Genomic DNA, 57671 nt, shown 5'->3' on the forward strand with positions numbered 1-57671 from the left:
AATTGCCTTCAGATTTAATGCCGATGCACCCCCAGTGGTTAAAAGATGCCTTAATAAAAAGTAGAAATTCTTTTATTCGCTAAAACTAAAAAGTTTTAAAGCGGGGGACCGTTGGTGGTTCTTTCGTATAGTACGAAAGACCTCTTTACGTAAAAGAGGATAGGAAGAGGAGGGGCAGAGATGGTTATACGAGAAGCGGTGACTCAGGATCTTGGCCGGATATTGGATCTTTTAAAAGAGCTGGATTCCGAATCTTACATATCCTTTGAAGAAGCAAAACATATTTGGTACAAAATGGAACAGTACTCTTATTACAAGTTTTTTGTTGCTCTTGATGATCATAAGTATGTAGTCGGTGTTTTTAGTCTCTTAGTAGCAGAGAATTTAGGACATAGCGGATCGCCTTTTGCTGTAGTTGGAAATGTAGTGGTAGATAAAGATTATCGTCATAGAGGGATCGGTACTATGATTATGAAAAGAGCCATGGAATTGGCTATGGAAAAGGGATGTTATAAGTTAACTCTTTCTAGCAATATCAAGAGAGAAGAAGCTCACGACCTTTACCGGAAGTTGGGTTTTCAGGAACATGGCCTCAGCTTTTATATAGAATTGCCTCGGTAGCGTATACGCCGTCTGGTTGAGTGCGCCCCTTCATACGAGGTACCAGATGCCAGACGGCGTATCAAAAGTTAGATATATTTAGGTAGAGATTCGAATAGTGTCTCTATAGTAGTTAATTTTTCAGCCTCGTATAAACCGCTGGCAATGGAAAGGTCGGTAGTAATGCCCTTCTCTATAAGAGGCGCAAAGAGGTTGGCTCCGCCATAAATGACCATGAATCCTTTATTCCGATCCCTTGAGCTAATGCGATATGAGGGAGGGATAAGTCCGCTATGGTAAAGAAGGCCTGAGAAAATAGAAGGGTCAAGATCTTCCAGTGCAGCTTGAAGCTCTTTATACAAAAAAGACGGAAATGTTTTAATTGCGGCGGTTACCAGACCATTCCCTTTTTCTGTCAATTGGCTTACAGATGTGTATTTCCCGCGGATAAGTATTTCCCCAGGGCTCAGGGTTGTTCCTGTATGCGATATAATTTCGGTAAAGCCACGAGGGGATTGATTTTCAAGACGATATAAACCTGTGGCCGTCGTTTCAATATAAATGCCCATTTTTTGAAGGATAATGTCGTAGTTTCTGGAAGAGACACATACGAGTCCAACATAATCTTGAGAAATATCACAATTCCAAATTTGCCTTGGCTCTGCAATAAGCCCAACGAGCGGCGAAACAAAAACATCGTTTTTTATAACTTTTCGAAGTTCTGTCAAGGCTTTTTTTACTTTATTTTGTTCCAAAAGCAGACAATTCACTACGATACGTCCCTTCTTTTTCTTTTTATCGTAAGAATATTGAGAAGAGAGCTTTTCTGTCTCGAAAGAAGGAGTCCCAATCCTATCGAAAACAAAGAGCATCTTCGCTTCCTTTGTCCCCTTTTCAGTAAGTAAAGCGCCTCTATTTCCTTTCCGTTTTATCAGTTCATCGTCTTCCATATTGGAAAGATGATAGCGAACAGTTCTAGAGTCGAGCTCAAATCCTCGTTCTTCCAATTGAGAACGGATAACGCTGGATGGTTGAAGTCCCTCTGAAAAATAGAGGATTCTAAGAATTTCTATTACTGTAGATGGATACCTTTCATTGGAAATCATGAAAAAAACTCCTTCCATAAAATGTTTATATTTATAATTATACGTTTAAAAGGTTTAAAAATTTTCGGAAGCGTTTGTCCGATAAATAAATAGAAATAGCATATAATATTTCTATTTATTTTGTTTATAGCGTAATAAAACCTTTTAAAGAGGTTTTTAAAAGGTTTTATAGGGTGTTTTATTCAAATAATACTAGGTTGACAAAATCGTATTAATATATTAACCTATAACAAAACGGAAATCAATTTCCGAAAAAAGAGGAGGGAATGTTGTGGAGAAATGTTCACTTCTCGTGTCTACTGGTAACTTAGGAGACAACATTATTGAGGAGGAATCTTTTTACGAAGGGGTGAAACATCATATTGATTGTTTTGCCGCTGATGCTGGAACTGCTGATGCCGGACCTACTTTTTTAGGAGCGGATAAACCGCATAATCCAATTGAGTGGGAAAGACATGACCTTGAAGTTATGCTTGTGGAGTCTAGGAAGAAAAACGTACCAATGATTGTAGGGTCATGCAGTACTACAGGAACTGATCGGACTGTAGATTTGTATGGAAACCTTATTCGTGACATTGCGAAGGACCACAGCTTAAAACCTTTCAAAATGGCTCTCATTTATTCCCAAGTTGATAAGGAAGAGCTTTTAAGACGAGTTGAACGAGGCGAAACAGAACCCCTTGAAGCAGATTTTCCCCTTACAAAAGAAGTTATCGATCAAACAACAAACGTGACTGCTAGTATGGGGGTCGAACAGTTTCTTTATGCCTTGGAACAGGGCGCAGATGTGATTATTGCAGGACGAGCCTGTGATGACGCTGTATTGGCCGCATATCCTATTTTTAAGGGGTTTCATAAGGGAATTAGCCTTCATATGGGGAAAGCAGCAGAATGTGCCTCTCTAGTCTGTTGGCCTCAAATGGTAAAAGAATCTATTATTGCTACCGTTCATCATGACCATTTCACTATTGAACCTATGCACCCGAAACAAAGAGCGACCCCTCATAGTCTTGCGGCTCACTCTATGTACGAACGTACCAATCCTTTTGTACAAGGATTACCCGGTGGAATTCTCGATATGCATGAGAGCGTATATGAAACTGTGACAGATAGAATCGCTAAGGTTTCTGGAAGCAAGTTTGCTCCATCTCCTGATGGCTCCTATAAGGTGAAACTAGAGGGAGCTGGAGAGGCTGGACATAGGGTGTATCACTTTGTTGGTATTCGCGATCCTCGAGCTATAGAACATATTGATATGATCATAGAAGATACGAGAAAAAAAGTTTCTCATATTATCGGCCCATCTAGAGATAAGGATTATCAGCTGTTCTTCCACGTCTTTGGTCGTAATGCGGTAATGAAAGAATATGAGCCTGTGATAAAAACCCAGTCCCATGAATTGGGAGTTTTTATTGAAGTTATTTCTCAGGATTTAGAACTGGCTACTACAGTAGCTAAGTGTGCTAAATTCCGTTTCTTTTACATGAGTTACCCTGGACAGATGAATTCTTCCGGTGGCTCTGTAGCCCTTCTTACCGATGAACCTCTCTTCCCTCAAAATAAGTGTTATCGCTGGACTATTGATCATCTTTTAGCTCTGGAAGATCCCCTTGATAACAAAATTTTCCGTTATCACTTTGAGATGGTGGGAAAAAACAAATGATAGGCGATATTGCCTTGGATCAGACCTATCTTTCCCAACTGAGCCGGTTTTATGTAGAAAAAGGGAAACATTGTATGACTCCTGAGGTAATAAATAAGGCTCGGCGTGTACTTGTGGATTTTCTCTCTGAAGTTGCCGTGGGATTTCAGACGGGTACTTTTCAGTCACAGTGTGCATCGTATCTCCACCATATAGGTGGAGCGAGGGAAGCTACTATCCTTTGCCACGGGAATCAAGTCCCAGCTATGCATGCAGCTTTAGCTTTGGGTGTGTTAGGTCATTCCATAGAGCTAGATGATGGGCATAGGTGGGGAACGTGCCATCCAGCAGTAGCCATAATTCCTGCAGTTCTCGCCATGTCTGAAAGAGATAACGCTTCCTTTACGAAGCTTCTAGAGGCTATCATTATTGGTTACGATGTGATGCTGAGAGCAGCAAGAGCTATTAATCCTTCTCATCTCAAGCGAGGGTTTCACTCTACAGGTACATGTGGCGCCCTCGGAGCAGCAGCCGCATGCGCATACCTTAAAAATTTCGATGCCCAACGTTTTGCTTACTCCGTATCTCTTGGAGGATTACAGAGTGCTGGCTTACAAGAAATGCTTCACGATCATCCCGGTATAAAACCTCTTCAGCCAGGGAAAGCTGCTTTGGGCGGAGTATTAGCAGCAGATTTAGTAGATCGAGGTGCCAAAGGTCCTCGCACTCTTTTTGAAGGCGAGCATGGGTGGTTAAAAGCCATGTGTAACAACGAGTTTTCAGAAGAGGCTCTTCTGGGAGCTTTAGGGAAACGATGGGAAATTATGTACACCTATACGAAGCTCTATCCCACGTGCCGTCATTGTCACGCAGCTGTAGATCTTGCTAGAGAAGGGAAGAAAAGACTGGGGTTGTCCGTTGAAGACGTAAAGTCTATTCATGTTAAAACCTATGCTTTAGGTATTGCTGAAGTGGGAAAGATTTTTGTTCCTCATACGTTTGAAGAAGCCATGTTTAGCCTTCCTTTCTCCGTGGCTATAGCTCTTGAGCGTGGAAATGTAACGTTGCAAGATTATGATGCAAAAACATTGGCTGATCCTGTTTTGAGAGAAACAGCTCTTAAAGTGCGCATAGAAGAAGATGAAGAGATGAATCGAATCTATCCAGAAGAACGAGGAGCATGGATAAACATTACTCTTCATGATGGTCGACAGTTTGAAAAAGGGATTCCAGTAGCTAAGGGCGAACCTGAAAATCCAGTTACAGATGAAGATTTAGTGGAAAAACTGGCCGGTATGGTAGGTCCCTACTATCCCCAAGAGTTTTTTAATGGGCTATGGGAGCTTTGTGTGAAAAAGCCCCAGGACGAAGTCTCCTATGGGGAAATAGTTAACCACTTCGGGAGGTTTCACTCATGAAAACAAAAAATATATGTAATTTGGCACGAACGGTGAGGAGCAAGAATGCCGGGAGTTTCATGATTACCCTGGAAATTATTTTTGACGACCGTTCAGTATATGAAAAAGTGAAAAAAAGTGGAGTTATTACTCAGGAAGCTATAGCTCAGGCTTATGATATCCCAAAAGACAAAGTTTTAGACTTCATGTTCTTTGATCCGGGTATGGGGATCAAGGCCAATATACGAAGATCTATAGCGAGCGGCGGGCCCAGTGAAACGGATGTATACGGTTGTCAGCAATACGCCCCGCTTTTCTCTTTGGAGGTTCCATGGGATGGAGAGTAAGACTACTCTTTCCAGAGAACTTGCGAAGTTTGCTATAACGGCTTCTTACGGTGATCTTCCAGAAGCCGTTATTCACCAGGCTAAACGATGTCTCTTAGATACGATTGGGGTCATTATTGCTGGGGCGGCCTTAGCTGATTCAGCAAAAGTTATTCAAGACTTTGTTAAAGAACATGGAACAGCAGGAAATGCCACAGTAATTGGGGCATCTCAAAAATTGGAGGCATCTTATGCAGCTTTGGCTAATGGGGTTGCAGCTCATGCTCTTGAACTTGACGACGGATCTAAATATGCTACCTATCACCCAGGGGCTTCTATGATCCCCACTGCTTTAGCATTGGGGGAACAATGTAATGCTAGCCTTGCAAATATTCTGTTAGCCCTGGCTTTAGGGTACGAGGTCTCTTTACGTATAGGAACGTCCGTAAACCCTTCTCATTATTTAAAGGGTTTTCATCCGACAGGAACTGTGGGAACCTTTGGAACTACAGTGGTAAGCTCTAAGCTGTTGGGGCTCTCTCTTGAAGAGTTAATTTCTGCAATGGGGATTGTGGGAAGTTTGGCTTCTGGCATTAACCAATACGAAATTGACGGATCTTTTGTAAAACACCTTCATCCTGGAAATGCTGCGAGGAATGGAATTTTCGCAGCATATCTGGCCCGAAAAGGCTTTACAGGCCCTCAAGAAATTCTAGAAGGGCGTTTAGGGTTTGCCCATTGTTTCTCTCATGCCTTTACCCCTGAAATAGTAGATCGAAATTTAGGAAAAGAGTGGGAATTCCAGAAAATTTATTTCAAGCCTTATTGTTCCTGTCGTTACGTCCATTATGCTGTCGAAGCCGTACAGAATATTCAGAATGAGCATGTTGTTACGCTCGAAGATATAGAGAGCATACGGGTTCGAACCCACCAAAATGCTAAACAGGGTTCCGATATCCCAGACTATCAGACAGTGCTTCACGCTCGGTTGAGCATACAGTATGGCATAGGTTCCATGTTAGTGAGGGGGAAAGCTGGGCTTCAGGAATATACGGAAGAAAACATTAAAGATGATCGTATCAAAGCTTTAGCCCAAAAAATAGTTATAGAGGAAGATCCTGTGATTCAAGCCTCTTATCCTGAAAAGCGCACCACTATCGTGGAAATCAGAAATAAAGACGGTCAAATATGGAGTTCCACTGTAGATTACGCCAAGGGAGACCCATTAAATCCCATGTCTGACGAAGATCTACGGGAAAAATTTAAAGAAGTTACACATAATATTTTTTCTGGTGAGAAAGCAGACAAGGTTATGAACTGGGTTATGAGTGGAGACCCAACAGAAAAACCAATAGTGGATCTTACCAAAATGCTGTCATATTAGGGAACCAGAAAAGGAGGAGAGCATTAGATGGCCACGGCAGACAGAATTAACGATAGTCTTTCTCAGTTTATAGTGAACCTTAAGTACGAGGATATCCCTCAAGAAGTTGTGTTCCATCTTAAAAACGTACTTCTTGATGCTTACGGTTGCGGGCTTTTCGGCTCCACTACGCCTTGGATGAAGATTTATAGAGATGTTCTTCTAGAGAGAACGGATAGACAGGAAGCCTCTATATGGGGGACCAGCCAAAAAACATCTGTAACAGCAGCTATGATGCTCAATGGCGCTGCTATCAACTCTTTCGAACTTGATGATACTCATACTGATGGCATTATACATGTTGCCACCGGAGTTCTTGGATGTATTACCGCTTTCGCGGAAACTTTAGGCAATGTTTCTGGCAAAGATTTTCTTACATCTGCTGTTCTAGCTTTTGAAGTTGCTTGTCGAATAGCTGCTCCTATTGGCACTGAATTGGCCCACCAAGGTTTTAATAATACGGGCTCATGTTGTCCTTTCGGTTCTGCCGCTGGGGTAGGCAAAATGTTGGGGCTCTCTAAAGAACAAATGGTTCATGCAATGGGAATTACAGGCAATTGGTCAAGTGGACTTCAGGCTGTTCAGTTCGCCTCTATGGCCAAACGAATTGTACCTTCTAAATCTTCTGAGGGAGCTATCTTGGGAGGTCTCCTTGCAAAAGAAGGTTTTACCGGTATTGAAGATGTTTTTGAAAATAAGTTTGGTGGATTCTATAATTGTTTCACAGATGATGTATACGATATAGAGCGTACAGCTGGGGAACTTGGCAGTCGTTGGGAGTTACTGGGTATTGGGCTGAAGTTTTACTCGACCTGCCGAAGCAAGCATACAACTATAGATGCCTTGCGAAAATTCAGAGCGGACCATCCTGAGATAAAATCTGAAGATATAAAGAAAATTAGGGTAGGAACCACGTCTATCACTCACAAATATTCTGTTCCTGCAGATGAGATAACGAGTGTTGTATCGGCACAGTTGAGCCATCCATATGTGTGTGCTGTCACGCTTCTTGAAGGCAACGCCTTTGTAGAGCAGTTCACAGAAGAAAAAATACAGGATCCTAAAATTCTTGATTTAGCGAGAAAAGTGGAAGTTTATACCAATCCTGATATAGAGAATCTTCCTCGAGAGCTTCGTTATACCATTACCGTTGAGATTGATTTGAATAACGGTCAGACATTCCATCTAAAAAATGAGTATCCCAAGGGGCATCCGCTTAATCCTTTCTCGAAAGAAGAACTTCTTTGGAAATTTAATTCTCTGGCAGGTCGAGTATTTGAAGACGAAGAGCGAAGAAAGAAAATAGCTGACACTGTTTTGAATCTGGAAGAAGTAGAAAACATCAGACACCTCACCGCTTTGTTAAGAAGAGATACGTAATCGTAGCAATGAAGGTGGGAGCATAAATATGACCAAAGGGAGAACTATTGTTGAAAAAATTATATCTTCTCATTGCGGTCAGGACGTGCGGGCGGGGGACTTTGCTATCGTGAACGTAGATATGGCTATGGCTCATGATAGCACGGCCCCTCGGGCCATACAGGCATTTCTCGAATATGGAGAGAAGAAAATATGGGATCCATCGAGGTTCGTTCTTGTTCTTGATCATGCCGTACCTTGTCCAAATGAACAGGTAAGTTTTCTTCATGCGATGATGCGCTATTTTGCCGAAGAACAAGAAGTACGTCTTTTTGAAGGCGGAGAGGGAATATGCCATCAGCTTATGGTAGAGCAGGGCCTTGTTACTCCGGGGGAAATAGTAGTAGGTTGTGATTCTCATACCTGTACTTATGGTGCTGTGAATGCCATTGCGTTTGGAATAGGTTCTACAGATATGAGTGGAGTGATGCTCACAGGACAGCTATGGATGAAGGTCCCTGAAACTCTCAAAATTTCTTATTATGGATCCATGGCCCAGGGGACGTACGCTAAAGATCTGATACTTTATACTATAGGCCGACTGGGGTCAGATGGAGCAGACTATCTGGCGCTCCATTTCGCTGGGGAAACTATTAATGCAATGGATGTTTCTCAAAGGCTCACCTTGTGCAATATGGCAATTGAGTGCGGGGCGAAAGTGGGGATTATGGAGTGTGACGAGAAAACAGAGGCATACTTGGCAGAAAGAACTCAAAAAAACTATTCTCCTGTCTTCGATGATGATAATGTTGAGTATAAGAATACTATAGAAATAGCAGCAGACTCTATTGTTCCTCAGATAGCATCTCCACATGCGGTTGATAACGTATGCCCTGTAGAAGAACTTGCGGGAACGGAAATCCATCAAGTTTTTGTAGGTACGTGTACGAACGGTAGATTAGAAGATCTTAGAATTGCTGCGGCTATATTGAGAGATAAAAGAGTACATCCTCGTTGCCGCTTACTTGTAGCGCCAGCATCTCGCCATGTTTTAGTTTCAGCCTTGCAGGAAGGGATTATAGAAACTCTTGTTCAGGCCGGCGCCGTTATTATTCCTCCAGGGTGTGGCCCGTGCCCTGGCACTCATTTAGGAGTTCCTAGCGATGGAGAAGTGGTACTCTCTACAGCTAACAGAAATTTTAAGGGCCGTATGGGGAATAATAAAGCTAATATTTATCTGGCCTCCCCTGCTACTTGTGCTGCCTCGGCGGTAAAGGGACGTATTACTGACCCTCGACAGTTTTTAGAATGAATAGGGGGGGGAATTTTATGGTTCAAGGAAAAGCTCATAAATTTGATGACAATATAAATACAGATTACATTATAGCTGGGAAGTATACAAAAACTCTCGATTACAATTTTTTAGCAGAGCATGTCTTTGAAGATATTTCTCCGGGATTTTATAAAAAAATGGAGCCAGGAGATTACGTGGTGGCAGGCTTGAATTTTGGTTGTGGCTCTTCACGGGAACAGGCAGTCCTTGCTCTGAAGTATGCAAAAGTTGGTGCCATTTTAGCGAAATCTTTTGCGCGTATATTTTTTAGAAATGCTATTAATTTAGGCCTCCCAGCTCTTATTTGTAATACTGATAAGATACAAGATCAAGATTTATTGGAAATAGACTTATCCTCACAGAAGATTTATAACCTCACAACAAACCAACAAATCCATATGGAATCTCTTCCAGAAATAATGATTAGCATTCTTTCTGAAGGAGGCCTAACGCCCTATCTGAAAAAGAACAAAACCTTTACGTTACCTGTAGCGGAGTGATAGCAGAACCTTAAAAAGGGGGGGATGAAAGGCTACTCGTTACTAAAAAACAAAAAAGGCCCGGGCTTTTCCTTAGATCGTATTTAGGAGAACAAGATCTTTGGAATGAAACGACCAAAGTAAAAAAAGGGGGAACCACAATGCAGAAAAATTGGAAAGTGTTATTTGTGTTATGTCTGCTGGTGATCTTCTCTTTCGGGATCGTTGGCGCAGGATATGGGAGCGAGACCAGTTTGAACATGGGAAGTACCTCTTCTGCCTCTGGTGTTTACGCATGGTGCGTAGCTACTGCCAACGTAATTAATAAGGCCAATGTAGGGCTTAACGTAACGGTAGTTGAGAGTGGCGCCGGTATAGATAATCTTAAAAAGGTACGCGATGGAGTCTTTGACTTTGCTCTCTGTATCGATTTGCCATCTACTCTTCAGCTTTATGAAGGCAAGGGAGCTTTTGAAGGTGAAAAACCTTATACAAACGTTCGATGGCTCTTTTTGAGAAATGTATTTGCCGATCGTCTCTATGTAAGAAAAGATGCTGGCATAAAATCTTTTGGGGATTTTGCAGGGAAGAGATTTTGTCCAGGCATCCCAGGATCTGCTTCTGCTTCTTACATTATGCAGTATAACGATATTTTGGGCACGAAAATTAATCTTATGCCCATGGCGTATGGAGACGCAGTAAATGCGCTGAAAGAAGGGCGTATAGTAGGGCTTCAGAAATCCAGTGGGTTAAATTCTATGGATGCTTCCCTGATAGAAGTCAATATTACGAACCCATTAACAGTTATTGGATATTCAGAAGAAGATGTGAAAAAAATACGGGAAAAGATTCCCAGCATGAGCTTTTTAAAGACTGAAAAAGGAACTATCTCTCAACTTCCCGATGTAGGCCCTATATGGGAAGAGTGTCCTATAGCAGGGGCTGTAGCTACTGCGGATATGTCTGAAGAGGTGGCTTATAACATTATTAAATCCTATATGGAAGGTTTTGAAGAAGTGGCGGCAGCTTACTCTCCTGTAAAAGGATGGGATCCTGTGGCAGACTACTTTAAATATGCGCCAGAGGATGCCTTTATTCCTGCCCATGCCGGACTCATTCGTTATGCGAAAGAGAAAGGTATAGAAGTGCCAGAATATTTTATTCCACCAGAGTATAAGTAAAAAATCCTATAGTAAAAATGGAGGTAGGATTTTTTCCTACCTCCCGCACCCTCGAAAAGAGTAAGTTAACAAGGGGGGTAGAACAGGGTGGATTTACAAAACTTTTTCAAAAAACACGTAGATAAGATTTTGTTCTGGAGCGGTATTATTTTTTCTCTCACGCAATTGATTGTTCCCATGTTTTTTCAGCACTTACTCGATATACAAGTGAGGGCTCTTCATGTTGCCCTCGGGGTTTCCATAGCGTTACTCCACTGCCCTTTCCGTCAAGGGGAGGAGAACAATAATGATCGTTCATATCTTTGGGATATATTCCTTATCGCAATTATTGCTATTGCATGTATAAATGCCATAAGTAAAGCTCTTGGAATTTACATGAATCCTGGCGGAGCCACAACGTTCGATCTTGTTTTAGGAACAGCACTTATGATTATTGTTTTAGAAGCTGCCCGTCGAACTGTAGGACCAGCTATTCCTATTATTGTCACTTTGCTTTTCCTCTATATATACGTAGCTCCTCATTTAGGAGGAATTTGGAAGATACGAGGATTGTCCTTTGAGTTTATTATGAACTCTATATATTTTTCTCCCCTCGGGTTGTTCGGTAGTGTCACCGGTATGTCCGCTACCTTTATAGCTATGTTTATTATCTTCGGATCATTACTGTCTGCTACAGGAGGAGGTAAAACCTTTATTGATTTAGCGCTAGCTCTTACAGGCCGTTTTGTTGGAGGACCGGCGAAGGCGGCGGTAGTTTCAAGTGCCCTCTTTGGAAGCATTTCGGGCAGTTCTGTAGCAAATGTTATGGTTACAGGAAGCTATACTATTCCTCTTATGAAGCGCCTTGGATACCGCCCTGAATTTGCAGGAGCGGTAGAAGCCATAGCCTCTTCCGGAGGAGGCATTACTCCTCCAATTATGAGTATTACGGCTTTTATGATGGCTGAATTCCTGAATATCTCTTATATGAAGATCATAGGTTATGCCATACTACCATGCATTCTCTTTTATACGGGCGTATTCAGCGGTGTTCATTTTCAGACGAAGCGGAGGGGGCTTTCTGCTGTCCCTGAAGAGGAGATTCCTAAGTGGAAGGATATACTTACTTTTGAGCGGATGGCGGGGCTTATTATTCCCACCGTTATTCTTCTCTATCTTATAACAGTGGGACAGCCTCTTCTTAAGGCGGGTTTTTACGCGAGTATCTCTACCATAATAATATTGGCCATATGTGATTTTACGAAAGGGAAAATCAAAGAAACGCCCCAAAAAATTTTATCGGCGCTTGCTGAGGGAGGAGCCGATGTAGCAAGAATTGTTCCAATTCTTGTTTCCGTCAGTGTGTTGGTGAACCTCATTGGAATTACTGGCATAGCTCCTAAAATAAGTGGATTGATATTAAGGCACGGAGGATCCAATGTTTTTATAGCCCTTCTTGTTGCCACAATTGTTCCGTTTATTTTAGGCACATCTCTACCAGTAGTCCCCACTTACGTCCTTTCTGTCTCTATTCTCGTTCCTCCGTTGTTGAAAATTGGCATTGACGAGGTTGCAGCTCATCTCTTCTTTATTTATTGGGCGATCTTAGGAGGGGTAACTCCTCCTACCTGTACCGCAGCTGTTGCTGCAGCCAGTATTTCTAAGGGGGACTGGGTAAAGACTGGGCTTAATGCCATTAAACTTGGAGCTGTAGCGTTTATACTGCCTTATTTTTTTGCGCTCAATCCATCTCTTGTGGGCAGAGGACCGCTCCCTTCTATTTTATGTCATGGAGTTACTGGTTTTGTGGGTTCTATAGCAATAGCGTATGGTTTTTTCGGGTTTGGAAAGGGCGTTGCGGCTTTAATGAGCCGAGTTCTTTTTTTAGTAGGTGGTATTTTGCTCCTATTTCCGAACGTTGGAGTTTCTATAGCCGGTGGAATAGCCGTGGTTGTGGCTTTTGTATGGAACAGGGCACTTTTAAAGCGAGAACGTATTCTTGTTGATGGGGGAATTAACATTGAGAAAAACAACCAGTCTTAAAAAAATGATTTTTGAAAGAAGAGCACTTGTTTGTCCAGGAGCCCATGATGCCATTTCTGCAAAGCTCATAGAAAAGGCTGGTTTTGAAGCTCTTCAGGTGAGTGGTTTTGGGCTATCTGCCACGTGGCTTGGTTTGCCTGATATGGCATTTCTTTCTTTCGGGGAAATGTTGAGTTTTACCAAAAATATAGTGAATGCAGTGAATATACCTGTCATGGCTGATGCCGATACGGGGTTTGGAAGTAGTATTAACGCCATGTACGTGACGAAAGAATTGATCCGTATTGGTGCTGCTGGTATGAATATTGAAGATCAACTTTTCCCTAAGCGATGTGGGCACCTTGAAGGGAAACAGATTATTTCTAAGGAAGAAATGGTTCTGAAGATCGAAGCTTGTGTCGCTGCGAAAAATGAACTGGATCCCGACTTTGTTATTAATGCTCGTACAGATGCTATTGCTGTAGCTGGAGTTGATGAGGCTATAAAAAGAGCTAATGCTTATGCAGATGCAGGAGCTGATTTAATTTTTGTTGAGGCTCCACAATCAAAAGAGCAAATTCAAAAAATTATTGATGAAGTAAAAGCTCCAATTAGTATCAACTTATTCGATGCAGTGAGTGGAGGGAAAACCCCTCTTATCCCCATTGAAACTTTGAAAAAGATGAAAGTTGGTCGGGTCAGTATTCCTGTTGGTCCGTTATTTGCAGCTATTAAGGGAATGACAACATACCTTGAAGCGATAAGCGGGGATAAAATAGCAGAAGGGCGAAATGATTTAGTGGCACCCTTTAAAGATTTTAAAGAACTCGTAGGTTTTAATATTTTCAGAGAGTTGGAAAATCAGTACTTACCTCAATCCTAACAAGATTTTATAGAGTGGAATGTGCACGTTGTACTAAGTGTATGTAGCAAGTAGAAGAAAGAGTTTTTGGGACGCTCTATTTTTTAAGAATGAAGGAGGTAAAAACTCCTTCATTCTTATCAAAAGGAGGCATTAAAATGAAGCGTTTAATAGTGTTAATGACGACTATAACGGTTCTTTTTAGTACTTCTGCTTTTGCTGCAGTCCCTTCAGATGAAGTGATTTTTTTGCAAGGATCAGCAGCTGAAGTAGGGGCAATGTGGGGAGAAGTCAACCGAGATTCTATTTTAAAGGCATACAATACATTTATGTCACGAGCTGAGGGTAAAGAAGGCCAGCTAAGGCAATTCGCGAAGCTTTCAATAGACCTTTCCAAGAAGATTAATTGTTCTTATTGGATCGATGAGCTTAATGCTATTGCTGATAGGGTTGGAATAGACCGAGAGCTTTACATTGCTTTCACTTTTGGAAGATACAGGGATTTAGCCCTTTTTTATGAAGGAGTAGGATGTACTTCATTTGCAGTTGCTCCACCGGCAACAAGGGATGGACAGATTATTTTTCATAAAACGAGGGAAACCGCTGTAGATCTACAATCAGCCTATCTTAAGAAAATAACAAAAGTGCCTCCAGGTGATAAAAAACCGTATAAGTTTTTCGGAGAAATGGGTACTGCAGATACAGGAGTGTCGTTTTTTGTTAACGAGAAAGGTCTTGCAGGAGGCGCAGATGTCCCAGCCCAGTGGCAACATAAAGAATGTTATGTTGGTCCTTACGAGGGAGAGCTACCCTACGTTGATCCTCCTAAATATGACGGATTTATGAATCACTACATTCCCCGTTATATCGCTGAGCACTGTAAAAACATTGACGAAGCAAAAGAAGTTCTCCATTCTTTTGCAGAGAAGGGATATATTGCCAGTGGAAAGTTAGGGACTAATTATTTGTTTGTTGATGCAAGAGGGAAAATTCTTCAGATAGCGGATAATTGCTATAAGATTATAGAAGAAAGAGAGAGTCCTCCCCTTGTATATGCAGGGGATGAATATGAGGGGATATATTTCACTGTCTCTAGGGAAAATGATTATGGTTCGCCTGAAGATGCCCTTGTCACAAACTATGGGAATATAACTATTGAATTAGTTAATTCACCCAAGGTTTCAAAACACTCTGCCTTGTGGAATTTTGCCCGAGCACAGTCGAGCGCCACGATTTTAATTGATCCCGAAAACCCAGAAGCTTTGACGACTATTTTTGTAACATTACCAGCCTACGGATATTCTATTCCTTTCCTGATGGGGGCAAACGCTACACCTAAAGCTCTCGTTGATGGAACAGTTTATGAAGCTCAAAGGGGAAGCTTTAAATATAACGAATTCTACGAGGCTGGGGTCAATGACGAATGGAGAAAATTTATTTATACCGTGAGGGAAAAAGTCAAAAAGGGAGAAGATGCAACAAAAGATATGAATGATAACTTCCTTCAAATGGTCAACTTGGTGCTCTCTATGAACCAATAATGGTACCAGATCTTGAAAATGAGCCCGTTGCACTAGGTGTATGTAACCGTCGTCTGTCATTATGATTAAGTATCACCTTTATTGACTTTGCTTCTTATCTTACTGTATAATTCCACAAAATGGTGAACAGGCGGCCTTTATATAATAAAAGGTGCAGCTGGGCCTTCATGAGGCAGCGGGAACATTTATTCCCCCGCGGGACGTAGATATAGATCTTATGTCCTAGCGGGGGTTTTTCGTATGCTGACGTTTTTGGGGCGGAAGTTGTTATACCCACTTCCCGTGCAAATCTGGCAAGAATCCTGTCTTTGTGAGGAAGCGAGGAGAAAAATATGACTGAAATTAAAGACCTGTTTCAAGCAGCTCAAATCCAGGGCTTATCTGAATCAGAAGTAGATCACCGTCAGAAAATAGAAGGTTTTAACGAACTCCCTTCCACCGCACATAAAAGTTTCCTTCACATAGTTATAGAAGTGGGTAAAGAGCCGATGTTTTTGCTCCTTGTCGCTTGTGGAATTCTTTATCTTCTCTTGGGAGAAAAGCGTGAGGCGGCATTATTGCTGTTTTTTGTTTTTGCAGTTATGAGCATTACCATCTATCAAGAACGAAAAACAGAACGAGCTCTTGAAGCCTTACGAGATCTTTCTAGCCCGAGAGCTCTTGTTATGCGGGAAGGTGAGCAAAAGAGAATACCTGGCCGAGAAGTAGTACGAGGTGATGTCATAGTAGTTTCGGAGGGAGATCGTGTTCCTGCCGATGCGAGGCTCATTGCAGGTGTTAATCTTTCCGTAGATGAATCTATGCTTACAGGAGAGTCTGTTCCAGTTCGTAAAAAACCGTGGGACGGCCATTTGGAAACAGGTCGCCCAGGTGGAGACGATCTACCCTTTCTTTATTCAGGTTCCTTGGTTGTCAAGGGACAAGGTGTAGCTGAAGTTACAGGCATTGGTATCAATACAGAAATGGGCACAATCGGCAAGGCCCTCCAGTCTGTAAAAGAAGAAGACACATTATTACAAAAAGAAACAGGCCGAATAGTTAAGAATTTCTCCATTCTCGGATTGATCTTTTGTTCTGTCCTTGTCGTTGTATACGGGATGCTTCGAGGAAACTGGTTAGAGGCTATTCTTGCAGGAATTGCATTAGCCATGGCTACCCTTCCGGAGGAATTTCCAGTGGTCCTCACGATTTTTTTGGCCTTGGGAGCCTGGCGAATTTCTCAGAAAGGCGTGCTTACTCGACGAGTTCCAGCAGTTGAAACTCTTGGCGCAGCTTCTGTTCTTTGTGTAGATAAAACTGGAACCCTCACACAAAATAAAATGTCCATAGGAAAATTATGTGTTGTAGGGGAGTGCTGGGGGCCGGAACAGGACGATGATCCATTCCCTGAAACATATCATGCTTTACTGGAATATGCCATGTTGGCCAGCCAAAAAGATCCCTTTGATCCCATGGAGAAAGCTATTTTGCGTTCTGGAGAGAAGTTATTGGAAGGGACAGAGCACCTTCATGCCAACTGGGCGCTTGTAAGAGAATATCCTCTCTCGCCAGAGTTGCTGGCCATGTCGAATGTATGGCATTCACCAGATAGATTAAGTTGGGAGATAGCAGCTAAAGGAGCTCCTGAAGCCATAGTAGATTTGTGTCATATGGATGAGAATGCAAAGGCACAGGTAGAGAAGTGGGTAGAGAAGATGGCCGATGAGGGGCTGCGAGTTCTTGGAGTTGCAAAAGCCCAATTTCAGAAGGAAAAGCTTCCAGATATTCAGCATGATTTCTATTTTGAATTTGTCGGACTTGTAGGCCTTCTTGATCCAGTCCGTGAGGATGTAGCTGCTTCAATTCAGAGCTGTTACTCTGCAGGAATTCGTACTATCATGATTACTGGAGACTATCCTGGCACGGCTAAAAATATAGCCCGGACTATTGGACTACGCAATCCAGATGCTGTTATCATTGGCCCAGAGCTGGAAAATATGACTGACCAAGTGTTGAAAGAAAAAATACGTTCTGTCAATATTTTTGCCAGAGTTGTTCCAGAACAAAAATTAAGAATCGTAGAGGCTCTTAAATCAAACGGTGAGGTCACAGCTATGACAGGGGACGGAGTCAATGATGCCCCGGCTCTTAAAAGTGCTCATATTGGCATAGCCATGGGTGGACGTGGTACTGATGTCGCTCGAGAATCGGCAGCCCTCGTGTTAGTGGATGATGATTTTTCTTCTATTGTAAAAGCTGTGCGAATGGGGCGGCGTATTTTTGATAATATTCGAAAAGCTTTGGCTTTTGTCGTGGCTGTCCATGTTCCCATTGCTGGCTTGTCACTGATCCCTGTTTTCTTTAAGGAATGGCCGTTAGTCTTATTTCCTGTTCACATAGTATTTTTGGAATTGATTATTGATCCGGCCTGTTCAGTAGTATTTGAGGCAGAGCAGGAGGAAGAAAATATTATGGATCGAAAGCCTCGAAATCCTTTGAAGCCTCTTTTTGATAGAGCAACTGTAACTTTAGCCGTGTTGCAGGGGCTGGGTGTCCTTGCCCTTGCACTTGGAGTTCTCATAGCTTGTGTCTTCGCAGGATTTTCTCCAGAAAAGACACGAACTATCACTTTTGCTGTTTTGGTTCTCTCTAATTTAGGTCTTATTATGACCAATAGATCATGGACACAAGGGACGTTAACTATTTTCAAAATCCCTAATAAGGCTTTTTGGCTAGTGGTAGCAGGAGCTTCTTTAATGCTTATCTCTACTATGTCCATCCCGATTTTTCGCCAGATTTTTCACTTCTCTTCTTTGGATTTTATGGATGGAGTTATCACCTTTTTGTTGCCTTTGCTCAGTTTAATGTGGTTTAAACTGATAAAGTTGTTTTTGAAAAGCAGACTTTCTTGATAACAAGGGAAGACGAGCATGTTCCATAATGAAATTTGTTTAGCCCGAGATGAAAGTATGGACATTCTCCTTTTCTTTGAAGAAGGGTAAGGGTTTCTACATGGTATGTATTGGGGAAAAAATCATAGGGTGTGATGTGTTCTACGAAATACCCGTTTCCTTCAAAAAAAGCGAGATCTCGTGCTAAAGTGCCAGCATTGCAAGAAAGATAAGCGAGGCGCAGAGGGCGATATTCCGTAGCGAGCCAATGCCTAACGTCTGGTTCTAATCCTACACGAGGAGGATTGACATAGGCTAATCGGTGTTGAAGGGGCGTGTTTTTTGCCCATTCGTTGAGTTGAGGGATGCGAAGGGAACATGTTCCTCTTAAGATCTGAGCAAGAGGAGCGTTTATAGAGGCGTTTTCTACAGCTTCTGCTGATGTTTCTACGCCTATAGTTCGAGCCCCGAAAATTGTCCATAGCCTAAGACTTGCTCCACTTCCACAGTATAAGTCTATAATACTATCATTTTTTTGAGGCGTCAGGAAATTCTGGGCCTCTCGAAGAGATTGTATATAAAGATTGGGAATAAGTTGTTGGAAGGCTGTGGGGCCATATATTAGGCCCATTTCATTATATGATCGAGGTTTACCCCACAGAAGATGCCAATTTCTTTTCCCGAAAAGGCGACGACCAGCGGAAGGATGAAGATGAAGCCAAAGCCCCTCAATTCCTGTTTGAGAAAGATATTTTTCGTGTTCGACTAACCAGCAAAGATCGGGTTTTACATTTGTTTTTAGAATAAGAGTTGCCTGTTTTCCTGTCTGTGCATATAAAGATAGAGAAAATATTTCTGGAGTAGGTATTGATTCTGAAATCCAAAGAATCATTTTACGAACCCGTTCCGAGTGTATAGGACATGTCTGGAGATTGACAAAATGCTTGCGAGCTATCATGCCTATTTGCCATCGAGCTTCTTGACTCCATTGGGTTAAAAGACTTACTTTCTCTCGATATCCCCATCGCTCTTGAGCTAGGGGAGTTTTGATGGAGCGTAGCTCCTTTCCCCAAGGAGATAGCGCATGGGCTAGCCATGCCATCTTTTGTTCTGCACTTTCTTCGCTTGTTATATTTCTGTGAGCGCAGGCACGACATAAAGAATTGCAGCCCTTTGGTATGTTTTCTTGCATAAAGAGACCCCTTCCCTAATGAGCGTTTTTCTTTCCCAACTCTACTGGTCTTTCTGTTTTGCGAGCACGTTTCTTCCATGATGAGCGTCTTGTTTTTGAACTGTCAGAACAAAACCATATTTCATTTTATAAAGGCAAAATTGTAAGCTGTCTAGTAAGAGCGAAAACCAAACAGCTAACGACTTTATCGCGCTATTTAGCGCTATGTATGTTTTTTCTGGGAGTTCCTAATGAGGCATCATTCCAGGGTAATGTTATACTATTTAATAGGATTTGGACCCGTTATTGTAATTATAGAGGTGCTGTACATATTTTCTCTTTGAGCGAAAGCTTCCAATTTATCTAGAGAGGTACTGGTTAATTACATGATGGATCGTGAGAAGGCTCTTTTAAACAGTCTCTTTGATAATATTGAGGATGCTATAGTGCTAGTGAATGCGCTGGGGGCAATACAGCGTGCCAATGAAGCTTTTTTGAAGCTTTTTCAGTATGCTACGCATGAGCTTTTAGACCAAAATGTTATCGACATTGTAGTTCCAGATTTTTTTAAGAGACGAGCGGTCTCTATAGCTCGAAGCATCAATAGAGGAGATGAATTTGCGAGAACTATTGTGCAGTGTGTCCGCAAGGATGGAACTTTCTTCCCTTGTGAGTTCTCTGTGGTTCCTTTTTTTTCAGGCAAAGATGTGGAGAGTGCATTCTTAGTTTTTCACAATTTAACACGTGAACATGATAGAGACGAACAATTATATTATGCTATGACCGTGGTGAAAGAAAGCTCCGTAGTTTTGTTTCGTTGGAAAGCAGAGGAAGGTTGGCCCGTAGAGTATGTTTCTGAGAATATAAGCCAGTGGGGGTATACTCCGGTGGAGATTAAAGGAGAGAAAGGTCCTTTCCTCTCCATCATTAAAGAGGAAGATCGTCAAAGGATACTTCAGCAGGTTCAGAAACACGAAGAAGCTGGGGATGAGGAATTTTCTCTGGAATATCGCATTGTAACGAGAGACGGGAAGAACATCTGGGTGGATGCACGTACGACAGTATTGCGAGATAAGAAGGGGAAAATCATTTACCTCCAAGGCACAATATCTGATGTCTCCTTTCGAAAAGAGGTAGAGCTTGCCGCCTCGCAAAATTTCAGTAAAGTTTTACGGGCTTGGGAGCAGACTATAGGAGTTATGGCGCTTATAGCGGAGAAGAAAAATCCTTTAACTTTGGGGCATCAAAAGAGGGTAGCGATTCTCTCTCGTGCTATAGCGGAAGAATTGGGGTTGCCTGATGAGGAGATTGGAAATATAGAGAAAGCTGCTTTAATACATGATATAGGAGAGGTAGAGATTCCCTCGGAGATTTTAAGTAAACCAGGTCCTTTGAACGAGGTGGAATATAATCTTGTTCAAACCCATGCAGAAGCAGGATACATTATTCTTAGCCGCATAGAGTTCCCTTGGCCCTTGGCAGAGACTGTGTATCAGCATCATGAACGTCTCGATGGTTCTGGGTATCCTCGAGGTTTAAAGGGAGATGATATATTGTTGTCTGCCCGTATCATAGGGGTAGCAGATATAGTGGAAGCAATGTGCTCTCATCGGCCATATAGACCAGCTCTTGGTTTAACAGAAGCTCTAGAGGAGTTGGATCGGTTAAAGGGTTCGGCTTTAGATCCTCAAGTAGTAGATGCTTGTGTCTGCCTTTTCAAGAAAAAGGGGTTTAATATAACGATCGAATAAAAGTAGACACCGCGAGAAATACGGTTGTTTTTCATGAGATTCTGGTTTATAAATGCATGGCAGAATAGAACTAGAAAGGAGGGGTAAGGAGTGACGCGAAAAGAAAAGTTTTTTTGGGGTATGTTTGTCTTTTGTTTGGCTATATTAATTGTGGCGAGTCAACCTATATTTGCGGAGCCTCGGGATGTTCGAGTAGATTTAGGTGCAGATGAGAACAAGCTGAGGTGGTATATGGTAAAGGTTGATGAGCTTGATTCAATGCCTCTCACTACAGTAAGAGTTTATTATGCAGCGGCGGCTGGAAAGAAACAGATGGTGGAGGCGTTAGTAGCAGAAGCTGGTTTGGAGGAAGCTAAAGCTCAAACCTTGTATTTTAGTGAATATGATTATGTTTTTAATTCTGCAGAGAAAAAATATGCTATTAAAGCAGCTCGTCATTACGATACAGGAGGGAACCATCTTTTTGGAGCAGACGTTAGCTTTGAAGAGTTGCAGTGGATGGATTCGACAAAAGGCTCTATACCCTCCAAAGCATTAGAAGCATATACAAAGCTTTAAGCGTTTTTATTACAAGGGAGAAGATCTAGAGTTGGAAAATTCAAAGTGCTCTTCTCTAAATAAGTTTACGCAGCATGATACGACAGAGGGGTCATAAAGATGTCCAGCTCCTCTGTCGATTTCGTCTAAAGCCTTTTCTATAGCGTAGGGACCTCTGTGAGGACGAGGGGATGTCATAGCTTCCACCACATCCGCCACTGCAATAATCTTTGCCTCTAACAGTATTTGGCTGTTTTTTAGTCCCTCAGGGTAACCAGATCCATCCAGCCTTTCGTGATGTTGAAGGACTATTTCAGCTACAGGCCATGGGAAATGAACTTGTTTCAGCACATCAAAACCAAATCGAGGGTGCTGTTGAACGATTTGATATTCTAGCGAGGAGAGCTTTTCTGGTTTTGTAAGAATTTCGCTCGGGATATACAATTTCCCCAAATCGTGAACGAGGGACGTATTATAGACTGCTTCTTGGATAATGGAAGAACATCCCATTCTCTTTGCTATAGCAAGACTCAGTTGAGCGACTCGTCCTTGATGGCCGGAAGTGGTATGGTCTTTCATTTCTATAATATGGCCGATAGTAGCAATAGTAGATTGAAATGTCTCTCTCAATCTGGAGATAGTATGGAGCAATTCATCTTGTGTTTCTTTCTTTTTATATGTTTCTCCGATGGTGCTTGCAAGCACTTCGAGAACAGAAGTGTTAATAGAAGCCCACGTGTGAGTTGTTTCTTGATAGAGAAGCATAAGAACCCCATTTCTGTTCTCTCTTGTTTTGAAAGGGAGGGCAGTAGCATTTAGGCCGGAGAGAAAACTATTCTCTATTGGAAAAGTGACAGGGATCTCTTTTTTTATATATTTAATGTGTTCTTCTTTAAAAGAAAATGTAAAAAAATCCGAGGGCGTTCCCTCATAAATAGGAGAGAACCACTTTTTCCCAATGTGAAATACGTTTGGAGCCTCTATTTTACTTTGATATAATCCACATCCTAACAAACCTAAACGTTTCCCTATTTCCTGAAGGGCATTTTGTATAGCATTTTCAAAATCCCTGGAAAGAACAAGTTGGGAAGAAACGGTGGAGAGGAGAGATTCCAGGTGAAATTGTAAGGCCAAAGCCCTTTCCTGCGCTTTTTTACGGGTTAGATCTTGAAAAAGTAAAAAAGCTTCTTTTTCCCCACTCAATCTCTCCACAGGAAATCCACTCATAGAAACAGGCAGAGGAGTTCCGTCCTTTTTATTCTGGAACCGCTCTATGTTTTTGAAACGTTTATTTAGGGATAATTTTACGAGCTCAGATGTTTTCTGTACTCGTTCTTCAGATGTTGAGATATATTGAGCGAGATTTTCCCCTTGAATAGAGCCCTCCTTATAATTAAACATTTTGCAAAATTCCTTATTGACTCTTGATATATATCCTTCCCCATTTAAAAGAACGATTCCTTCAGGTGCCCCTTCTATAAGTCCGCTAAGAGATTCTTTGTTCTCCACAAGAGCGGCATTAACATGGTGGCGGTGCATAATTTTACTGAAAAGGAGAATGCTCAAAGTACCTAATGTAGCTATAACAAGAAGGTTAGCTACGATGAAATGGTAATGTTCCTTAATTTCCTCTAAAGGATCATTCACTATAGTACTGTTGCTGGGGAGTTGCGATGTGGAGATGCCGAACTTTTTTATCTCGCGATAGTTAAAAAGCCAATGTATTCGTTGAGATTCTCGAATGGGAATATCCTTAACAGCCCGTCCAGAAAGAATTTGTAGCACCATCTTTGCAGCTGTATGGCCGAACTCTTCTCCATGATTGATAGGGCCTCCGAGAACTCCATTAAGCAAAGGGACTCCGTCTAAATGAGAGTAAATAGGAAAATCCCCCATAGAACGGATAATATTTATTCCTTCCTGTAGCGCACAGTTTTCTCCCTGGATGTTTAGAAAATAAGACGTAATGATAATAACTGTACTTTTGCTTTCTTCTGAAAGAGCATTTTTTAATAATTCAAAGGTAGGGGAGATAAGAAATAAAGACTCGATATAATCTTTTTGCCTCGTTAAAATTTCTTTGAGCTGTTGAACATCTTTTTCTCCCGCCGTTGTTGTATCCCCAATGACAATAATTTTTTTGACGGTAGGATGTAACCGCATAATAACATCCACCATTGCTAAAAAAGGTGTATGTTGAGCTGTACCGGTGTAATTCCTCAAAAGGGGTTGCTGGATAGGTGATTTTATATTTCGAATCCCTGTAAAGACTATGGGTATGCCGGGGAAAATCTTTGGTCCATAAAGAGAAAGAAAATTGAAAGCTTCATCACCAGAACACACAATAGCTGCGAGAGGAGTTTGAGAATATTTTATGGGGTAAAGTTTGCTTAAAGAAGGATAGAGCTTTTGAGAAGATAGCCGTCGGGAATCCATGTACTCTATGTAGGGTGTTGTTTTAATTGAGGCATTATGAAGCGAGGTTAGGATACCCTTGATAACACTGTCGGTCCAAGGGTATCCCTTATGGTAAGAGTCGAGAATTAAAATAGGAACTCCACCCTCATTTTCTCTAGAAAAGACGCCGAAAGGGCACAACACAAGAGAACAAATACAAAAGAAACATATCCCTGCTCTTTTTAAGGCTTTTTCCCTTGCTCGTTCCATGGATGGGGCTCCACCTGCCTTATCAAGTCACTTTTTTTCATGGATAGAGAGATTCTTTTCCTCTCTATATCAAGTGCTATCACCATAACTTCAACCCGTTGGCCTGGAGAAACAACTTGCTGGGGAAATTTTATAAAATGATCGGAAAGGGCACTTATATGGATAAGCCCATCTTGATGGATGCCAATATCCACAAATGCTCCAAAAGCCGTGACATTTGTAATAATCCCCGGTAAAATCATCCCTTTTCGTAGATGCGATATATCCGTTATATCTTCAGCAAAAACAAAGCTGTCAAACTTTTGGCGTGGGTCACGCCCGGGCTTTTCAAGTTCAGCCATTATATCTTGTAAAGTTGGGAGCCCAATTTTCCCTGTAACGTACCGATCTAAGCATATATTTTTGCGAAGTTTGTTGTCTGTTATGAGCGCATGGATAGTAGTCTCCAAATCTTGAGCTATTTTTTCTACGAGTCCATAATTTTCTGGATGAACGGCACTCGCGTCAAGAGGGTTGTTCCCTTCAGGGATACGAAGAAAGCCCGCACTTTGTTCAAAAGCCTTAGGGCCTAAACGAGGGACTTTTTTCAGATCTTCTCTTGTTTGGTATAAGCCGTTTTCTTCTCGATATCGTACAATATTTTCTGCGAGTTGAGAGCCTACTCCAGAAACAAAAGTAAGAAGTTCTTTACTTGCAGTGTTAACGTCCACTCCAACAGCATTAACACAGCTGGCTACCACATCGTCAAGAGCCTGCTTCAATGCTTTGGAGTCTACGTCATGCTGATATTGCCCGACGCCTAAAGAGCGAGGATCTATTTTGATAAGTTCAGATAACGGATCCATTAAGCGTCGTCCTATAGAGATAGCTCCTCGTACTGTTACATCATAGTCGGGAAACTCCAGTCTTGCAATTTCAGAGGCTGAATATACAGAGGCTCCACTTTCGTTGACCATTGCAATAATTGGTTTCTTCGGAAAAGATATGTTTTGTATGAAACTCTCTGTTTCTCTTCCTGCGGTTCCATTCCCGATTGCAATGGCCTCAATAGAGAAACGTTTCATCATATCTAGGACCTTTTGAGCAGATTCTTCTTCCCGTTTCTGTGGGGGGTGAGGAAATATTGTCTCTGTGTGAACAAGCTTTCCTTGACGGTCAAGGCACACAACTTTGCATCCAGTCCGAAATCCGGGATCGATAGCGAGAATATTCTTATGTCCGAGAGGAGGGGCCATGAGTACTTCTCTGATATTCTGAGCGAAAACGGTAATAGCCTGTTCATCAGCCTTTTTTTTAAGGGCATTTCTCAGTTCTGTTTCCATAGAGGGGGCAAGAAGCCGTTTATACCCATCCTCTACTGCTTTTTCAACAATTTTACTTTCCTCATTTTGAGAGCGTACGAAGTGTTTTTTTATCTCCCGTAAGCAACGGTCATCTTCTGGGCGTATTCGTAGAGTTAAGTACCTTTCTTTTTCCCCTCTGAATAAGGCTAAAATACGATGGGATGGAGCGGCAAGCGCTTTTTCCTTCCATTCGAAATAGTTTTGGTATTTTATCCCCTTTTCTTCCATCCCTTTTGCTACAGATGATACAACTATACCTTCTCTTACAAAAATGCGGCGGATGCACGAACGTGTCGCCCTATCTTCACTTATTTTTTCGGCCAGAATGTCCATAGCCCCTTGTAGGGCTTCGTCAACGGAGTTGATGCCCTTCTCTGGATCAACGTAATCCTGGCTATAAGAAAAGGGAACCCCTCCCTCTTGTTTCAGGATTTTTTCAGCGAGAGGAGCCAAGCCTTTCTCTGTGGCGATGCTGGCACGTGTCCTTCTCTTAGGACGATATTGAAGGTAGATGTCTTCGAGAACTATAAGATTGGGAGCCCCCAAGATAGCTGTTTTAAGTTCTTCCGTCAGCAGCTCTCGTTCAGAAAGAGATTTTAGGATAGACGTTCGACGTTTCTCCATTTCCATAAGCTCGTTCTTTTTATCTCGAATGCGAACTATCATGACTTCGTCAAGGCTGCCTGTCGCTTCTTTCCTATATCGGGCGATGAAAGGAATAGTACAACCTTCGTCTAAAAGAAAGCTGACAGCTTCTACTTGAGATACAGAAATATCCAGTTCTTTTGCTATGGGAAACGCCGTATTTGAAGTTGATGCCGACATCTTCTTGTTCCTCCTATACTCTGCTAACTCTTTGTATGGTACCATGTTTTCCTAGTTACAATTTGGTATAAAAGTGGTAAAATTTCAAATAGTCTAGAGGTGATGTGTATGGGAACATGGAAAAAAATTGTTTTTCAGCTGTTTGATATGCTCTATATTCCTGATGATTTAACGCATCTGAAGAATAGAGCTTTTTTGCATGTTTCCGATACCCCATCATCGTTCTATCCTGTTCTTAAGAGGCTTATTAAATTCTTTAACCCTCGTGCTGTGATTCATACAGGAGATTTGGCGGATGAAATAAAACTTGGCTTATATCCTTTCTCCTTACCACAGTATTGCCAGAAATTATACTCTCTAGCCCCTATTCTGGAAGAGGATGGAGAACGAGATGTTATTATAGTGTTAGGGAATCATGATAATGGAGAGAATGTAAAAAAGGTTTTTAAACGTAGTGAGACGGTAAAATGGAGTGGTAAGGTGACTCTTAAAGGATTACACTTCAATCTCAGCCATGATTATAAGGGGTTACCTCGGAGCAGTGGTGCATTAAATCTTTTCGGGCACGACCAATACATGCCAGAATGTGTTGGCAGGGAAATATATCTTAATGGTTTACTTTCTATTCATCTCATAGATCCTGATGAGGGGAAAGTTTATCATTTGCCATATCCTAGATTTGTGGATCAAAATCGCCTTCTGCGGAGAAAAAGAGGATTATAAAAAAATAATAGTTAATGAAACTATTGATTAAATTTCATCTTTCTTGTTGCTAAACACTTGCCAAAAGACTTACAATGCTACTATACTTGTTTCAAATAGTGAAACTTTTGTATTTTAAGCAAAAGAACAAGCACTTTACTATATTCTTGCGGCGCTTATCAAGGGAGGTCGAATTTTATGGAAGTTCTCAAAGTCTCTGCAAAATCGCAGCCCAAGTCCGTAGCAGGAGCCATAGCAGCTGTTCTTCGCGAGAAGGGGGCGGTAGAGGTCCAAGCTGTTGGAGCTGGCGCAGTGAACCAGTCGGTGAAATCGATTGCCATTGCAAGGGGGTATGTAGCTCCTAATGGGATTGATTTAATCTGTATTCCTGCTTTTGCGAAAATTGAGATTGATGACGAAGAAAGGACAGCTATCAAATTCCAGCTTGAATCTCGATAGTTTTTTGTTTTATGTGCCGTAGGAAACAGACAGGCGTAACGGCAGAATAAGGCCGTTGCGCTTTTCTTTTTTACCCCCCTTATTTTCCCACTGGAGAAATTTGCAGTGAGTGTTTATACTTACCTGCATAATGTATAAAACTACATAACGCTTACAATTGATATTTGATATATACACTATTCCTCATAAATAGGAGGTAGGCTTTATGACAGATATAAAGGCACCGAGAGGTGTGAGGGATATACTCCCTGAAGAATCGTGGAAATGGGCATATGTCTTGAAAACAGCATCTGAGGTGGCCAGGAATTTTAGCTACTCTGAGGTTCATCTGCCAATTTTTGAACAAACAGACCTTTTTGCCCGTGGTATTGGAGAAGCGACGGACGTGGTAGAGAAAGAAATGTACACTTTTGAAGACCGCGGAGGCAGAAGTTTAACGCTTCGTCCAGAAGCTACGGCTTCTATGGTCCGTTGTTATTTGGAACATAATATGAACGGCACTATTCAGCCGGTAAAACTATGGTGTGCTGGCCCGATGTTTCGATATGAGAGACCACAGAAAGGACGATACCGTCAGTTTTGGCAACTGGACTTTGAGAGCCTTGGCGCCTCCAATCCTATGGTTGATGTTGAGGTCATCGGTCTTTCTCTTGAGCTTTTCCATCGCCTAGAGTTGCAGAACTTGGAAGTAGTAATAAACTCTGTGGGGTGTCCTGAATGTCGTCCTGTTTATAGAGAGCGGCTAAAAGAGTACTTTGCTCCCCGAATGGATAAGCTCTGTAAAACCTGTCAAAATAGGTTTGAGCGCAATCCTCTCCGTATTTTAGACTGTAAGGAGGCCGGGTGTAAGGAGATAACAGAAGGTGCGCCAGATATCTATTCGAGCTTATGTGATGAGTGTCGTGAGCATTTTGACGCAGTCTTGCAAGGGCTTGATAGAATTGGTGCTCACTACCATATAGATAAGCGTTTAGTAAGAGGATTAGATTACTATACAAAGACGGCTTATGAAATTCTTTCTGGGGCTCTTGGCGCGCAGAATGCTGTGTGTGGTGGAGGTCGATATGATAATTTGGCCGAAACCATAGGTGGCGCAGCTACTCCTGGGGTAGGTTTTGCCGCAGGGCTTGATCGTATTATTCTCGTGATGGAAGAGCAGGGGTGTTCTTTCGGTTCGAGTCCGTCTTTGGATGTATATGCCATCGGCCTTGATATGGAGTCTCGTTTTGAACTTCAGAAGCTTGTTTCTGAGTTGCGTCACGCAGGGTTCTCTGCCGATATGGATTATCTTGAACGAGGAATGAAAGCACAGTTCAAATCGGCAGCGTCATCAGAGGCCTCTTTTGCCTGCATTCTTGGTGGAAATGAATTAGAGAAAGGTGTAGTGAATGTAAAGGACCTCAAATCAGGCGAGCAAGTAGAGGTCGATCAAAGTGCAGTTCTTGCATACATACAGGAAAAAATAAAACGATAAAAAAGCAATTTTGCATGCGTTGGAGGTAATAGAATGAGTAGCAGGTCGGATCACTTTGATGGTTTTTGGAAACGGACTCATTTCTGTGGTACCCTTGGCCTTGAAGAGGTAGAAAAACCAGTAATTTTAAATGGATGGGTTCGGCGCCGCAGAGATTTAGGCGGCCTGATTTTTATAGAGCTTTGGGATTATACAGGAGTTGTACAGGTTGTTTTTAATCCAGAGCTAGTCCCTCAAGTGCACGAGCGAGCGAAGGCTCTGCGTAGTGAATTTGTTGTTGGCGTTCGAGGAAGGGTTCAAAAGAGGCCAGAGGGAACAGAAAATCTCTCAATGAAGACCGGTCAAATAGAAATAGCAGTGGAAGACTTCCTTCTTCTATCTCCTGCTGCTCCTTTGCCTTTTGAAGTTTCTGAGGCTACAGACAAGGTAGATGAAAATCTTCGTTTACATTATCGTTATCTCGATTTAAGACGAGATAAGATGCAACGTAACCTTAGAATGAGGGATAAAATTATCCAATATACTCGAACATTTCTTTGGAGTCATCGATTTGTAGATATAGAAACACCAATGCTGACTAAATCGACTCCTGAAGGGGCAAGAGATTACCTTGTGCCCAGCCGTGTTAACCCGGGGACCTTTTATGCTTTGCCTCAGTCCCCTCAAATATTCAAACAGATTCTGATGGTAAGTGGTTTCGATAGATATTATCAGATAGTTAAATGTTTCCGAGATGAGGATTTACGGGCAGATAGGCAACCTGAATTTACTCAGATCGATATGGAAATGAGTTTCATCACGGAAGAAGATGTTTATGCCCTTATAGAAGAATATATGGCAGGGTTGTTTCAAGAGATGTTAGGTATCCATATCCCTACCCCTTTCCGAAGGATAGATTATTGGGAAGCTATGGATCGATTTGGCAGCGATAAGCCGGATTTACGAATTCCTTTCGAAATCCACGATCTTGGCAGTGTTTTTGAACAAAGTGATTTTGCACCCTTTAAAAATATTTTAACTAAGGGCGGATATGTTAAGGGATTGCCGTTGCCTGGCGGAGCGGCTCTTTCAAGAAAGAGTGTTTCTGAGATAGAAGAGAGAGCAAAGAAATTAGGAGCAGCCGGGCTTGCTTGTTTCCAGCTTAAGGAGGGACAATTAAAGGGGCCTCTTGTGAAATTCCTTTCCGCGGAACTGCAGCAGGCTCTTGTGGAGAAAGGTGACTTAAAAGAGGGAGATGCTCTTTTTGTTTTGGCAGATTGCGATAGAGTGGTCACTTCTACAGTATTAGGCCAACTTCGCTTGGATTTGGCCAAAGAACGTGATCTTGTACAAAAAGATGCGTGGGAATTCCTTTGGGTTATACACTTCCCTCTCTTTGAAAAAGACGAGGAAGAGCATCGTTGGGTAGCTGTACATCATCCCTTTACGTCTCCAGTGATGGAAGATATACCCTTGATGGATACAGACCCTGCAAATGTGCGATCCCGTGCGTATGACTGCGTCCTTAACGGAAATGAAGTAGGCGGTGGATCTATACGAATTCATGACCCTCAAGTTCAGGAGAAGGTTTTTGGATGCTTGGCTTTCACTCCGGAAGAGGCTCGTAAGCGTTTTGGGTTCCTTCTTGATGCTTTGAGCTTTGGAACACCTCCTCATGGAGGACTTGCTTTTGGTTTAGACCGTCTTGTAATGCTTCTTTGCGGAGCCTCTTCTATACGAGAAGTTATGGCTTTCCCGAAAACACAAAAGGCTCAATGTCTTATGTCGGGCGCTCCGTCAGATGTAAGCCCTGAGCAGCTTGATGAACTGAAAATAGAGAGCCTGGCTGATAGCGAAGACCAGGAATAGGGTTAAAAAAGGCCGGAGTACGAATGCTCCGGCTTTTTGTTTATACAGCTCTGTTGGAGAGGCACGCGGAAAGATTTAGCTGCATCCATGCAGAGCGAAAGGAGATGATGTAAAAATGGTACGACTTCGTTTTTTAGGCCATGCTGCTTTTTTGATTCTGGGTGAAGAATACAATTTAATTATTGACCCCTTCATATCGGGGAACCCGCAGGCAGCGTTGACTCTAGATGACTTGCCCCAAATCCATTATGTCTTTGTCACTCATGGCCATGGAGATCATTTAGGTGATACGGAAGAGATTTGTCATCGTTTCAAATCAACTGTAATTACGAATTTTGAAATTTCAAATTATCTGGGGAACCGAGGAATATCCTGTCATTCAATGCATATAGGCGGAAGATTTACTTTTCCTTTTGGCAGGGTAAAGTTAGTTCCAGCTCTTCATGGCTCTGATATAACTCTTCCTTCCGGCGCTATGATTCCCGGAGGAAATCCCTGTGGTTTCCTTATAGAAATAGAGGGGAATAAAATATACCATGCAGGAGACACCGGCTTATCTATGGAGATGCATCTGTTGAAAGACGAAAAAATAGACATAGCTTTACTTCCTATAGGGGGTAATTTTGTAATGGACCCATTAGATGCTGCGAAAGCAGTGGATATTATCCAACCTGCGATGGCAGTACCTATTCATTACAACACTTTTGACCTGATTCAGGCCGACCCTTCAGACTTTACGGCTCATATTACAGTGTCGACAGACGTAAAAGTGCTCAAGCCCGGAGAAGAGCTTCGATTGAGAGCGAAATGTTAATATCGTAACTCGTAGGTCGGATAGTAAACTCTTTCGTCATGAAGTCCCTCAGCCTGTTTTTTGAGAGCTTTTTCCCCCTCTTCTCCCATGTTGACTGCTAGTATAGACGTTAGTATATGAATGAGAAAAAGAGGACCGATAATAGAGCTTCCGAAGGTGGGGCTCATATCACTGGCAAAAAAAGATACGTCGGCGAATTTACAAACGGGAGCAGCCGGGCTGTCTGTAATGGTGATGATATGAGATTTTTTTTCGGAAGCGAACTTAACAGTGTCTGTTACCTCAATAACGTAGCTAGGAAGTTCACATACAATGAGAACATCGCCTTCTTCAACGGCCCGAGCTTGTTCTATAAGAGCCATTGATCCTCTTTTCATAAGAACCCCTTTCAGACTGAGTTCAAGAAGGCGAGTATAGAGGGATTCTGCTACAAGAGCAGATATTCCCCATCCCACGCTAAAAATGGTTTTAGCGTGGAGTATCATAGTACAAAATTTTTCTACCTCCTCAGCCCGTATCCTGTTCCATGTGTCATCGATGTTAGCGTGCTCTAGCCGATATATTTCTTGTGGCAAATTTTTGTGGCCGTTCATAATACGAGAGAGCATGGCTGAAGGGTTCACTTGTTGCAGTACGGTTTCTTTAAGAGCGTCTTTCAATGCGGCATAACCATCAAACCCGAGCATCCTTGAAACACGCACGAGCTGAGCTTTCGATACATCAAGTTTCCCTGCAACTTCTCCAATGGAGAGAAATGCAGCTTCTCTAGAATTGGCGAGAATATATTCTACAACTCTACGAGCTTTATTCGGCATCCCATCGACTTTTTGTCTCAATAGTTCCAAAAGCTGGATATCTGACATTAAACAACACCTCCATGGACCTTAACCATCATGCCAGAAATTGGGCTTGTGTACTAGAGTTTATTTCATAGGTTTGCTTTAGTCAATATTGAACAAAAGTTAGTATGGGGCTCTGTCCCATATGTAGACACGAGACCAAGCGTCTTCTGGAGTTAATCGTGTCTTTTCTGCCAATAAGTTCAAACCAAAGTTATGGTGTCCTTTAAGGAGAGAGATATTTTTTTTGCCAAGACCCCAAGGCCCATAAGGAGAGTTCTTTAGCAACGTCAAAACTAAAGATACACTTTTAGCAAATTCCCCAAAGGAAGGATGATGAGGGCCAGCTATTACGGCATCATTTAGGCTTCCTGTCTCCTGTAAACCTATTCGTTGTACGTGAAAGCCCAATTTTAAAGCATGGAATAAGAGGGTTCCAGCCCATAGTACTGCTTTGGAAAATGAGAGAGGGGTATATTTACCCTCTCTCATTTTTATTTCAAGGCGAGTATTTTTCAATACTAAACAAGGATAAATTCGAAGGGTCATATCTTTGGGCCCTTTGAGAAAAGCCAATTTTTGTAAATCTTCTATACTGCTTTGTATGCTTTGGTCGGGGAGTCCAATCATCATTTGTGCGCAAGCGGAAATGCCTGTATCTTGAATCATGGAAAGGGCGAGAAGAGCTTCTTGTGCTCTATAACCTCTATTGCAGTGGTCCAAAACATGGTTGTCAAGAGAGGATATTCCTAACTCTATCATAGAGATAGGGTATTTCTTTAACCAGTTAAGGAGGTCTCTATTCATACATAGAGGGTGAGTGGAAAATCTTACGATGCTTCCACAAGGGGCATCTTTAATTACTTCTAAATATTGCTCTTGTATATATTGTGGCTGGCATGTAAAACTTCCTCCAAAATAACAAAGTTCTACAGCAGAGTCTTCTGTCCCTAAAAGAGAGCGGACATGGTCTGGCGAGGGATAGGAATGCTCTCCAGTTATAGCCCCCTGATCGCAATAGACACAGCGATGGGGGCAATTTTTCATGGGAAGAAACACTGCACGCCGCTTCATTTTTTAAAAATCACGCTTCTTCTGTAACTTCTTTTTTTGCCCAAAATGAAATAGCAGTATCTATTAGTCCTCGTATAAAAAGAAGTTCCTTCTGATCGAGTTGTTTGCTTTTGTACCAAATCTCCAGATTCTCGTGGTTTTCTAGTACTTCTTCGAGATGTATTCTCCCAGAATCATCGGTGGGGCTTGCTTTAACAAGATCCGTCACCTCTACGGCGAGAGCTTGAGCAAGTCGTCCTAGAAGTTTCATCGATGGGAGTCTTCTATTGCTCTCAAGAGCTTGAATATAAATTCGACTCACGTCAGTTTTATCGGCGAGGGCCTGTTGTGTTAGATGTGCGGCCTTTCTTAAAGTTTTAATACGCGTTCCTAAACTCATAGAGTAAAAACCTCCAATCGGTATTGTAGTCGTATAATATATATAATAAAAACCGTGATTACAAGTAGTGGAAAATGTTGGACGATTCCCTTACTTGACTGAATTTACCTGCTGAATGATACTACAGGAAAGCTAAAAAGAAAGAGTGCATCTTATAGCTACGGCTAGATACATGAGAAAGGAGATTGGAGACGTGGATTTTAGACAGCTTGAAAGCCTTGTAGAGATTCTTGAAAAAGGAAGTATTTCAGGGGCAGCAGCTTCTCTTGGAATATCCCAACCAGCCGTAAGTAAGCATATCGCTAGACTTGAAAAGGAACTTGGCATCAAAATTTTTGTTAGGGGACAGAAGTGTTCCAAACTTACAGTGGAGGGCGAGATTTTATATGCTTTTGCTAAAAAAACAGTCTCTTCTCTAGGTGACATCAAAAGAGAAATGTCAGATGCTTCTTCCGAAGTGGCAGGTACAGTAACGATTAGCGCAAGTTCTATTCCGGGAGACTTTGTATTGCCGCCACTTTTAGTGGAATTTCATGAGAAATATCCCGCTATTGATATTGAGGTTTTTATATCTGATTCTCGAGAAGCAATAGAAAAGTTGGTAACTAAAGAAACAGATATTGCGGTAACTGGATTTAGCCGCAGTTCTTCTGGTTTTGAATCGTGCCCATTATGTAATGACGAACTTGTGTTGGTGGTATCTCCAACCCATCCCCTAGCTGGGAGAAAAACTGTCACAATGAAAGATCTTGATGAACTGGACCTGGTAGGGCGTGTAGAAGGGTCAGCTACAAGACGAATCTGGGAAGATGCTTACAAGGAATACAGCGGTGGTGATGAAAAAGAGGTTGGACTTTGTTTCGGTCATGTTTCCGCTGTGTTGAACGCTATAGAAGCGGGAGCTGCGGGAGGGATTGTATCGAAAATAGCTGTGGAAAAAAATCCTCGTTTGGTCCCAATTCCTTTTTCCCCAGCATTAATGCGCTCTTTTTATATTACCTATGGCACCATCTCTACTCGAGCAATGGAACTGTTGCTCTCTTTTTTACGGAAAAAGGCAGAGAATAAATAAAATCAGGAGGTGTAGCAGGTGTCTACTGGAGCGGACTTTGATCCTATAGACAGGGTTAAATCTTTTTTGGATAATCATGGCTATAAGGGAGAAATAAAAATAAGTCATGAGACGATTTTTACCGTTGAAGACGCGGCAAAGGCAGTTGGAGCTCCTGCAGAGCATATTTTGAAGACTTTGGTCTTATTAGCTGATGAAGAACCTGTTTTAGCTCTCATGTCTGGCCCTAACAAAGTGGATTTGAAGAAAATAAAGCAAAGGCTTTGTGTTCGAAAAGTTAAAATGGCTTCTCCCGACTTTGTTTATACTTACTCTGGATATAGAATAGGAGGGGTTCCGCCGATAGGATATGTAGAAAAGATCCCCGCCTTTCTTGACGAGGATCTTTTTCAGTACGATTTAGTTTGGGCTGCAGCTGGAACTGATCACGCCTTTTTTCCTATTTCCCCAGAGGAACTTATGGCAATTGCAGCAGGAGAAAAGGCAGACATAAAAAAGTAGCAGTACTTCCCTTTAACATTGCATATTGCATGTTTGGCTGAAGCTATAGTCTTTTTTCAGGGGCGAGTGCCTCAAACCATTCATCGAACTCTCTGTTTAGATAAATAGTTTTTAAGGGAACGAGGCATATCTCCAAATTGTGGTACGTAATTGCCCGAAGGATGTGCCCAGCAAGGCATGTGTGATCTGGGCGGCTAAGAACAGCGTGAATGTGGGGGTAAATGCCTTCTTTTTTGTAACTGATATTCCCCCCTAAGGCCGAGAGTTCCAGTACTTCGTTATAGGAAGCTGTCTCGTACTCTCGTCCGTTGAACCAGCCGAAAGTAACGCTTCCCACCATGCCTGCTGCTGATACAATTACTGCCGAATCTACATCACGTTCTTTGCAGACATAACTGATGGATCCATGGAGTTCTTCGCCATCTGTGAGTCTTATAACGATCATTTCGTCAGTGGCTGCATACTTCATTTCTTCACCTCCCGGTGGGAAATAGTTTCTTTTTGATTGTATCATGAAGTTGGAATTATTTTTAACTATAAATCTCGTATTACAATCGGAGCATAAAAAAGATGAGTTTATTGGGCGGATGTCTTTTATTTCTAGCAGGAGTAATTTCTGGTTTCGTAAATGTGACGGCAGGAGGCGGAAGTATGTTAACCCTTCCGCTCCTTGTTTTTTTAGGAATGGACATGAGTGTTGCCAATGCTACGAACCGCATTGGAATTTTGATGCAAAATATTGTGGCTTCCAGCAAGTTTTATAAAGAGAAAACTTTCACCCTAAGGGAAGCCTTCTTTTTTGTTCTTCCAGCATGTTTAGGATCTGTAGCAGGAACATTCTTAGCGTTAGAGTTGAATGAAGCAGTGTTAAGAATTGTAGTATCTATACTTATCTCTATTATGGCTGTTCAGCTTGTAATGAAGCCTAAAATGTGGGAGAGGCAGTTTCAGCGTAAAGTTCCCCCTTGGGTCCTTCAGATTGTTTTTTTCTTTATAGGGGTATATGGTGGCTTCATTCAGGCGGGTGTTGGTTTCTTCTTCATCTGGGCTTTAGCAGGCCTTGCCGGATACGACCTTTTACACTCTAATGCTATTAAAGTTGTCGTTATTTTAAGTTACACATGCATTAGTTTGCTTCTTTTTGCCTCGCGAGGACTTGTTCAGATAGGCGCTGGAGTGGCGATAGCTTTGGGAACGATGATAGGTGGTTTTATAGGAGCCAAATTTAGCCTCGTTAAGGGGAATAAGTGGCTCCGGTGGATTTTAGCTGTCGTAGTCTTTATTTCCGCCGGTAAGATGATATATGATGTCGTGTTCATGATTCGGTAAGAGAATAATTCAGCTGCCCTGAAGCCAGGGCAGCTGTTTTTTTACAAGTCAAGCAAATATTTTTGCAAATCGTTTCCTTTTAATCCTGCACCAAGAGCTACTGCTAGTTTCAATCTGGCTTGGACAGGTTTCAGGCTTCCGCCATCATAGGCCCCTAACTCGAGTAAACGGTCAAGGCTTCCTTCGAAAGTGTAAGAAGGACGGGTCCTCCCCTTTATGCAACGGGAAGTAATAACTATTGGAATATTGTCTCTTAGTATTTTCCGCAGAAAGGGTATCCATGACGGAGGCACAGAGCCGTCGCCAAATCCGGCTACTACCAATCCGTCTAGATCCTTTTCAGATGTTTCTGCTAGCAGCTTGAGGACAAGCTCTCCGCCACCTAAACTTGACGTAACAAGCTCTACGTTTCTTGCGGGGGCGAAAGAGCCTGCTAAGACCTTTCCCCTCTTATGAAGGCGAAGAATATCAATGTTTTTCCCCATAACTTCTCCTACTGGCCCTCGATCAGGTGCTAGAAAAGCATTTCTTCTATGATTTGCACTCTCTGTAATTTCTGATGCGGCAAAAAGCTGATCCTGCATACAAACAAGTACTCCAAGTCCCCAGCATTTTTGAGAAGAAGCAGCGATTACAGCTTGAGTGAGATTGAGCACGGCATCAGACCCGATCTCTTCATACGGGCGAGTAGCAGCTGTAAATATAACAGGCTGAGGATATGTCCACATAAGATCTGCAAGATATGACATCTCTTCAAGAGTGTCTGTACCACTGGAAACTACAATGCCGTCGATCCCATCTACAACCAATTTATTGAGAATCTGAACGAGGTCGGTAGTCATACGCATTGTGTAGTGACTGCTAGGTTGATGACTCCAGTCAACTAATATGATTTCAAAAGGCAAATCTTTTGGAAGCCAAGAAAGCATGGTCTCTCCACTTTTAGAGGACTGGCGGCTTGTTTCTTCTTCCCCCTTTAGGCTCATCTGGCCTCCAGCTACAACCAATGCGATCTTTCCTCTTTTGGGCATTAAGTCATCCCTCCTTAAGTTCGTTAAGTTTACACGAGAAATAGAAAGAATGCATTAATGCATTCATATGCAAAGGAGGGGGTGATATAGAAATGGTACTTAGTACCCAAGAGATTCCCCTACCACTATAACGTGAGTTTTTCGACCTGTTGTAGGTCGCTCAAGAATGAGAACAGCTCTGCATACTCGTTGAGGACTATCGCAGTTTACGCAATGGCCTACATGTGTACACGGTGTGTCAATGTGGAGTCGCGTTGCATTGGGAGGAGTGGCGTTATTTCGTATGCGAACCAACGCACTGTCTACATCTTTAGCTATTTTATTAATTCCTACTACGAAAATGAGGGTATTTGTTCCCCATGCCATGGCACTAACACGGTTCCCTGTTCCGTCTATATTGACGAGCATTCCATCTAGTGTCAGGGCATTTGAGCTTGTCAAAAAATAGTCGGATAAGAATTCTCGCTTGAGTACTTCGTTTTTTTGTTCTGGTGTTAAAGAAGGATCCCAGTGATGGGCGATAGTACAGCCGCGTTCCATTAATTTTTCCAGAGCGCCAATTTGCCTAATAGTCACACTGCCTGGAATTCCCACTGTCGTTTTTTCTGGAATGAGCTTGAGAACCTCTTCAAGAGCTTCTTCCTTGGTGTTGACAAATACGGCATTAAACCCTTTTGATGAAAGAGCCTTTACTGCGCTAAGCCCCAGTTGTCGGTTGCTAGCGTTTTGAGCAGCGATAAATGGATTTTTCGTATCAGACATAGTAACGCCTCCTTTTAAGCCCTTATAGAACTGAATAATAACTCTATGATTGCAAGAAAGAGGATTTTTGTCTAGACTTTATGTAAAGAAAAAGATCTTGACACCTATAAAGGAGCGACGTATAATCGCTCTGTTTTAAGAGGAGGATAATGAAATGGATGAGGAAGATCTTCTTGAACGACGGGTTTATTTGAACAAATTATACGATCTTTATTCGCCACTACTTACGGAAAAGCAGAGAGAGGCTTATGAATATCATGAGTTTTCTGATCTCTCTGTTTCCGAAATGGCGGAGCGCTTGGAAACCAGCCGTCAGGCAGCTTTCGATCTCCTTTCTCGAGCTCGATCTAGACTGAGTGAGTTAGAAGGACTTCTTGGTATCTGCAGTCGAATAGAGGAGCTCGAGAAGAGAATTCAGCGCCTGGAAGAACGATGCTGGGACAAATGATGTCCGCCCTTTTTGGTGGGAGGAATTGAACAATGTTTGATGCATTGAAAGAGCGTCTTGAAGCAGTATTTGACAAACTTAAAGGGAAAGGGAAACTTTCTGAAGAAGATGTAAATGCTGCTTTGAGAGAAGTGCGGCGAGCGTTGCTTGAAGCTGATGTGGATTATAAAGTAGTAAAGACTTTAGTAGAATCCATTCGCCAGCGCTGTGTTGGCCGAGATGTTCTTGAATCTATTACGCCAGGCCAGCAAGTTATAGCCATTGTTTATGAGGAACTTGTTAATCTCATGGGTTCTGAAGTTGCCCCTTTAGTGATTTCTCCCAAGCCACCAACGCTGTTAATGATGGTTGGTTTGCAGGGAAGTGGTAAGACTACGAGTGCTGTAAAATTAGCCAGGCGGTTGCAGAAAGGGCACAGCCCTCTCGTGGTAGCTTGTGATCTTCGCCGTCCTGCGGCTATAGAGCAGCTCAAGGTTTTAGCAGAACAAAGTAAAGTTGGATTTTATGGACCGAAAGATAACACTCAAGACGTTGTCAAAGTAGCAAAAGAGGCTTTGTCTTATGCAGAGGGTCACTTAAACGACGTTATTATTTTAGATACAGCAGGTCGTCTTCACGTAGATGAAGAGCTTATGGATGAGCTTTTCAAACTGAAAAGCAGCGTGCAACCTCACGAGATTTTATTGGTAGTAGATGCCATGACAGGTCAGGAAGCAGTGAAAGTGGCTTCCAGTTTCCATGAGAAACTCTCTCTCTCTGGGGTTATTTTAAGTAAACTTGATGGCGATGCTCGTGGAGGTGCCGCTCTTGCCATTCGCGCAACTACACAAGTACCTATTAAGTTTGCGGGGGTAGGAGAAGGAACAGAGGCCCTTGAGCTTTTTGACGCTAAACGTATGGCCCAGCGCATTATGGGTATGGGCGATGTGATGGGGCTGGCGGAAAAAGTTCAGCAAGTAACATCTCAAGAAGATGTAGAAAAGATTTCTAAAAGCCTTAAAAAAGATAAGCTGACTATGGAAGATCTGCTTTTACAGTTTGAACAGATAGAGAAGCTCGGTCCTCTCGACAAGGTTATTGATATGCTGCCCGGCTTCGGGAAAATGAAAGACCTAAAAAATGCTGAGCTCGACCCTAAACGACTTAAACAGTCGAAAGCTATTATCCAATCTATGACAATTGAGGAACGTCGAAATCCTCAAATTATTAAGGGGAGCCGACGTCGACGAATTGCGGAAGGTTCAGGGACGAGTGTCCAGATGGTAAACCAGCTTCTTAAGCAATATGATCAAATGAAACAGCTTTGGAAATATATGGGAAAGGGTAAAAAAGGATTCCATCTCCCGAAAGGTCTTTTCGGTGGTGGTGGAGGATTCCCCTTTTAGAAAAGGGTATAAATAGAAATTCTATTTTTTATGAAAACAGGAGGTGTCTTACTCTATGGCAGTTCGTATTCGCTTAGCTCGATTTGGGCGCAAGAAAAATCCATATTATCGGCTTGTAGTAGCTGACTCTCGTTCTCCGAGAGATGGGAGGTTCATCGAACTTCTTGGTACATACAATCCTATGTATGACCCTGCGGAGATTAAGATCGATGAGGAAAAAGCTCTGTATTGGCTGAAGAACGGTGCTTCTCCTTCTGATACAGCTCGTGGAATACTGAAAATGGCTGGTGTGTGGGAGAAGTTTGCAGCAGAACAGACTTCTGCTGATTAATGATGCCCAGCTATAAAGAACTTGTACAGTACATAGTGGAGCATCTTGTCACGGAGCCCGAAAAAGTTGAAGTTACATCTGAGGTGAATGACCGAGGTATTGTAATGGTCAATGTACGCGTTGCACCGGAAGATGTGGGGCGAGTGATAGGGAAACGAGGCGCAACGATCAACGCTATACGCCTAGTGGCTAAGGCTGCGGCTGTAAAGGCTAATGAGCGGGTAGAAGTGGATATTGACGCTGATTGAGGTGAATGAGCGTGAGTAACCGAGACCTGATAGCTATTGGTAAAATCGTTGGGGCGCATGGAGTGGCTGGTGGAATTAAAATTTTTCCTCTTACTGATTTCCCCGAGCGTTTCCGATTGATGGCAGAGCTTGTGGTCTACGGAGAAGATTTGACGCAAATAACCGTTCTTACTGTTCGAGAGCTGAAAGTTATAGCAGGAAAAAGCATTGTAGTAGCTTTAACCGAGGAACTGAAAGATCGCGAAAGTGCTGAAGCCTTGAAAGGCAACTTGATCATGATCCCTCCAGAGGAGCGGATAGCTTTGGAGGAGGGAGAGTATTGGGTGGACGATCTTATAGGTATTCGGGTCTATGAAAAGAGAAGTAGCCGTTACCTTGGAAAAGTTCATTCCGTGCTTGCTACTGGCCCTGTCGATGTTTATGTAATCCTTGATGAGGACGGGAAAGAACACTATATTCCGGCAGTTTCAGAATTCATTAAAAATGTGGACATTGACAATCAGGTTATGGAAATAGAGTTAATAGAAGGATTGTGGGAATAATGCATGTTACTATCATTACGGCCTTCCCAGAATTTTTTCAAGATTTCTTATCTACAAGCATTATTGGAAGAGCTATTGAATCTGGAGTAATTCAGGTAGATGTAGTTAATCTCCGAGAGTATGGATTGGGCAATTATCGGCAAATTGACGATTATTCCTTTGGAAGCGGCGGAATGGTCTTAATGCCAGGGCCTCTTGTAAAAGCTTTGGATAAAGCTAAAGAGCGAAGCCAGAATTCGTGGGTTGTATATCCGAGCCCTCAAGGGGCAATGTTAACTCAAGAAATGGTAGAGTCTCTCGCTTCTCGGGAAGATATTGTTATTATTTGCGGCCATTATGAGGGGATAGACGAACGTTTTGTAGAAAAGTATGTAGATCTTGAAGTTTCTCTGGGGGATTTCGTTCTGACTGGAGGAGAAATTCCTACTATGGCCATTATAGATTCTATGGCCCGTCTCGTCCCAGGGGTTGTAGGTCGGGACAAAGCAGTGGAAGAAGACTCTTTTTTTAGAGGGATGTTGGATTTTCCACACTACACTCGTCCGTCGGAATGGAAAGGGGTAAAAGTTCCACCAGTGCTTCTATCAGGTAACGAAAAAGAAATAACCAAATGGCGGGATCTCCAGGCAGTACAAAGGACATTGCGACGACGCCCGGATCTTTTAAGTAGAGCCAATATTACGTCGTACCTTCAAAAGGGAGTTTATCTGGCATTAGTTCATCATCCAGTTCTCAATAGGGCAGGGGAAGTGACTACAGCTGCTATTACAGGGCTAGATCTCTCTGATATAGGCCGTTCTTGCAAAACCTATGGCGTTCGAAAATTTTTGGTTGTGACGCCATTAAAAAGCCAGCGAGAATTGGCAAAGACTATGGCAGACCATTGGATGGAAGGTTATGGTGCTCTCTTTAATCCTAGCCGAGCAGAAGCCTTTAAAGAGATGAAAACAGTCGCTACTTTAGAGAAGGCTATTGAGTGGATCGTAAGCAAAGAACGTGAAAAACCCACTATTATTGGAACAACAGCCAGAACATTTCCTGGATCGGTGCACTGGTTGGAAGTGAAAAGGTCTATTCTGGAAGAACAAAAACCGGTTCTTTTCCTTTTTGGAACAGCTTCTGGTCTTCCGGATGAAGTATTAGATCAATGTTCAGAAGTTTTACAGCCTCTCTCTGGAGGTTATGAAGATTATAACCACCTCTCAGTCCGAACGGCCGTCGGGGTTATTCTCGATAGGTTCTTCGGTTGGAGATAAAGACATTTTATTGTGAGTAAGGAGGGTTAGCTATGGATGCCATTAAACTGGTTGAAAAAAAATATATGAAAAGCGAAACACCAGAGTTCCGTCCTGGAGATACTGTACGAGTCCACGTTAAAGTTACAGAAGGAGCTCGAGAGCGTATTCAGGTTTTTGAAGGGGTTGTTATTGCCCGTAAACATGGTGGGGTCAACGAGACTTTTACCGTAAGAAAAATTTCTAATGGGGTCGGGGTGGAAAGAATTTTCCCCTTACATTGTCCTACCGTTGACAAGATTGAAGTCAAACGTCTTGGTAAGGTTCGTAGGGCGAAGCTATATTACCTGAGAGATTTAAGTGGAAAGGCTGCCCGTATTAAGGAGAGAAGGGAATTTTAAGCTTTTTTCTCCCTCTGTATTGACTTAATGGGCAAGGCCCATTATAATAACCGTCGTTCTGCGGGGGTGGCGGAACGGGTAGACGCGCAAGGCTAAGGACCTTGTGGCCGCGAGGCTGTGGGAGTTCGAGTCTCCCCCTCCGCACCATTTTAGAAAAGAGATAGGGAATACCTTAAGGTATTCCCTATTTTTTTATTCTTTTAGAATCGTATATGATTCAGTTACGCTTATTTTTAATCATTCAAAATTTCTTCAAGCCATTTTTGGACTGTTGGTATGGCAAATTCGGTTAGATAGCGATGGATAGCTTTTTCAGAGTAAGAAACGTTTCCATCCTCATCTACGTAGTTCCCGCTTAAAACACAGTCCAGTTGTCTTTTTCCTCTTTCCCAAGGGATGCCTAAAAGCTTTTCTATCTCTCGATTCTGACTAATATGTTGTAAAGGCATTTCCAAAGGAAGAGCAAAGGTGTTATATAGTTCTCTATACCCTTCAAGCGCTATTCGAAGTTGGTTGATCTTAATAACGCCGTCATGTGATTCCCTTTCTCCTGTTATAACAGGAACTTTCCCCAAAGAGAGAGCCAGCGGAATTCGAAGGGCATGAAGATAAAGATGGCAACCTATACACGGTGAATAAAAACCATATCTGGACAGCGACAAGGCAGTAGTGGCTCCGCAAAGCATGGCCCATAAACGAGGGGCCCCCATAAGCACTGGAGGATACATTGAAATGTAAGTGGTAAGAAGACGGCCTTGGAGATATTTGATATTATCAAAAAGACAGTGCCAGTCGCCGAACTCGGTTCCAGTATAGGCGATGGTAGGAAGTATTCCATCAATGTCATGAGATTCCATATATTTAAATAGAGCAGCAAAACTATCCCGCCCAGCTATTTCCAAGATTACAAGATTTTTATTTTTGTTCATGCGTTCAAGAGATTCAGGAGAGATCATCCAAGAAGGGAATTTACTGACTAGATCTGGTTTTTCCATCAGAATTTTTTTCATCCGTTCGTCCATGACACTCACCCTTTCAATGGGATATATGGGCCTGGATAATAGGGCTGATCTACGGGGGAGTCCATAAGTCCTCCCAGTTTCCCGCGATCGAGAAGGTTTAGGATCATATACATAAGTTCGTGTTGGCGTAAAATCCCCAAACCTCCAAGAGCACAGCTTATTTCATCGAATGTATCTACACTATCTCGTCGCGTATATTTCCCTTTCATCACGATGGGAACTGTTTCTCCAGAGTGAATCATGTTTCCTATGCTAGCAGTGGAATGGTCAGAAGTGACGACTAAAAGAACGTCTTCGTCGGGGATAAAGACGTCCCTTGCAAATTTAAAAGCGTGATCGAGGGCTTCTATGACTCTTATTTTCAAATCTGGTTTTCTTTCATGGGCGGCTTCATCTGTAGCTTTAGTGTGGACATAAATAAAATCGTAACCTTTTGCTTCATAAGCTAAACGGAGGCGCTTTTCCAAATCTTTTCCAGGGTCTTCTGTATCTTGCACGTGTAAAACATCCATGCCTAGTGTGGAACAAAGGCCATAATAAATTGCTCCGGAAGCAATGCAGAGAGCCTTAAGTCCCCATTTTTGAGAAAAAGGAGTGAGAGGTTGATGTTGTCCCGCCCGTTGAAGGCCTATGAAGTTGATAGGAGGGGTATGCTCCTTTTCCCTTGCCTTATTTATGGGGTGATTTGAAAGAATATTGTAAGACCAGAGAAGGTATTTATTAAGTATTTCTGCAGTATAATTGGCTGCAGCGGGGTTTTTTGCGTCTTGGCGAGGTAGGACTTTCATGATAGGGCGATTTTCGTAAATAGGATTGGAATCGGTAATCTCCGCAGATAATCCAGGGCCTCTCATAATAGATAGTCCAGCGATCCCTTTAGTGGGAATAAATTCTATTTCCACGCCCTTTTCGTAGTAGAAGCGTATCGCTTTATGGAGGGGGGCCAGGGTTTCTTTGTCAATATTCATTTTTTCTACCTTCAGAATGAACATCTCTTTTTCCTTTTTCACAGAGAAGGTTCGAGAAAGAAGGGCTACATCCCCGGAATGGACTGGAAAACCTTCAGCACGCATTTCTATATACCCTCGACCTGGAAATTGAGCGAGGTCATAACCAAACATGACGAAATGGGCCATTTCGCTGGGCATAGCTTGCCCCTGAAGACAACTATGATATAAGCCACATACCCCTGCTGCCGCAATCTGATCGAGATTCGGAGTCCGGGCAACTTGAAGGGGCGTGTGACCTCCTAAAGCAGGAATGCCTTTATCGCCAAGTCCATCAAGTATCACTAATATGCATCTCATAAAATAATTATAATATACAAATATTTTTATGACACGAGAAAGAGGGTGAAGAGGTGGAGATCCGGATAACATTTTATGGGAATCTTGATTTCTTCCTTCATCCTACCCTTAAAGAACCACCACAAATGATGCATGTCATTAGACGATCCACATCGGTGAAAGATGGCATAGAAGCATGTGGAGTTCCCCACACAGAAGTAGGAACTATTTATGTAAATGGAGTTTTATCAGACTTTGACCGAATAATAATAGGAGGAGATTTCGTAGATGTTTTTCCTATAACTCCCCCCATGGATGTGACAAAAAAGTCGTTCTTGCGCCCTGACGCTCTCGAAATGCCACGTTTTGTTGCGGATGTCAATGTGGGGAAGCTGGCTTCTTTGCTCCGGCTTATGGGGCTTGATACTGCTTATGAACAGGAGTGGAAAGACAGTCAGATAGCGGAGTTAGCGCTGCGAGAAGATCGTATTGTCTTAACGAGAGATCGTTTGTTGCTGAAACGTAAAACTGTTGTTTTTGGGCACCTGGTACGTACCGAATCTCCTTGGCAACAATTGCAGGAGGTTATTGATTTCTATTCTCTTTTTCAGTGGCTCCAGCCTTTTTCCAGATGTACATATTGTAATAAAATATTGCGCATGGTATCTAAAGAAGCCATACTTGATCAGTTGGAACCTCTAACTCGAATGTTTTATCATGAATTTACTCAGTGCCCTTCTTGTGGGCGAGTATTCTGGCCTGGTTCTCATCGAGAGCGTATCAAAAATAGAGTCATGAATATCCTGAAGAAAAGAGGTAAGTTGGGATTGCAGGATAATATCAATATTGGTACACTTTTTAATGATATGTAAAGTGGAGATTTGTTGAAGATTAGTAGAAAGGGGCACTTGGGGTGAAAAAAAGCTTGGAAGATTGGCTTCGCGAAGAAACGATGGAAGTGTCGCATTCCAATAAGAACCTGGGGCTCCTTGTCGCCTCTATAAACAGAAGTCACGAAAAAAACGAGGTTTCTGCGAGAGAGCTGAGAAGTTTGGGGCTTCCTGTGGTGGCTTTGGCTTCTGATGCAGAAGAAGAGGAAATGGAAGCTGAGGTTGTAGAGGAAGAACTCTCTTTGGAGTTAAAAGAGGGGAAAGAGTTCTCTGAGAGTTTTTTAGAAGGACAGGGTCTTCCTGAAGCGTGGGATTTATTGGCTACTTCTGGCTTGTCTGAGGAGTTAGAATATGCTGAAAATTTAGAGGAGCATATTGAGCCTGAGGAATTGATAGATCAGATATATGGGGAAAAATCTGAAGTAAACAATGTCCTTAGTGAAGAACTTCAGTTAGACGAGCAAGGCGAGGAAAAGAATTTTAGTGAGCCTTTAGAGATAGTAGAAGAATCTGTGAAGCAGCCTGTTGAGAAAAAACGTGGCGAAGCTTTTGTTTTTCGGCATAGAACAATAATTGGAGCGGCTTTAGGCGCTACTGCTGTTGGAGCTTATTTTTATTATACACATACGACTCCCGAGGTTTTGTTGGACCGCGGAAATCGCTACTTTAACGACGGACAGTATGAGCGAGCTCTTAATTATTACAACTGGGCGTTAAAGAAAGAGCCTTATTTTATAGAGGCTCTTTTGGCGTTAGGCAGAGTTTTGGAGAACGCGGGAGACAAGGGGGAAGCTATAGATGCGTATTTTCGTGTTCTACAACAAGATCCTGAAAATAGTATAGCTTATCTTAGGTTGGGAGACCTCTTTTTCTCACTTAACTCGAAAGAGAAGGCATTACAATCGTATAACGAGGTTTTACGAAGAGATCGCATTAATCTGCAGGCTCTGCTAGGGGCGGCTCATTGCTTTTTTGATAAAGAGGACTTCAAGAATGCCCTCCCTTTATACCAAGAGGCCTTACAATTACAACCAGAGAATGAGGAAATACTGAAGAAGATTACATCTATTCAACAGTTTTTTTTGAAAGAAGAAGCGATGGAAGAAGAGAAGTTACGTACTGCTCTTATAGAAGAAAGAAAAGGACTAGCCAAACGGGCTTTGCTATTTCAACATTACAGAGAGGCAGAACAGTATTATCGAGAAATTTTGGAATTGAGTCCTGACGATGATGATGCTCTTCGAGGGCGTGCTTTTTGTTTTGAGAGTATGGAAGACTATGGAAAAGCTCTTGAATTTTATGAAGTGTTACTTGAAAAGCATCCTGATGAAGAGGCTCTTTCTCAATCTATAGAAAAACTGAAAAGATCAATGCAGGAAAAAGAAAAAAGAAGAGAACATGAAGTAACAAAGATGAAAGAGGGAGAAATCGATCTCCTTCCATCAAAGCCATCCCTCCCTGAAAGAGGGAAAAGAGTGCCAGTTTATTCTGGGAAGTCAGACCTTAAGAAATTTTTTGCTCCTCAATCTGTAGCTCTTTCAGTAGAAGCAGAAAAGAAGAGGAATAGTCGTGACGTACTTATAGAACGTATGAAAGAGCTTTGTCAGCAGAAGCAAAATCAGGAGCTTTTAAGAACTGGCTGGGAATATCTTTTTACTCTGGAAAAAGCTTCTCAGCCGGAGGGAGTTTCTCTGGTGGTTCCATTGTCTTTCCCGAAGTCTAAAACTTTTCTTCCAGTGCGTTACTCGTATGAAGCGATATCCCTTGGTGGAGATGTTATGATTCAAAACCAGGTAAAGAGGTTGGACTCACTACGTCAAGCTATAGAAATAAATCCAGGAGACAGACAGGTGTACTTGATGATGTGTCAGGCATGGGATGCTTTGCAGAATGAGCAGGTAGAAAATAGCGGAAAATCCAAAAATATAGTTGTGAGTAACGAAGCTTTTTATTCTTCGCTTTTAGCTCATGCGGCTTTTCAGGCAGATAGACCCAAAGAGGCTTGGGAAGCTATAGAGAGAGCTCGAAAGTTGGCACCTGATAACCTTTTTATAGCTCGTTTTAGATTGGTTCTTGCGAATTCCCTCAATATGGGGGATAAAATGAGTAATCCTTTTCAAGAAGGTTGATTTAATATATACTACAGACGGCTTTGCGGCCTCTGTCTCAACAAAATAGCTATGGGGGCCACGTATTTCAGTGGTGCAGATGGGATAAGATCTATCATTAATAGGCGGTGATTAATGAATGGAAGGTCGGAAGGCTGAAGAATGGGGAAGGGTTTATTTAGAAAAGCTTTCCCTCTATGAAGAGTTTACAATGCGTGTTAAAAATCTTGTTCAAGACTTGATTAGACAAGACGATATGGCGGTTTATGGGGTTCAAGGGTGGGCGAAGAATCCTGATGACTTTATGTCAGAATTAATGGGAAGAGGAGAAGATGTTATTTCTTCTCTTGACGCATTTCCTGATCTCTCTCAGATTCGTGTGTTGCTCCATTTCCCAGAAGATGTTCGCAAGGTCGAAAAAATTCTTCAACAAGAGTTCCTTGTGGATTTAGCTCATTCTGTTACCACTTCTAGCTTGGTAGATGATCCGGAGAGATTTGGTTATCCGGCAATTTCTTATGTAGTCTCTCTTTCTTCTGAACGTTCACGACTTCGTGAGTGGAGTCAATATCGGGATTTGAAATGCACGGTGCAAGTCAGAACAGTGATTCAAGAGGCCTGGGCTAGTATAGCTCCCAAAGTCAGCCATACCGCCACTGACTCGCTTACTCAGAAAAAACTGAAAAGAAAGTTACTTCGTCTCAGCGCTCTTTTGGAGGAGGCGGATGAGGGATTTTTAGATTTATGGGAATCAACAAAAGAATCAGCAGTACCTGTAGCGCCTGTTCGGACAGAACCTTTTTCAGCTTCAGAACTGGAAAGTCGTCCGTTGACTCGTCAGGCCTTAGCTGATTATTTTAAAGAACATCTTGAAATCCCAGAAGAGTGGGCTGCTAATGCAGTAAAGGCAGGGTTCCCGGCCTATTACCCCACAGAAGAGTATTTAGCTGAGAGCTTCACGTATCTTCATAATATTTTACAAGCAGCAGAAATTAATACTATAGAAGATCTGGAGGACTTTCTTGAAGAGGTAAGGAAAGATGGGTATGGCATAGAGCAGCTCGAAACAGTGGGGAAAGCTTTTGAGAAGGAAAATGCGGATTGGAGAGTTGATGGTTTTTCTGCCCTGTTCCTGTTGGTCTTGAACTTAAAATGGGATATTCTGCAGGGTAAGGATCTTGTTGCTTCAGGCATTAAAAAGGGTTCTGATCGAATTAAAGGTTTGGGGAATTAGATCCCTTATTTTCAAGAGAATGAAGGAGAGGGAGAGCGAAGAGCTCTCCCTCTTGCTTTTGTTCCGAGTGAGGATTTGGATGTGTAAAAACAGGCCAAGCTCAACGAACTTGGGTATGTAGTTTAGTAAGATATCTATAGTATGATAAAACGTATCTCTTCTCTCCAAGTAAATGTACAATAACATCAAATATTATCGGGAATACGGATATTATGCCTATATATAAGGGGGCTCTTCTCCATGGTTTCTGAAGTAAATTTTGAAAAGTTATTTAATCCATGTTCCATAGCTTTTATTGGTGAAGGAACGGCTTGGAGCGGAGCTTGTCGTCGTGCATGGGAAAGATTGCGAACTTTTAATGGGACTCTTTTTGAAGTAAAAAACGAAAGAGATCTTCCGTCAGGTGTAGATTTGGCTGTACTGGATGTACCTCCTTTACGTTCTTCCCATTGGTTTCATCTTTGTGCTGATAGAAATGTTCCTTTTGTTCTCCAGCTTGCATCTGAACAGAGCGGAGAATGGAGATTACCAAGAAAAGAAATTTTTACAGTCAAGCAGCCTAAAGCGCTTTTTCGTGTGTTGGGGCCAGATTCCATGGGATTTATAAATCAGAGAGATCACATTGTCATTTCTCCCTTTCAGGGCTATTTAGAACAGGGAGAAAATCTACGAGTAGCTCTCGTTTCTCAAAGTGGAGATCTGGGATTTTCTATAGCTTCTGCAGCTTGTCAAGCGGGCACAGGCTTTAAGTATGTGGTGACAACTGGAGGCACTTCAGATGTCAATGTTGTTGAAATAGGAGAATGGATATTAAGAGATCCAAACATTAAACTTCTTCTTTTTTGCCTTGAAGGGCTACAAGATGGAATTGCCTTTTTGAGGTTGGCCCGAGAGGCTAATAGGCGCAAGGTTCGAGTAGGGGTTTTAAAAGCAGGGCGAAACGTCTCTTCTCGCCAGGCGATCCCTAGCCACGTAGCAGCTCTTCCCGGGAATGCTGCTATTTGGGATGCAGCTTTTAAGCAGTTTGGCATTTTTTCTATACGAGATACTGATGAGATAATAAATTTTGCTGCTATGTATAACTCTTTTGATTCGCCTCCTGGCAGAAAAACTGCCATAGTCTCTTCCTCTCGCGGTGCCGGTATTGCTCTCTCTGATTGTTGTTTTGAAGAAGGTCTTAAGGTACCAGCTGTGCCGGAAGACTTGCAGCGAGAATTAAGAAAGAAGTTGCCTCCTAGTGTTTATGTGAATAACCCTATCGATATAGCGTCTTTAGGGGCTAATGGAACGGAAGAAATTTCTTATTTACTTCGGCGGTTGATGGATTCTCCCAATCTAGATATGATCGCTGCTGTTTTAACAGAAAGTTATGGGCAGGAAACGAAGAATATTTTGAGAGCTCTTTTAGGAGTGGCCAGATTGCAGAAACACCCTGTAGTCTGTTGCGCCATGGGAGGGCTTGAAGAAGAGTCCCGAGAAATGTTGAGGGAAGAAAAAATCCCCTTTTTCCTCAGCACTCGGCGATGTGCCAAGGCATTATCAGCTCTCAGTGCTCCTTTTATGCAATTTGATGCGCATATGCCTGTTAGCTGTGAGGATTGCTCTGTTATTAAGGGAGAAGAGGCGTTGCTTTCCTTGCCAGAAAAAATGACGGAGTATGATGCTAAACGTCTTCTAGCCTTTCATGGAGTAGACGTAACGCGGGAATATTTATGTCAATCTCTTGATGAAGCTTTGGAAGCGGCAGAGATTATAGGCTATCCAGTGGCCTTGAAAGTCATGTCACCTAATATAGTTCATAAGAGCGAGGCCAGAATTATTGCATTGAATCTTGAAGGGGAAGAGGAGTTGCGTAATGCCTATGGTAGGACGTTAGAGAAAGCGCGTCTTGCCAACCCTGAAGCGGAAATTCGGGGAGTTCTTGTTCAAGAGATGTTGCAGGAAGGGATAGAGTGTGTTGTTACTATAAAATTAGATACCCTGTTTGGGCCCGTTCTTTCAGTGGGGCTTGGCGGTGTTTATGCAAGTGCCGTGAGAGATTACGTTCTCCGTATCGCCCCAGTAGACGAGGTAAATGCAATGGCTATGATACGAGAGTTAAAAGGGTACTCTCTTTTGCGGGGAGCGTGGGGACGAACGAGCTATGATGTAGGAGCTTTGGCCCAGATGCTTACTAAGTTGTCTCGTATAGCTTGCACTGAAAGTCAACTTATACAATTGGAAATCAACCCTGTTTTTGTAAATAAAAAGGGTGCAGTAGTGGTGGATGCTTTCGTGTTGAGGAGGTAGAGAGATGTCTTACTGGCTTTGGATATTCGCTGCATATCTCACTGGCTCCTTCCCTACAGGTTATGTATGCGCTAAAGTCTTTCGAGGCGTAGACATCCGAACATTTGGTTCGGGGAATATTGGTGCAACTAATGTAGGTCGTTTGATGGGAAGACCTTGGGCAATAGGAGTTACTATTGTAGATATGCTAAAAGGGGGAATAATACTTATCATAGCGAGAAAGGCTGGTATTGAGAGTCCTGTGGTTTTGGCTTCTATCGCTTTCGCTAGCATTTGCGGTCATAATTTCCCTCTATGGCTGAATTTTAAAGGAGGAAAAGGTGTAGCGACAACATATGGAGTTGTCTTTTTTATGGTTCCGCCTTGGAGCTCTGTCGCAGCCCTTATAGCAGGGGGAATTTGGTATATAGTGATGCGCTGGTCCAAGTACGTATCAGTAGCTTCTATTTTATCTCTTTTTACCCTCCCTCTTCTTTTTTTGCTTTTTCACCTTCACGTGTCCAACGTTTTAGCCGTTTCCTTCATGGCTATTCTTGCGCTAGTTCGTCACCGGAATAACATTGCGAGGATACGCAGAGGAGAGGAAGGCCGGGTTGGTGAAATATCTCCGTCAAAAAAAGACGATGCCTCTTTGTAATCTTGACTAATACTGACCATATATCTACAATAAGAAGCATAGAAGAATTTGAGTAGGAGGTTTGTGTAATGCCCAGCCTGACTGAGATAATAGAAGATTATATAATGAGGCTTTTAGAGGAAGAAGAGGAAGAATCAGCTGTTTCTTTACGTCGGAAAGATTTAGCAGAAATTTTTGGATGTGTTCCCAGTCAGATCAACTATGTTTTACGAAGTCGTTTTACTCCGGAGAGAGGATATCTCGTCGAAAGTCAACGAGGTGGCCATGGATATATTCGGATAGTGAGAATTTGTTATGACATGCCTGAAGAGAAAGTAAACCATATAAAAGAAATTATTGGTGATTCTATTACAGAGCAAGATGCAAAACGATTTCTTTCAGCTCTTCAAGAGAGAGAGTTAATCTCTTCTCGAGAGCGACTTCTTATAGAGGTTGCTTTGCGTTTTGTCGATGAAGTGGCAAGTTCAGATTTCGATCTTTCACCGTATAAACGTAATGTATTACAGGCAGAGCTCTTAAAACGCCTGCTTCGTAGCTTAGCTCTTGCGTAGCTGCAATCTAAAGAGAGTGGAAGATTGAAAGTATTTTAGGGAAAAAGGAAGGAAAGAGGGCCATGTGGCAATTTTTTACGGAACGAGGGAAAAAAGTAGTGCAGCTGGCTCATCGTGAAGCTCTTCGTTTAGGTCACGATGTAATTGGCACAGAGCATATTCTTCTTGGTCTCCTAGTAGAAGGCGAAGGAGTAGCAGCTCAAATTCTCTCTTCCCTTGGTGTTAACTTCCAAGAAGTACGTCGGCAAATAGAGGAGATGGTAGGGAAGGGGCAACCGATATTAAAGCCTATAGATCTACCTCTTAGCCCTCGGGCAAAACGAGTTCTTGACCTTGCTATTAAGGAAGCCAGAAATATGGGTGTCAACTATGTAGGAACAGAACATGTTTTGCTTGGTTTGTTGGCAGAAGGGGAAGGAGTAGCAGCTCAAGTTCTTTTTTCAATGGGAATAGATTTAACTGTGGTACAGAGAGAGATGAGTCATTATATCTCTAACAGCGAAGCTGAGGGAATGGTGCAGTCAGATGTTCTTGGTGATAACCAACGAGGCGGGCAGACCAAGACGCCAACTCTCGATCAGCTTGGTATTGATCTTACAGAAAAAGGGAGAAAAGGAGAACTGGACCCTGTAATTGGAAGGGACAAAGAAATTCAGCGAGTTATTCAGATTCTTGCTAGAAGGACGAAAAATAATCCGGTTCTTATAGGAGACCCGGGTGTAGGCAAGACTGCGATTGTTGAAGGATTAGCACAGAAGATACAAGATGGTGATATTGCCGAAATTCTTCGAGGGAAGAAGGTTGTTCAGCTTAATATTGGTAATCTTGTTGCTGGAACGAAATACCGAGGAGAATTCGAGGAGCGCATGCGAAAGCTCATTAAAGAGTTGAGAGAAGCGGGAGATGTAATTATCTTCATAGATGAAATCCACTCTATTGTTGGCGCTGGCGGAGCAGAGGGAGCCGTAGATGCTGCGAATATACTTAAGCCGAGTCTGGCCCGGGGTGAATTTCAGGTTATTGGAGCTACAACTCTTGATGAATATCGAAAACATATAGAAAAAGATGCGGCTCTGGAGCGGCGTTTTCAGCCTGTTTCGGTAGAGGAACCAACAGTAGAAGACTCTATACGGATTCTAGAAGGGCTTCGTGATCGATATGAGTCTCATCACCGAGTTAAAATTGCTGACGAAGCCCTTGTCGCAGCTGCTCGCCTTTCTGCTCGGTATATTACGGAAAGGTTCCTTCCAGATAAAGCGATAGATCTTATAGATGAAGCGGCAGCTCGTGCCCGTTTAAAAATTATGGAACCGCCAGTAGACATTAAAGAAGTAGAACGTTGTTTAGAAGAGGCTCGAAAAGAGAAAGAAGCGGCAGTTACGTCACAGGAATTCGAGAAAGCTGCAAATCTTCGAGATGCTGAGCGGCAACTCTCTGAGGAATTAGAACAGAAAAAGAGAGAATGGCAATCTAGACGTCATCAGGAGCAACCTTTAGTTACAGATGCGGATATAGCCATCATAGTAAGTGAATGGACAAGTATCCCTGTGACACAGCTCACGGAAGAAGAGTCACAACGGCTCCTTCGTATGGAAGAAGAGATACATCACCGTTTAATTGGGCAAGAAGAAGCTGTTAGTGCTGTGGCCCGTGCTATTCGTCGGGCGAGGAGTGGTATGAAAGATCCGAAGCGACCAATAGGGAGTTTTTTGTTCCTCGGTCCTACAGGGGTAGGAAAAACAGAGCTGGCACGATGTTTGGCCCAGTTTCTTTTTGGTAGCGAAGAAGCCATGATTCGTCTCGATATGAGTGAGTTTATGGAACGACATGAGGTAGCGAAATTGATAGGCGCTCCTCCCGGCTATGTTGGGTATGAAGAGGGAGGTAAACTCACCGAAGCTATTCGCCGCCGCCCTTATTCTGTCGTTTTATTCGATGAAATAGAGAAGGCTCACCAGGATGTTTTTAATATTTTGTTGCAAATCTTGGAAGATGGGCGGCTTTCTGACGGTCAAGGACATACCGTAGATTTTCGCAATGCCGTAATTATTATGACAAGTAATGTTGGAGCTAAAGATGCAGCTAGAGGAACGTCTCTCGGTTTTTCCATCACTGGCGAAACAGATGGCTTTTTCAACTGGAAAAAGACGCGAGGAGATATCTTGGACTCAGCAAATAAGATGTTCAGACCGGAATTTATCAACCGAATTGATGAGATGGTCGTGTTCAGGCCTTTGAATAAAAAGGAGATGCTCTCTATTGTCGATATTATGTTGCAGGATGTAAGGGCACGCTTGCTTCTCCAGGGTATAGATATTTTAGTGAGCGAAAGAGTAAAACTTCTTATCCTTGAGAAAGGATATAATCCGAAATTTGGAGCCCGGCCTTTGCGTCGTACTATCCAACAATTAATAGAAGATAAACTGGCAGATTTGCTTCTGGAGGGCAAAATGACTCGTGGAAGTCGTATCTCCATTGATGCGGAGAAAGGGGAGACGACTTTTAAAAAGATGTCGAATAGGAAGCATAAAAAAGCGGCAGTATAATGCTGCCGCTTTTTTTATAAAATATGCACTCATAAATAAAATATTTATGATTTTTTAAGCTGACAGGTAGAGTTGTCCCTTGTACAATAAAAAGACATCGTTCTCCCATTGGGGAAGGAGGAGATGCCTTATGAATACTTCCAATTTCTGGCTTTTATTTTTTCTGTTCTTTTTTATTTATCCTCAGTTAAAACAACAACTTTTACAATGGCGAAGGATAGCAGCACTTCGCTCTTGTGAGAAACGTCGGAAAACGAGAATTATCACTTTAATTCATCGCCAGGAAAGCATGGGATTTTTAGGGATGTTTTCCCGTAATTTCCTGAATATAGAGGATTCTGAAGAGGTTTTGAGAGCTATCCGCCTTACATCTGAAGGGACTCCTATTGACCTTATTATTCATACACCAGGCGGACTTCTCCTTGCTGCAGAACAAATAGCATATGCCCTAAAGAAGCATCCGGCGAAAGTTACAGTAGTAGTACCACATTATGCTATGTCCGGAGGAACTCTGATAGCTTTGGCTGCAGACGAAATATTAATGGACAAGCACGCGGTACTTGGACCGGTAGATCCACAAATAGGGCAATATCCAGCAGCATCTATCTTGAAAGCCGTAGAAGAAAAACCAGTAGCAGAAATAGATGACTCTACACTTATCTTAGCGGATGTAAGTCGTAAAGCGGTGAAACAGACGCGATCTTTTGTCGTTCATTTGTTAGATGACAAGATGGAAAAAGAAAAAGCTGAGGAGCTGGCTAAAATTTTGACTGAGGGGCGCTGGACTCATGATTATCCTATCACAGCGGAAGAAGCTCAATCTTTAGGGTTGCCTGTCAATACAGACCTTTCTTCTCAGATTTGCAATATTATGAAATTATACCCACAATCTGGGATGGGACGTCCTTCTGTTCACTACGTTCCAATTCCTTATCCATCTGCCCCAGATGGAAATCACACGACGAACATAAGGCGCTGAAGGAGGCGTGAATCATGAGACGAAAAATCATAGGAACGAATCTACTCCTATGTTTGTTTCTGATAATGTTTATGGGGGAAGCTTGGGCAGGAAATGGTACCCCAATTGTTAAAGTAGAAAGTGAGACTATCAACATTGATGAACTTTTATCGTTGGTACGTCAACATACTAATGATGATGAAGCTTTAGCGGCTCTTGTAATTCAACAAATGAGCGACAGAGACCAGCGGGAGCTGTTACGTCAGATTACAGATATGCTTGTCCTGGCAGATAGAGCCCAACGTAAAGGACTTTATTATAATTCAGATGTAGCGGCACGTTTAAAGTGGGCTCGATTAAGTATTTTAGCAGAAGCTTATGTTTCTGATGCCTCAAAACATTGGGATTTGAGCGAATCTGCCTTAAAGACTTTTTATAAAACCCACCCTGATCTTTATACTGCAGAAGAGGCGTATCATTTTCGCCAGATTTTAGTAGGTACTGCTTCGGAAGCTCGTTTTATACTCTTACAGATATTAACGGGCAGGCCTTTTGAAAAAGCCGCAGCTGAAACGAGTCTGGATTTTTCTACTTCAAAAGAAGGAGGGGATATGGGATGGATGTCTAAAAAGGAACTCCCAGACCCCTTTAAAGATGCCGTTTCAATGAAACCAGGAGAACTCCGTGGTCCAATAAAAACTGATTATGGTTACCATATCCTTCAGCTCATAGAAAAAAAGGGAGGGAAACTTGCTCCCTACGAAGAGGTTGCTGAAAAAGTTCAAAAAGATCTAGAAGACGTTTATTTAGAAAAAGAAATAAAGGAGCTTAGTAAAAATACTGAAATTATGAATAATGTAGA

52 protein-coding genes, 1 tRNA gene and 1 riboswitch (2 of these 54 running past the window's edge) are annotated in these 57671 nt (G+C 42.3%); of the genes, 41 read left to right on the forward strand and 12 right to left on the reverse strand.

What is annotated here, in order from left to right; genetic code table 11:
• A protein-coding gene (locus tag B4J50_RS06985; RefSeq protein ID WP_024822695.1) for an HAD-IIA family hydrolase crosses the window boundary here: on the forward strand, positions 1-83 show its 3' end. It extends 1147 nt beyond the left edge of the window; the window shows 83 of its 1230 coding nt (coding positions 1148-1230); its start codon lies off the left edge, out of view; its stop codon occupies positions 81-83.
• 97 nt (positions 84-180) lie between these two features.
• Positions 181-621, forward strand: a complete 441-nt coding sequence (locus B4J50_RS06990; protein ID WP_024822694.1) for a GNAT family N-acetyltransferase — start codon at positions 181-183, stop codon at positions 619-621.
• Positions 622-689: 68 nt separating this feature from the next.
• Here B4J50_RS06990 and B4J50_RS06995 read toward each other — a convergent pair whose 3' ends face one another.
• Positions 690-1706, reverse strand: coding sequence for a DUF128 domain-containing protein (locus B4J50_RS06995; protein ID WP_024822693.1), 1017 nt, complete (start codon positions 1704-1706; stop codon positions 690-692).
• A 271-nt stretch (positions 1707-1977) separates the two neighbouring features.
• Here B4J50_RS06995 and B4J50_RS07000 point away from each other — a divergent pair, with 271 nt between their 5' ends.
• From B4J50_RS07000 to B4J50_RS07055, 12 genes are all read left to right on the forward strand, one after another.
• The gene (locus B4J50_RS07000; RefSeq protein ID WP_024822692.1) at positions 1978-3369 is read left to right on the forward strand and encodes an acyclic terpene utilization AtuA family protein; all 1392 of its coding nucleotides are present in this window, start codon (positions 1978-1980) and stop codon (positions 3367-3369) included.
• Complete coding sequence (locus B4J50_RS07005; RefSeq protein ID WP_024822691.1) at positions 3366-4766, forward strand: MmgE/PrpD family protein; 1401 nt, start codon at positions 3366-3368, stop codon at positions 4764-4766. Before B4J50_RS07000 ends, B4J50_RS07005 begins: the two co-directional genes overlap by 4 nt.
• Entirely contained in the window at positions 4763-5092 is a 330-nt protein-coding gene (locus tag B4J50_RS07010) for a DUF4387 domain-containing protein (protein WP_024822690.1), read from the forward strand. Before B4J50_RS07005 ends, B4J50_RS07010 begins: the two co-directional genes overlap by 4 nt.
• Positions 5082-6455, forward strand: a complete 1374-nt coding sequence (locus tag B4J50_RS07015) for an MmgE/PrpD family protein (RefSeq protein ID WP_024822689.1) — start codon at positions 5082-5084, stop codon at positions 6453-6455. Before B4J50_RS07010 ends, B4J50_RS07015 begins: the two co-directional genes overlap by 11 nt.
• A gap of 27 nt (positions 6456-6482) precedes the next feature.
• Complete coding sequence (locus B4J50_RS07020) at positions 6483-7874, forward strand: MmgE/PrpD family protein (protein WP_286845974.1); 1392 nt, start codon at positions 6483-6485, stop codon at positions 7872-7874.
• 28 nt (positions 7875-7902) lie between these two features.
• Entirely contained in the window at positions 7903-9165 is a 1263-nt protein-coding gene (locus B4J50_RS07025) for a 3-isopropylmalate dehydratase large subunit (protein ID WP_024822687.1), read from the forward strand.
• A 17-nt stretch (positions 9166-9182) separates the two neighbouring features.
• A complete protein-coding gene (locus B4J50_RS07030) occupies positions 9183-9686 on the forward strand; it encodes a 3-isopropylmalate dehydratase small subunit (RefSeq protein ID WP_024822686.1) in 504 nt (167 codons plus the stop codon).
• 140 nt (positions 9687-9826) lie between these two features.
• A complete protein-coding gene (locus B4J50_RS07035) occupies positions 9827-10846 on the forward strand; it encodes a TAXI family TRAP transporter solute-binding subunit (RefSeq protein ID WP_024822685.1) in 1020 nt (339 codons plus the stop codon).
• A gap of 87 nt (positions 10847-10933) precedes the next feature.
• Positions 10934-12868, forward strand: coding sequence for a TRAP transporter permease (locus B4J50_RS07040; protein ID WP_286845971.1), 1935 nt, complete (start codon positions 10934-10936; stop codon positions 12866-12868).
• Positions 12846-13730, forward strand: coding sequence for an isocitrate lyase/PEP mutase family protein (locus tag B4J50_RS07045; protein ID WP_286845970.1), 885 nt, complete (start codon positions 12846-12848; stop codon positions 13728-13730). The genes B4J50_RS07040 and B4J50_RS07045 overlap by 23 nt, the downstream gene beginning before the upstream one ends.
• Before the next feature lie 137 nt (positions 13731-13867).
• Entirely contained in the window at positions 13868-15250 is a 1383-nt protein-coding gene (locus B4J50_RS07050; protein WP_286845968.1) for a carcinine hydrolase/isopenicillin-N N-acyltransferase family protein, read from the forward strand.
• A gap of 112 nt (positions 15251-15362) precedes the next feature.
• Positions 15363-15456, forward strand: a riboswitch (NiCo riboswitch).
• A gap of 126 nt (positions 15457-15582) precedes the next feature.
• Positions 15583-18141, forward strand: a complete 2559-nt coding sequence (locus tag B4J50_RS07055; protein WP_286845966.1) for a cation-translocating P-type ATPase — start codon at positions 15583-15585, stop codon at positions 18139-18141.
• On the opposite strand, the gene B4J50_RS07060 is transcribed toward B4J50_RS07055, so the two are convergent.
• Entirely contained in the window at positions 18101-19312 is a 1212-nt protein-coding gene (locus B4J50_RS07060; protein WP_286845964.1) for a class I SAM-dependent RNA methyltransferase, read from the reverse strand. The genes B4J50_RS07055 and B4J50_RS07060 overlap by 41 nt on opposite strands.
• A 365-nt stretch (positions 19313-19677) precedes the next feature.
• Here B4J50_RS07060 and B4J50_RS07065 point away from each other — a divergent pair, with 365 nt between their 5' ends.
• Together B4J50_RS07065 and B4J50_RS07070 are read left to right on the forward strand one after the other, a co-directional pair.
• Positions 19678-21042, forward strand: coding sequence for an HD domain-containing phosphohydrolase (locus tag B4J50_RS07065; RefSeq protein WP_286933968.1), 1365 nt, complete (start codon positions 19678-19680; stop codon positions 21040-21042).
• A gap of 90 nt (positions 21043-21132) precedes the next feature.
• Complete coding sequence (locus tag B4J50_RS07070; protein ID WP_286845960.1) at positions 21133-21600, forward strand: hypothetical protein; 468 nt, start codon at positions 21133-21135, stop codon at positions 21598-21600.
• Positions 21601-21609: 9 nt separating this feature from the next.
• Here B4J50_RS07070 and B4J50_RS07075 read toward each other — a convergent pair whose 3' ends face one another.
• Together B4J50_RS07075 and B4J50_RS07080 are read right to left on the reverse strand one after the other, a co-directional pair.
• Positions 21610-24246, reverse strand: coding sequence for an ABC transporter substrate binding protein (locus B4J50_RS07075; RefSeq protein ID WP_286845959.1), 2637 nt, complete (start codon positions 24244-24246; stop codon positions 21610-21612).
• Complete coding sequence (locus B4J50_RS07080) at positions 24219-26414, reverse strand: Tex family protein (RefSeq protein WP_286845957.1); 2196 nt, start codon at positions 26412-26414, stop codon at positions 24219-24221. The genes B4J50_RS07075 and B4J50_RS07080 overlap by 28 nt, the downstream gene beginning before the upstream one ends.
• Before the next feature lie 108 nt (positions 26415-26522).
• On the opposite strand from B4J50_RS07080, the gene B4J50_RS07085 reads away from it, so the two are divergent.
• The 5 genes from B4J50_RS07085 (at position 26523) to B4J50_RS07105 (ending at position 31711) form a co-directional block, all read left to right on the forward strand.
• The gene (locus B4J50_RS07085; protein WP_024822675.1) at positions 26523-27137 is read left to right on the forward strand and encodes a metallophosphoesterase; all 615 of its coding nucleotides are present in this window, start codon (positions 26523-26525) and stop codon (positions 27135-27137) included.
• Positions 27138-27314: 177 nt separating this feature from the next.
• Positions 27315-27575 carry a stage V sporulation protein S gene (locus tag B4J50_RS07090; protein WP_024822674.1) on the forward strand — a complete coding sequence of 87 codons (261 nt, stop codon included), beginning with the start codon at positions 27315-27317 and terminating at the stop codon, positions 27573-27575.
• A 205-nt stretch (positions 27576-27780) separates the two neighbouring features.
• Positions 27781-29049 carry a histidine--tRNA ligase gene (hisS, locus tag B4J50_RS07095; protein ID WP_024822673.1) on the forward strand — a complete coding sequence of 423 codons (1269 nt, stop codon included), beginning with the start codon at positions 27781-27783 and terminating at the stop codon, positions 29047-29049.
• A gap of 33 nt (positions 29050-29082) precedes the next feature.
• Complete coding sequence (aspS, locus tag B4J50_RS07100; RefSeq protein ID WP_024822672.1) at positions 29083-30897, forward strand: aspartate--tRNA ligase; 1815 nt, start codon at positions 29083-29085, stop codon at positions 30895-30897.
• Positions 30898-31012: 115 nt separating this feature from the next.
• Positions 31013-31711, forward strand: coding sequence for a metal-dependent hydrolase (locus B4J50_RS07105; RefSeq protein ID WP_024822671.1), 699 nt, complete (start codon positions 31013-31015; stop codon positions 31709-31711).
• On the opposite strand, the gene B4J50_RS07110 is transcribed toward B4J50_RS07105, so the two are convergent.
• From B4J50_RS07110 to B4J50_RS07120, 3 genes are all read right to left on the reverse strand, one after another.
• On the reverse strand, positions 31708-32574 hold the full coding sequence (locus B4J50_RS07110) for a MurR/RpiR family transcriptional regulator (protein WP_024822670.1): 867 nt from the start codon (positions 32572-32574) through the stop codon (positions 31708-31710). The genes B4J50_RS07105 and B4J50_RS07110 overlap by 4 nt on opposite strands.
• Positions 32575-32673: 99 nt before the next feature.
• Positions 32674-33624 carry a radical SAM protein gene (locus tag B4J50_RS07115; protein WP_024822669.1) on the reverse strand — a complete coding sequence of 317 codons (951 nt, stop codon included), beginning with the start codon at positions 33622-33624 and terminating at the stop codon, positions 32674-32676.
• 10 nt (positions 33625-33634) lie between these two features.
• Positions 33635-34003: a helix-turn-helix domain-containing protein gene (locus tag B4J50_RS07120; protein WP_024822668.1), complete on the reverse strand. Its 369-nt coding sequence runs from the start codon at positions 34001-34003 to the stop codon at positions 33635-33637.
• Between the two features lie 172 nt (positions 34004-34175).
• Between B4J50_RS07120 and B4J50_RS07125 the strand changes: the two genes are divergently transcribed.
• Positions 34176-35075 (forward strand): LysR family transcriptional regulator, encoded by a 900-nt coding sequence (locus B4J50_RS07125; protein ID WP_286845947.1) that lies wholly within the window; start codon positions 34176-34178, stop codon positions 35073-35075.
• Between the two features lie 18 nt (positions 35076-35093).
• Entirely contained in the window at positions 35094-35576 is a 483-nt protein-coding gene (locus tag B4J50_RS07130; RefSeq protein ID WP_024822666.1) for a YbaK/EbsC family protein, read from the forward strand.
• Positions 35577-35619: 43 nt separating this feature from the next.
• Here B4J50_RS07130 and B4J50_RS07135 read toward each other — a convergent pair whose 3' ends face one another.
• The gene (locus tag B4J50_RS07135) at positions 35620-36045 is read right to left on the reverse strand and encodes a PPC domain-containing DNA-binding protein (protein WP_024822665.1); all 426 of its coding nucleotides are present in this window, start codon (positions 36043-36045) and stop codon (positions 35620-35622) included.
• Between the two features lie 101 nt (positions 36046-36146).
• Between B4J50_RS07135 and B4J50_RS07140 the strand changes: the two genes are divergently transcribed.
• Positions 36147-36905, forward strand: coding sequence for a sulfite exporter TauE/SafE family protein (locus tag B4J50_RS07140; protein WP_024822664.1), 759 nt, complete (start codon positions 36147-36149; stop codon positions 36903-36905).
• 41 nt (positions 36906-36946) lie between these two features.
• Here the strand turns inward: B4J50_RS07140 and B4J50_RS07145 are convergent, their stop codons facing one another.
• Together B4J50_RS07145 and B4J50_RS07150 are read right to left on the reverse strand one after the other, a co-directional pair.
• Complete coding sequence (locus B4J50_RS07145; protein ID WP_024822663.1) at positions 36947-37936, reverse strand: asparaginase; 990 nt, start codon at positions 37934-37936, stop codon at positions 36947-36949.
• 99 nt (positions 37937-38035) lie between these two features.
• The gene (locus tag B4J50_RS07150; protein ID WP_024822662.1) at positions 38036-38698 is read right to left on the reverse strand and encodes a lactate utilization protein; all 663 of its coding nucleotides are present in this window, start codon (positions 38696-38698) and stop codon (positions 38036-38038) included.
• 154 nt (positions 38699-38852) lie between these two features.
• On the opposite strand from B4J50_RS07150, the gene B4J50_RS07155 reads away from it, so the two are divergent.
• From B4J50_RS07155 to B4J50_RS07190, 8 genes are all read left to right on the forward strand, one after another.
• Positions 38853-39146 (forward strand): sigma factor-like helix-turn-helix DNA-binding protein, encoded by a 294-nt coding sequence (locus tag B4J50_RS07155; protein ID WP_024822661.1) that lies wholly within the window; start codon positions 38853-38855, stop codon positions 39144-39146.
• 32 nt (positions 39147-39178) lie between these two features.
• Positions 39179-40531 (forward strand): signal recognition particle protein, encoded by a 1353-nt coding sequence (gene ffh / locus B4J50_RS07160; protein ID WP_024822660.1) that lies wholly within the window; start codon positions 39179-39181, stop codon positions 40529-40531.
• Between the two features lie 55 nt (positions 40532-40586).
• Positions 40587-40862 carry a 30S ribosomal protein S16 gene (gene rpsP, locus B4J50_RS07165; protein WP_024822659.1) on the forward strand — a complete coding sequence of 92 codons (276 nt, stop codon included), beginning with the start codon at positions 40587-40589 and terminating at the stop codon, positions 40860-40862.
• 2 nt (positions 40863-40864) lie between these two features.
• The gene (locus tag B4J50_RS07170) at positions 40865-41110 is read left to right on the forward strand and encodes a KH domain-containing protein (RefSeq protein WP_024822658.1); all 246 of its coding nucleotides are present in this window, start codon (positions 40865-40867) and stop codon (positions 41108-41110) included.
• Between the two features lie 5 nt (positions 41111-41115).
• Positions 41116-41652 carry a ribosome maturation factor RimM gene (gene rimM / locus B4J50_RS07175; protein ID WP_034326868.1) on the forward strand — a complete coding sequence of 179 codons (537 nt, stop codon included), beginning with the start codon at positions 41116-41118 and terminating at the stop codon, positions 41650-41652.
• Positions 41652-42908 carry a tRNA (guanosine(37)-N1)-methyltransferase TrmD gene (gene trmD, locus B4J50_RS07180; protein WP_024822656.1) on the forward strand — a complete coding sequence of 419 codons (1257 nt, stop codon included), beginning with the start codon at positions 41652-41654 and terminating at the stop codon, positions 42906-42908. The genes rimM and trmD overlap by 1 nt, the downstream gene beginning before the upstream one ends.
• Before the next feature lie 32 nt (positions 42909-42940).
• Positions 42941-43288 carry a 50S ribosomal protein L19 gene (rplS, locus tag B4J50_RS07185; RefSeq protein ID WP_024822655.1) on the forward strand — a complete coding sequence of 116 codons (348 nt, stop codon included), beginning with the start codon at positions 42941-42943 and terminating at the stop codon, positions 43286-43288.
• A gap of 60 nt (positions 43289-43348) precedes the next feature.
• A tRNA-Leu gene (locus tag B4J50_RS07190) sits at positions 43349-43435 on the forward strand.
• A gap of 86 nt (positions 43436-43521) precedes the next feature.
• Here the strand turns inward: B4J50_RS07190 and B4J50_RS07195 are convergent.
• Together B4J50_RS07195 and apgM are read right to left on the reverse strand one after the other, a co-directional pair.
• Entirely contained in the window at positions 43522-44298 is a 777-nt protein-coding gene (locus B4J50_RS07195) for a hypothetical protein (protein ID WP_286845940.1), read from the reverse strand.
• 17 nt (positions 44299-44315) lie between these two features.
• Positions 44316-45617: an alkaline phosphatase family protein gene (gene apgM / locus B4J50_RS07200; protein ID WP_286845938.1), complete on the reverse strand. Its 1302-nt coding sequence runs from the start codon at positions 45615-45617 to the stop codon at positions 44316-44318.
• A gap of 53 nt (positions 45618-45670) precedes the next feature.
• Here apgM and B4J50_RS07205 point away from each other — a divergent pair, with 53 nt between their 5' ends.
• The 9 genes from B4J50_RS07205 to B4J50_RS07245 all read left to right on the forward strand — a co-directional run.
• Entirely contained in the window at positions 45671-46468 is a 798-nt protein-coding gene (locus B4J50_RS07205) for a Mut7-C RNAse domain-containing protein (RefSeq protein ID WP_286845936.1), read from the forward strand.
• A 41-nt stretch (positions 46469-46509) separates the two neighbouring features.
• The gene (locus B4J50_RS07210) at positions 46510-48615 is read left to right on the forward strand and encodes a tetratricopeptide repeat protein (protein WP_286845935.1); all 2106 of its coding nucleotides are present in this window, start codon (positions 46510-46512) and stop codon (positions 48613-48615) included.
• A gap of 118 nt (positions 48616-48733) precedes the next feature.
• A complete protein-coding gene (locus B4J50_RS07215; RefSeq protein ID WP_024822650.1) occupies positions 48734-49828 on the forward strand; it encodes a RelA/SpoT domain-containing protein in 1095 nt (364 codons plus the stop codon).
• A 240-nt stretch (positions 49829-50068) separates the two neighbouring features.
• On the forward strand, positions 50069-52117 hold the full coding sequence (locus B4J50_RS07220) for an acetate--CoA ligase family protein (RefSeq protein WP_024822649.1): 2049 nt from the start codon (positions 50069-50071) through the stop codon (positions 52115-52117).
• Positions 52118-52121: 4 nt separating this feature from the next.
• Complete coding sequence (gene plsY / locus B4J50_RS07225) at positions 52122-52754, forward strand: glycerol-3-phosphate 1-O-acyltransferase PlsY (RefSeq protein ID WP_286845931.1); 633 nt, start codon at positions 52122-52124, stop codon at positions 52752-52754.
• Between the two features lie 68 nt (positions 52755-52822).
• On the forward strand, positions 52823-53305 hold the full coding sequence (locus B4J50_RS07230; RefSeq protein WP_024822647.1) for a CtsR family transcriptional regulator: 483 nt from the start codon (positions 52823-52825) through the stop codon (positions 53303-53305).
• Between the two features lie 62 nt (positions 53306-53367).
• A complete protein-coding gene (locus B4J50_RS07235) occupies positions 53368-55851 on the forward strand; it encodes an ATP-dependent Clp protease ATP-binding subunit (RefSeq protein WP_286845929.1) in 2484 nt (827 codons plus the stop codon).
• Positions 55852-55981: 130 nt separating this feature from the next.
• A complete protein-coding gene (locus tag B4J50_RS07240; RefSeq protein WP_024822645.1) occupies positions 55982-56830 on the forward strand; it encodes an SDH family Clp fold serine proteinase in 849 nt (282 codons plus the stop codon).
• A 14-nt stretch (positions 56831-56844) separates the two neighbouring features.
• Positions 56845-57671, forward strand: partial view of a peptidyl-prolyl cis-trans isomerase gene (locus B4J50_RS07245; protein ID WP_024822644.1) — the 5' portion only. Its footprint extends 28 nt past the window's final position; only the first 827 of its 855 coding nucleotides appear in the window; it begins with the start codon at positions 56845-56847; its stop codon lies beyond the right edge, outside the window.

Source organism: Aminobacterium sp. UBA4908, from assembly GCF_002398115.1.
GTDB lineage: Bacteria > Synergistota > Synergistia > Synergistales > Aminobacteriaceae > Aminobacterium > Aminobacterium mobile.

Bases quoted from the DNA above. Each gene is read 5' to 3' on its own strand.
- rpsP (WP_024822659.1), top strand. From the start codon at position 40,587: ATGGCAGTTCGTATTCGCTTAGCTCGATTTGGGCGCAAGAAAAATCCA.
- B4J50_RS07065 (WP_286933968.1), top strand. From the start codon at position 19,678: ATGATGGATCGTGAGAAGGCTCTTTTAAACAGTCTCTTTGATAATATT.
- trmD (WP_024822656.1), top strand. From the start codon at position 41,652: ATGCATGTTACTATCATTACGGCCTTCCCAGAATTTTTTCAAGATTTC.
- B4J50_RS07105 (WP_024822671.1), top strand. From the start codon at position 31,013: ATGGTACGACTTCGTTTTTTAGGCCATGCTGCTTTTTTGATTCTGGGT.
- B4J50_RS07235 (WP_286845929.1), top strand. From the start codon at position 53,368: ATGTGGCAATTTTTTACGGAACGAGGGAAAAAAGTAGTGCAGCTGGCT.
- B4J50_RS07230 (WP_024822647.1), top strand. From the start codon at position 52,823: ATGCCCAGCCTGACTGAGATAATAGAAGATTATATAATGAGGCTTTTA.
- B4J50_RS07035 (WP_024822685.1), top strand. From the start codon at position 9,827: ATGCAGAAAAATTGGAAAGTGTTATTTGTGTTATGTCTGCTGGTGATC.
- B4J50_RS07125 (WP_286845947.1), top strand. From the start codon at position 34,176: ATGAGAAAGGAGATTGGAGACGTGGATTTTAGACAGCTTGAAAGCCTT.
- B4J50_RS07220 (WP_024822649.1), top strand. From the start codon at position 50,069: ATGGTTTCTGAAGTAAATTTTGAAAAGTTATTTAATCCATGTTCCATA.
- B4J50_RS07080 (WP_286845957.1), bottom strand. From the start codon at position 26,414: ATGTCGGCATCAACTTCAAATACGGCGTTTCCCATAGCAAAAGAACTG.
- B4J50_RS07140 (WP_024822664.1), top strand. From the start codon at position 36,147: ATGAGTTTATTGGGCGGATGTCTTTTATTTCTAGCAGGAGTAATTTCT.
- B4J50_RS07075 (WP_286845959.1), bottom strand. From the start codon at position 24,246: ATGGAACGAGCAAGGGAAAAAGCCTTAAAAAGAGCAGGGATATGTTTC.
- rimM (WP_034326868.1), top strand. From the start codon at position 41,116: ATGAGCGTGAGTAACCGAGACCTGATAGCTATTGGTAAAATCGTTGGG.
- ffh (WP_024822660.1), top strand. From the start codon at position 39,179: ATGTTTGATGCATTGAAAGAGCGTCTTGAAGCAGTATTTGACAAACTT.
- B4J50_RS07005 (WP_024822691.1), top strand. From the start codon at position 3,366: ATGATAGGCGATATTGCCTTGGATCAGACCTATCTTTCCCAACTGAGC.
- B4J50_RS07215 (WP_024822650.1), top strand. From the start codon at position 48,734: ATGGAAGGTCGGAAGGCTGAAGAATGGGGAAGGGTTTATTTAGAAAAG.
- B4J50_RS07020 (WP_286845974.1), top strand. From the start codon at position 6,483: ATGGCCACGGCAGACAGAATTAACGATAGTCTTTCTCAGTTTATAGTG.
- rplS (WP_024822655.1), top strand. From the start codon at position 42,941: ATGGATGCCATTAAACTGGTTGAAAAAAAATATATGAAAAGCGAAACA.
- B4J50_RS07145 (WP_024822663.1), bottom strand. From the start codon at position 37,936: ATGCCCAAAAGAGGAAAGATCGCATTGGTTGTAGCTGGAGGCCAGATG.
- B4J50_RS07055 (WP_286845966.1), top strand. From the start codon at position 15,583: ATGACTGAAATTAAAGACCTGTTTCAAGCAGCTCAAATCCAGGGCTTA.
- B4J50_RS07060 (WP_286845964.1), bottom strand. From the start codon at position 19,312: ATGCAAGAAAACATACCAAAGGGCTGCAATTCTTTATGTCGTGCCTGC.
- B4J50_RS06995 (WP_024822693.1), bottom strand. From the start codon at position 1,706: ATGATTTCCAATGAAAGGTATCCATCTACAGTAATAGAAATTCTTAGA.
- B4J50_RS07085 (WP_024822675.1), top strand. From the start codon at position 26,523: ATGGGAACATGGAAAAAAATTGTTTTTCAGCTGTTTGATATGCTCTAT.
- B4J50_RS07090 (WP_024822674.1), top strand. From the start codon at position 27,315: ATGGAAGTTCTCAAAGTCTCTGCAAAATCGCAGCCCAAGTCCGTAGCA.
- B4J50_RS07015 (WP_024822689.1), top strand. From the start codon at position 5,082: ATGGAGAGTAAGACTACTCTTTCCAGAGAACTTGCGAAGTTTGCTATA.
- B4J50_RS07110 (WP_024822670.1), bottom strand. From the start codon at position 32,574: ATGTCAGATATCCAGCTTTTGGAACTATTGAGACAAAAAGTCGATGGG.
- B4J50_RS07120 (WP_024822668.1), bottom strand. From the start codon at position 34,003: ATGAGTTTAGGAACGCGTATTAAAACTTTAAGAAAGGCCGCACATCTA.
- B4J50_RS07050 (WP_286845968.1), top strand. From the start codon at position 13,868: ATGAAGCGTTTAATAGTGTTAATGACGACTATAACGGTTCTTTTTAGT.
- B4J50_RS07115 (WP_024822669.1), bottom strand. From the start codon at position 33,624: ATGAAGCGGCGTGCAGTGTTTCTTCCCATGAAAAATTGCCCCCATCGC.
- B4J50_RS07195 (WP_286845940.1), bottom strand. From the start codon at position 44,298: ATGAAAAAAATTCTGATGGAAAAACCAGATCTAGTCAGTAAATTCCCT.
- B4J50_RS07030 (WP_024822686.1), top strand. From the start codon at position 9,183: ATGGTTCAAGGAAAAGCTCATAAATTTGATGACAATATAAATACAGAT.
- B4J50_RS07010 (WP_024822690.1), top strand. From the start codon at position 4,763: ATGAAAACAAAAAATATATGTAATTTGGCACGAACGGTGAGGAGCAAG.
- plsY (WP_286845931.1), top strand. From the start codon at position 52,122: ATGTCTTACTGGCTTTGGATATTCGCTGCATATCTCACTGGCTCCTTC.
- hisS (WP_024822673.1), top strand. From the start codon at position 27,781: ATGACAGATATAAAGGCACCGAGAGGTGTGAGGGATATACTCCCTGAA.
- B4J50_RS07240 (WP_024822645.1), top strand. From the start codon at position 55,982: ATGAATACTTCCAATTTCTGGCTTTTATTTTTTCTGTTCTTTTTTATT.
- B4J50_RS07150 (WP_024822662.1), bottom strand. From the start codon at position 38,698: ATGTCTGATACGAAAAATCCATTTATCGCTGCTCAAAACGCTAGCAAC.
- B4J50_RS07135 (WP_024822665.1), bottom strand. From the start codon at position 36,045: ATGAAGTATGCAGCCACTGACGAAATGATCGTTATAAGACTCACAGAT.
- apgM (WP_286845938.1), bottom strand. From the start codon at position 45,617: ATGAGATGCATATTAGTGATACTTGATGGACTTGGCGATAAAGGCATT.
- B4J50_RS07170 (WP_024822658.1), top strand. From the start codon at position 40,865: ATGCCCAGCTATAAAGAACTTGTACAGTACATAGTGGAGCATCTTGTC.
- aspS (WP_024822672.1), top strand. From the start codon at position 29,083: ATGAGTAGCAGGTCGGATCACTTTGATGGTTTTTGGAAACGGACTCAT.
- B4J50_RS07155 (WP_024822661.1), top strand. From the start codon at position 38,853: ATGGATGAGGAAGATCTTCTTGAACGACGGGTTTATTTGAACAAATTA.
- B4J50_RS07025 (WP_024822687.1), top strand. From the start codon at position 7,903: ATGACCAAAGGGAGAACTATTGTTGAAAAAATTATATCTTCTCATTGC.
- B4J50_RS06990 (WP_024822694.1), top strand. From the start codon at position 181: ATGGTTATACGAGAAGCGGTGACTCAGGATCTTGGCCGGATATTGGAT.